General features: G+C 60.2%; 35 protein-coding genes and 2 tRNA genes. 25 read left to right on the top strand and 12 right to left on the bottom strand.

Translation table 11 applies throughout. From position 1 onward, the window contains the following. Positions 1 to 170: 170 nt before the first annotated feature. Complete coding sequence (locus tag HMPREF2896_RS06900) at positions 171 to 494, bottom strand: hypothetical protein (protein WP_070447677.1); 324 nt, start codon at positions 492 to 494, stop codon at positions 171 to 173. Between the two features lie 48 nt (positions 495 to 542). Between HMPREF2896_RS06900 and HMPREF2896_RS06895 the strand changes: the two genes are divergently transcribed. The 6 genes from HMPREF2896_RS06895 (at position 543) to HMPREF2896_RS06870 (ending at position 8,879) form a co-directional block, all read left to right on the top strand. Next, a complete protein-coding gene (locus HMPREF2896_RS06895) occupies positions 543 to 1,919 on the top strand; it encodes an MFS transporter (protein ID WP_070718643.1) in 1,377 nt (458 codons plus the stop codon). 22 nt (positions 1,920 to 1,941) lie between these two features. After that, on the top strand, positions 1,942 to 2,973 hold the full coding sequence (locus HMPREF2896_RS06890) for an ATP-dependent 6-phosphofructokinase (protein WP_070447671.1): 1,032 nt from the start codon (positions 1,942 to 1,944) through the stop codon (positions 2,971 to 2,973). 37 nt (positions 2,974 to 3,010) lie between these two features. Beyond that, positions 3,011 to 4,609, top strand: coding sequence for an aspartate:alanine exchanger family transporter (locus HMPREF2896_RS06885; protein WP_070447667.1), 1,599 nt, complete (start codon positions 3,011 to 3,013; stop codon positions 4,607 to 4,609). Positions 4,610 to 4,652: 43 nt separating this feature from the next. Beyond that, the gene (gatB, locus tag HMPREF2896_RS06880) at positions 4,653 to 6,158 is read left to right on the top strand and encodes an Asp-tRNA(Asn)/Glu-tRNA(Gln) amidotransferase subunit GatB (RefSeq protein ID WP_070447664.1); all 1,506 of its coding nucleotides are present in this window, start codon (positions 4,653 to 4,655) and stop codon (positions 6,156 to 6,158) included. 55 nt (positions 6,159 to 6,213) lie between these two features. Further along, positions 6,214 to 7,269, top strand: coding sequence for an NAD(P)-dependent alcohol dehydrogenase (locus tag HMPREF2896_RS06875; RefSeq protein WP_070643305.1), 1,056 nt, complete (start codon positions 6,214 to 6,216; stop codon positions 7,267 to 7,269). Between the two features lie 185 nt (positions 7,270 to 7,454). Next, the gene (locus tag HMPREF2896_RS06870; RefSeq protein WP_070447657.1) at positions 7,455 to 8,879 is read left to right on the top strand and encodes a YkvI family membrane protein; all 1,425 of its coding nucleotides are present in this window, start codon (positions 7,455 to 7,457) and stop codon (positions 8,877 to 8,879) included. On the opposite strand, the gene HMPREF2896_RS06865 is transcribed toward HMPREF2896_RS06870, so the two are convergent. Continuing rightward, positions 8,876 to 9,565, bottom strand: a complete 690-nt coding sequence (locus HMPREF2896_RS06865) for a LysE/ArgO family amino acid transporter (protein WP_070718641.1) — start codon at positions 9,563 to 9,565, stop codon at positions 8,876 to 8,878. The two genes, HMPREF2896_RS06870 and HMPREF2896_RS06865, sit on opposite strands and share 4 nt — an antisense overlap. Positions 9,566 to 9,635: 70 nt before the next feature. Here HMPREF2896_RS06865 and HMPREF2896_RS06860 point away from each other — a divergent pair, with 70 nt between their 5' ends. The 6 genes from HMPREF2896_RS06860 (at position 9,636) to HMPREF2896_RS06835 (ending at position 15,938) form a co-directional block, all read left to right on the top strand. Continuing rightward, complete coding sequence (locus tag HMPREF2896_RS06860) at positions 9,636 to 10,520, top strand: LysR family transcriptional regulator ArgP (RefSeq protein WP_070710566.1); 885 nt, start codon at positions 9,636 to 9,638, stop codon at positions 10,518 to 10,520. Positions 10,521 to 10,548: 28 nt separating this feature from the next. Continuing rightward, positions 10,549 to 11,550 (top strand): DoxX family protein, encoded by a 1,002-nt coding sequence (locus HMPREF2896_RS06855; protein ID WP_070447648.1) that lies wholly within the window; start codon positions 10,549 to 10,551, stop codon positions 11,548 to 11,550. A gap of 133 nt (positions 11,551 to 11,683) precedes the next feature. Continuing rightward, positions 11,684 to 12,121, top strand: a complete 438-nt coding sequence (locus tag HMPREF2896_RS06850; RefSeq protein ID WP_070447645.1) for a hypothetical protein — start codon at positions 11,684 to 11,686, stop codon at positions 12,119 to 12,121. Next, complete coding sequence (locus HMPREF2896_RS06845) at positions 12,118 to 12,432, top strand: transcriptional regulator (RefSeq protein WP_070718639.1); 315 nt, start codon at positions 12,118 to 12,120, stop codon at positions 12,430 to 12,432. The genes HMPREF2896_RS06850 and HMPREF2896_RS06845 overlap by 4 nt, the downstream gene beginning before the upstream one ends. A gap of 88 nt (positions 12,433 to 12,520) precedes the next feature. Beyond that, the gene (locus HMPREF2896_RS06840; RefSeq protein WP_070718636.1) at positions 12,521 to 14,728 is read left to right on the top strand and encodes an acyltransferase family protein; all 2,208 of its coding nucleotides are present in this window, start codon (positions 12,521 to 12,523) and stop codon (positions 14,726 to 14,728) included. Continuing rightward, positions 14,691 to 15,938, top strand: coding sequence for a glycosyltransferase family 87 protein (locus HMPREF2896_RS06835; protein WP_070710569.1), 1,248 nt, complete (start codon positions 14,691 to 14,693; stop codon positions 15,936 to 15,938). The genes HMPREF2896_RS06840 and HMPREF2896_RS06835 overlap by 38 nt, the downstream gene beginning before the upstream one ends. Here HMPREF2896_RS06835 and ilvD read toward each other — a convergent pair. Both ilvD and HMPREF2896_RS06825 read right to left on the bottom strand, forming a co-directional pair. Then, a complete protein-coding gene (ilvD, locus tag HMPREF2896_RS06830; protein ID WP_070718633.1) occupies positions 15,872 to 17,725 on the bottom strand; it encodes a dihydroxy-acid dehydratase in 1,854 nt (617 codons plus the stop codon). The two genes, HMPREF2896_RS06835 and ilvD, sit on opposite strands and share 67 nt — an antisense overlap. Positions 17,726 to 17,727: 2 nt before the next feature. After that, complete coding sequence (locus HMPREF2896_RS06825) at positions 17,728 to 18,261, bottom strand: PH domain-containing protein (protein ID WP_070718631.1); 534 nt, start codon at positions 18,259 to 18,261, stop codon at positions 17,728 to 17,730. A gap of 315 nt (positions 18,262 to 18,576) precedes the next feature. Between HMPREF2896_RS06825 and HMPREF2896_RS06820 the strand changes: the two genes are divergently transcribed. The 10 genes from HMPREF2896_RS06820 to HMPREF2896_RS06775 all read left to right on the top strand — a co-directional run bounded on the left by HMPREF2896_RS06820 (position 18,577) and on the right by HMPREF2896_RS06775 (position 31,087). After that, positions 18,577 to 20,397, top strand: a complete 1,821-nt coding sequence (locus HMPREF2896_RS06820; protein WP_070710570.1) for an acetolactate synthase large subunit — start codon at positions 18,577 to 18,579, stop codon at positions 20,395 to 20,397. Between the two features lie 5 nt (positions 20,398 to 20,402). Beyond that, a complete protein-coding gene (gene ilvN / locus HMPREF2896_RS06815; RefSeq protein WP_010186907.1) occupies positions 20,403 to 20,918 on the top strand; it encodes an acetolactate synthase small subunit in 516 nt (171 codons plus the stop codon). 111 nt (positions 20,919 to 21,029) lie between these two features. Next, positions 21,030 to 22,043 (top strand): ketol-acid reductoisomerase, encoded by a 1,014-nt coding sequence (gene ilvC / locus HMPREF2896_RS06810; protein WP_010186905.1) that lies wholly within the window; start codon positions 21,030 to 21,032, stop codon positions 22,041 to 22,043. Between the two features lie 118 nt (positions 22,044 to 22,161). Further along, positions 22,162 to 23,955: a GmrSD restriction endonuclease domain-containing protein gene (locus tag HMPREF2896_RS06805; protein ID WP_070710571.1), complete on the top strand. Its 1,794-nt coding sequence runs from the start codon at positions 22,162 to 22,164 to the stop codon at positions 23,953 to 23,955. Between the two features lie 52 nt (positions 23,956 to 24,007). Beyond that, complete coding sequence (locus HMPREF2896_RS06800) at positions 24,008 to 24,868, top strand: hypothetical protein (protein WP_070447689.1); 861 nt, start codon at positions 24,008 to 24,010, stop codon at positions 24,866 to 24,868. Positions 24,869 to 24,912: 44 nt separating this feature from the next. Then, positions 24,913 to 26,499: a phosphoglycerate dehydrogenase gene (gene serA, locus HMPREF2896_RS06795; RefSeq protein ID WP_070447626.1), complete on the top strand. Its 1,587-nt coding sequence runs from the start codon at positions 24,913 to 24,915 to the stop codon at positions 26,497 to 26,499. A gap of 136 nt (positions 26,500 to 26,635) precedes the next feature. Continuing rightward, positions 26,636 to 27,655, top strand: coding sequence for a 3-isopropylmalate dehydrogenase (locus HMPREF2896_RS06790; protein ID WP_070718629.1), 1,020 nt, complete (start codon positions 26,636 to 26,638; stop codon positions 27,653 to 27,655). Between the two features lie 17 nt (positions 27,656 to 27,672). Beyond that, entirely contained in the window at positions 27,673 to 29,541 is a 1,869-nt protein-coding gene (locus tag HMPREF2896_RS06785; protein ID WP_070718626.1) for a DUF294 nucleotidyltransferase-like domain-containing protein, read from the top strand. Beyond that, on the top strand, positions 29,542 to 30,159 hold the full coding sequence (locus tag HMPREF2896_RS06780) for an exonuclease domain-containing protein (protein WP_070643341.1): 618 nt from the start codon (positions 29,542 to 29,544) through the stop codon (positions 30,157 to 30,159). A gap of 118 nt (positions 30,160 to 30,277) precedes the next feature. Beyond that, the gene (locus HMPREF2896_RS06775) at positions 30,278 to 31,087 is read left to right on the top strand and encodes a fumarylacetoacetate hydrolase family protein (RefSeq protein WP_210384600.1); all 810 of its coding nucleotides are present in this window, start codon (positions 30,278 to 30,280) and stop codon (positions 31,085 to 31,087) included. Positions 31,088 to 31,095: 8 nt separating this feature from the next. Here the strand turns inward: HMPREF2896_RS06775 and HMPREF2896_RS06770 are convergent, their stop codons facing one another. From HMPREF2896_RS06770 to HMPREF2896_RS06735, 8 genes are all read right to left on the bottom strand, one after another. After that, positions 31,096 to 32,199, bottom strand: coding sequence for an isochorismate synthase (locus HMPREF2896_RS06770; RefSeq protein WP_070447609.1), 1,104 nt, complete (start codon positions 32,197 to 32,199; stop codon positions 31,096 to 31,098). A gap of 80 nt (positions 32,200 to 32,279) precedes the next feature. After that, on the bottom strand, positions 32,280 to 33,623 hold the full coding sequence (locus tag HMPREF2896_RS06765) for a choice-of-anchor M domain-containing protein (protein ID WP_070718623.1): 1,344 nt from the start codon (positions 33,621 to 33,623) through the stop codon (positions 32,280 to 32,282). Continuing rightward, positions 33,620 to 34,516, bottom strand: coding sequence for an anchored repeat-type ABC transporter permease subunit (locus HMPREF2896_RS06760; RefSeq protein ID WP_070447604.1), 897 nt, complete (start codon positions 34,514 to 34,516; stop codon positions 33,620 to 33,622). Before HMPREF2896_RS06760 ends, HMPREF2896_RS06765 begins: the two co-directional genes overlap by 4 nt. Continuing rightward, positions 34,513 to 35,241: an anchored repeat-type ABC transporter ATP-binding subunit gene (locus tag HMPREF2896_RS06755; protein ID WP_070718620.1), complete on the bottom strand. Its 729-nt coding sequence runs from the start codon at positions 35,239 to 35,241 to the stop codon at positions 34,513 to 34,515. Before HMPREF2896_RS06755 ends, HMPREF2896_RS06760 begins: the two co-directional genes overlap by 4 nt. Next, the gene (locus HMPREF2896_RS06750) at positions 35,234 to 36,133 is read right to left on the bottom strand and encodes a choice-of-anchor M domain-containing protein (RefSeq protein WP_083311462.1); all 900 of its coding nucleotides are present in this window, start codon (positions 36,131 to 36,133) and stop codon (positions 35,234 to 35,236) included. Before HMPREF2896_RS06750 ends, HMPREF2896_RS06755 begins: the two co-directional genes overlap by 8 nt. Next, positions 36,126 to 37,625: an anchored repeat ABC transporter, substrate-binding protein gene (locus HMPREF2896_RS06745; RefSeq protein ID WP_070718617.1), complete on the bottom strand. Its 1,500-nt coding sequence runs from the start codon at positions 37,623 to 37,625 to the stop codon at positions 36,126 to 36,128. Before HMPREF2896_RS06745 ends, HMPREF2896_RS06750 begins: the two co-directional genes overlap by 8 nt. After that, on the bottom strand, positions 37,625 to 38,743 hold the full coding sequence (locus HMPREF2896_RS06740) for a choice-of-anchor M domain-containing protein (protein ID WP_070718614.1): 1,119 nt from the start codon (positions 38,741 to 38,743) through the stop codon (positions 37,625 to 37,627). The genes HMPREF2896_RS06745 and HMPREF2896_RS06740 overlap by 1 nt, the downstream gene beginning before the upstream one ends. 15 nt (positions 38,744 to 38,758) lie before the next feature. Further along, positions 38,759 to 41,128 carry a choice-of-anchor M domain-containing protein gene (locus tag HMPREF2896_RS06735; RefSeq protein ID WP_070718611.1) on the bottom strand — a complete coding sequence of 790 codons (2,370 nt, stop codon included), beginning with the start codon at positions 41,126 to 41,128 and terminating at the stop codon, positions 38,759 to 38,761. A gap of 162 nt (positions 41,129 to 41,290) precedes the next feature. Between HMPREF2896_RS06735 and gltX the strand changes: the two genes are divergently transcribed. The 3 genes from gltX to HMPREF2896_RS06720 all read left to right on the top strand — a co-directional run bounded on the left by gltX (position 41,291) and on the right by HMPREF2896_RS06720 (position 43,168). Further along, the gene (gene gltX, locus HMPREF2896_RS06730; RefSeq protein WP_083276500.1) at positions 41,291 to 42,790 is read left to right on the top strand and encodes a glutamate--tRNA ligase; all 1,500 of its coding nucleotides are present in this window, start codon (positions 41,291 to 41,293) and stop codon (positions 42,788 to 42,790) included. A 174-nt stretch (positions 42,791 to 42,964) separates the two neighbouring features. Further along, positions 42,965 to 43,036, top strand: a tRNA-Gln gene (locus HMPREF2896_RS06725). A gap of 56 nt (positions 43,037 to 43,092) precedes the next feature. Continuing rightward, positions 43,093 to 43,168: transfer RNA gene (locus HMPREF2896_RS06720), tRNA-Glu, on the top strand. Positions 43,169 to 43,308 lie beyond the last annotated feature (140 nt).

The raw sequence follows: 43,308 nt of genomic DNA, 5'->3' as shown, positions 1-43,308 counted from the left end.
GCCATAGTTAGCGCTAAATTCATGTCAAGTCGTTACTATAAACGGGGGTAGCGGCTGAGCATTTCGCCTAGATATTCGATACTTAACGGATGTGGGTGGCGGCGCTTTTGTGAAACGTGAAACGCCCCTCCGGCCGTCAAGGGCAGCGCGAAGGGGTGTGGGTGGGGGATCTACTGGGCGTCGGAAAGCGCGTAGGCAGCGCCGGCACTTGCGGCGGTGACGGTCAGCACGGCCGGCCAGGAGCCCATCTTCTTAGCCAGCGGGTGGGAGAGGCCGAAAGCGCCGGTGTATAGAGCTGCCAAGCCAGCGGTAGTGGCTGGGTTCGTTTTCGCCCACCAGCTGCGGCCCGCCCAGACGCCAGCGGCGGCAAGCACCACGCCGCCAAGCGGGCGAATGCCTGTCTCCCGGGCGGTGAGCCACCCGCCGATAAGGCCTAGCGTGACGGTCGCTGCCGTTGATACATCCTGTGGTTTCTTGATATCAATCATTCCCATGCGCTTCAGTTTAGGCCGCGTGAGTGTGCGGTGGCTAGACTTCGCTGCATGAAACTCGCAGGAACGCCGCCGTCGGAGAAGCAGGCTTGGCTCGCCATGGCCGCGCTATCACTGGGCTTTTTCATGTCCTTGCTTGACCAATCGATGATTGCCGTCGCGCTTCCCGACGTCCGCCGTGAGTTCCGCGCCGATGTCAACCAGGTGCTGTGGGTCTCCGCCATCTATCTGCTCGCCGTGGTCGTGCCGCTGTTGTTTACCGGCCGCCTCGGCGATATTTACGGTCAGAAGAACATGTTCCAGTTGGGCGTCGGGCTCTTTGGTATCGGCGCGCTGCTGTGCGCGCTAGCGCCCTCGGTGGAGTTTCTTATCGCAGCAAGAGCCCTGCAAGGTTTCGGCGCGTCGATTCAAATGCCGCAGACTATGGCCGTCATCAACCGTATCTTTGCCCGCGAGCGGCGCGGCCGTGCGCTCGGCGTTTGGGGAGTGGTTGGGTCTTTGGCCACGCTTGCCGGACCGCTCTTGGGTGGCTTCGTTGTCGCCGCCTTCGGGTGGCAGGCGGTGTTTTGGATCCATATACCTTTCGTCGTCGCTGCAATCGTCTTATCCGGTCTGTGGGTTCCTTCCTTGCCGACGGCGACGGGGAAGATTGACTTTGTGTCGGTGGGGGCGTCGTTTATCGCGTTAACGTGCTTTGTGTTCGCAGTGCAGCAGGGCCCAGAGACGGGCTGGCCGTGGTGGATTTGGGCCCTGCTCCTTGCTGGTGTGGTGGGCATCTACATCTTCGTGCGCTTGCAATCATCGCGGGGGAAGGCGGCGCTCGTCCCGCTCGTGCTGTTTAATGACCGCAACTACTCCGCAGGTTCAGTGGCCATCGTGTCCATGGGCTTTATGGCGGCGTCGATGATGATTCCAATCATGATGTGGCTGCAGGTCGAGCAGGACATGTCGGCGCGGGATGCTGGGCTCATCGTTACACCTATGGCGCTGGTCTCTCTGTGCGTGTCGCCCTTGGCGGGCATTCTGGCGGATAAGCTGCACCCACGGCGTCTGGCGGTCGCGGGATTCGGCATCCTGATTGCAACCTTCCTCGCGCTGTGGTTCCTCATGCACGCCGAAGTGTCGGCCTGGTGGTTGTGCCTGCCCTGCGCGGCGCTGGGGGCGGGGCAGTCCTTCATCTGGGGTTCCAACGCCGCGACGACGATGCGCGATATTGACGCAGATCTCATGGGCGCGGCATCCGGCGTCTATAACACTTCTCGGCAGGTTGGTTCGGTCATCGGCGTGGCCGCTGTTTCCGCGGTTATGCAGGTAGCGGGGGCCGCGGATTCCCTCGTGGTCATCGTTGCGATGCTATCGGCGGGGTGTGTGGCTTCGCTCTTCTTCCGCGACACCCTGCATGCGGTAGCGGAAACTGCGAGCCTATAGGGAAGCGAGTAGATTGGATGTCATGCGTCTTGCTGTACTGACATCCGGTGGTGATTGCCCCGGTCTGAATGCTGTTATCCGCGCGGTCGTTCGCACCGCATCCAACGAGTTCGGCGATACGGTCGTCGGCTACGAGGACGGCTGGGTTGGTCTCATGGAAGACCGTCGCCGAGACCTTTATGACGACGCTGAGATCGACCGCATCCTTCTGCGCGGCGGAACCATCCTTGGTACCGGCCGCCTCCACCCAGATAAATTCAAGGCTGGGTTGGATACCATCAAAGCCAACATGGCTGATGCTGAGGTCGATGCGCTCATCGCCATTGGCGGTGAGGGAACGCTGAAGGGCGCCAAGTGGCTGTCTGATAATGGCATTCCAGTCGTCGGCGTGCCGAAGACAATTGACAATGACGTCAATGCAACGGACTACACCTTCGGTTTCGACACCGCAGTCTCCGTCGCAACCGATGCGATCGATCGCCTCCACACCACCGCTGAATCCCACGACCGCATCCTCATCGTGGAGGTCATGGGCCGCCACGTCGGTTGGATCGCACTGCATGCTGGCATGGCTGGTGGTGCGCACTACACGGTGATCCCTGAGGTTCCATTCGATATCGCAGATATCACCAAGGCAATGGAGCGCCGCTTCCAGATGGGTGAGAAGTACGGCATCGTCTGCGTTGCCGAGGGCGCTCTGCCCAAGGAAGGCACCATGGACTTCGAAGAAGGCGGCGTGGACCAGTTCGGTCACCAGACCTTCAACGGAATTGGCCAGGTCATCGGTGATGAGATCAAGAAGCGCACCGGCTACGACGTGCGCACTACCGTCCTCGGCCACATCCAGCGTGGTGGTACGCCAACTGCCTATGACCGCGTGCTGGCAACCCGTTATGGCACCCATGCTGCCCGCGCCGCGCACAATGGACAGTCCGGAATGTGCGTGGCCTTGCACGGCGAAAACATCGACCTCGTGCCGCTCGAGGAGGCCGTGGGCAAGCTGAAGGTGGTTCCTGCCAAGCGTTATGCCAACGCTCAAGCCCTCTTTGGTTAAACACCACTAGGGCTCACCCTTAGTTAATAAAGGAATTATGACAAGCGTATTAGCTTTCCTGGCTGATCAGCCGGTTCTCTTGGTGTTCCTGCTGATTGGCCTCGGCATGGCCCTCGGCGGTATTAAGACACGGGGCATCAGCTTGGGCGCGGCAGCCGTGCTCTTCTTGGGCATCGCTTTCTCGGCCGCTGCCTCCGCCGTCGGCGTCGAAGCTTCCGTTCCTCCCATTTTGGGTATGTTTGGCTTGGTGCTCTTTGCCTTTGGCATTGGCAACAACTCCGGCGTGTCCTTCTTCAAGTCGCTGAAAACTGCGACTGGCCCCGTGCTTTCCATGATCGCGGTCTTTATCGTCGCCGCCCTCGCTGCTTGGGGGCTGGGGACCTATGTCTTTGGGTTGTCGAGTGCCACTATCGCCGGTACCTTCGCTGGCGCGGTGACAAATACCCCTGCTTTGGCGGCGGCCTCGGAGGCTACGGGCGATCCGGGCTCAGCAACGGTGGGTTATGCGGTGTCTTATCTGTTTGGCGTCATCGGTATGCTCGCGGCGACTGTGCTGGTGCTTCGCGACGCCGGTAATGACGACGACACCCTGTCACCCGTCACGCGCCAGCACATGCAGATTCTGCGCGAGACCTCCGTTGCAGAGCTCGCGGACATTGGCAATGGGGAAGTGCAGGTCACCCGTTTACGCCGAGTAGGCAGCAATGTGATCGTCCTGCCGAAGTTTTTTGATGTGCTACACCCGGGGGATGTCGTCACGCTTGTCGGCGCCCCCGAGGACCTCGACAACATTATTGAGGACGCTGGGCGTGAGTCGCCACAGATTCTCAACGATGACCGCCACGAGCTAGATTTTCGCCGCATCACTGTGTCGGAGCACAACTTGGCCGGTCTGACCATCGCGGAGCTGAATAACCAATTGGCGGATCGTTGGGGCGCACGAATCTCGCGTGTTCGCCGGGCCGATAACGACCAGGTCGCAATCCCCGAACACATCGTAGAGCTGGGGGACCGCGTGCGCGTCGTCGGTTCAAAGAAGTCTCTGCGGGAGATTTCTGCTTTTCTCGGTGATTCCTCCCAAGGCCTGACGGATATCAACCCGGTCTCCCTCGGCCTAGGCATGGCTCTCGGGGTTTTCGTGGGCCACCTCGAGATCCCTCTACCGGGAGGTTCTTCCTTTAGCCTCGGCGCTGCCGCGGGCGTCCTCATCGTGGCGCTGATCATGGCGCGCATCGGGCGCATCGGCAACACGGTCACCGCACTGCCGCACTCGGCCAACACGATTCTTTCCGAGTTAGGCCTGCTGCTCTTCCTGGCGCAGGCCGGAACGAATGCGGGTGGGGAGATTGCCGGCGCCTTTACGGGTGGTTCGTGGTGGAAAATTCTCCTGCTCGGCGCAATCATCACCACGCTGGTGGCCACCGGGTTCGCCTTTGTGATGCGGCGTTTCCTGCACGTTGGTGCTACAAAGACCGCGGGGGCCATGGCTGGCGCACAAACTCAGCCGGCGGTGTTGGCTTTCGTTAACAACCGCACCAATACTGACCAGCGAGTTTCTTTGGGATATGCCATGGTCTATCCGGCGGCGATGATTGCCAAAATTCTCATTACCCACGGCATCACCTTGTTGGGTTAGGCGGTTGCGCACGGTGTCGCGCTGACATACTAAGATGGCACGCATGACTGCTGCGATGTATGACCTGATGGACTATGACGAGGTCCTTGAAAAGTTCGATCCCGTTATGGGCATGGAAGTTCACGTGGAGCTCAATACGGAGACCAAGATGTTCTCCACCTCACCCACGAACTTCAACGCAGCCCCCAACTCCAACGTGGACCCGGTGTCTCTCGGTCTGCCAGGCGCCTTGCCCGTGGTGAACTCCAAGGGCGTGGAAGGCGCCATCAAGATTGGCCTGGCGCTGAACTGCAAGATTGCGGAGTCTTCGCGCTTTGCCCGCAAGAATTACTTCTACCCGGACCAGCCGAAGAACTACCAGATTTCCCAGTACGATGAGCCGATTGCTTATGATGGCTATCTCGACGTCGTCCTCGACGACGGCACCGAGTGGCGCGTAGAGATTGAACGTGCCCACATGGAGGAGGACACCGGCAAGCTCACCCACTTGGGTGGCGCCGATGGCCGTATCCACGGCGCAACCTCCTCGCTGGTGGATTGTAACCGCGCGGGCATTCCCCTCATTGAGATTGTGACCAAGCCAATTATGGGTGCCGGCGAGCGTGCTCCCGAGGTAGCGCGCGCCTACGTGACGGCGCTGCGTGAGCTCGTCGCCGCTCTCGGCGTTTCTGATGCCCGCATGGATCAGGGCTCGATGCGCGTTGACTCCAACGTCTCGCTGCGCCCGGTGGGCCAGGAGGAGTTCGGCACCCGTACCGAAACCAAGAACATCAACTCCTTGCGCTCGGTTGAGCAGGCGGTGCGCTTTGAGATGCAGCGCCAGGCGCAGGTGCTTGTCGACGGTGGCGAGATCATCCAGGAAACCCGCCACTACCAGGAAACGGATGGCTCCACCTCGAAGGGCCGCCCGAAGGAGACCGCGGAGGACTACCGCTACTTCAATGACCCGGATCTGCCTCCGGTGATTGTTTCCCGCGAGTGGGTCGAAGAAATCCGCCAGACCCTGCCGGAGATGCCGTGGATTCGCCGCGCCCGTATCCAAGAGGAGTGGGGCCTCAAGGACGAGGAGATGCGTGACCTGGTCAACGCTGGCGCGCTTGATCTCATCATCGAAACCGTGGAAGCCGGAACCACCCCGGATGAGGCGCGCTCCTGGTGGGTTTCTTACCTGACTGGTAAGGCCAATGAGGCCGGCGTTGAGCTGAGTGCTCTCGACATCACCCCGGCGCAGGTTGCTCGCGTTGTCGAGTTGGTTAAGGAAGGCAAGCTGACCACCAAGCTGGCCCGTCAGGCGGTCGACGGTGTGCTGGCCGGTGAGGGTGATGTCGACGAGGTCGTCGCCAAGCGCGGGCTCGAGGTCGTGCGCGATGATGGTGCGATTGAGAAGGCCGTCGACGATGCCCTGGCCGCTAACCCGGACATCGTGGAGAAATACAAGGCCGGCAATAAGAAGGTCACCGGCGCTATCGTGGGCGCGGTCATGAAGGCCACCCAAGGTAAGGCTGACCCGGGACAGGTCAACAAGCTGATTGCGAAGAAGCTCTCCTAGCCGGTAGAGATTTCCATTAGGCGAGGTCAGGCGGCTGCGGGGTACCGTGGTCGCCATGACTATTTCTACCAAAGCCCTGCAGAAGACCGGCCCGAACGAGCCCTTCGAGGTCGTGACCATCCAGCGCCGCGAGCCGCGCGCCGATGACGTCGTCATCGACATTAAGGCCGCAGGAATCTGCCACTCGGATATCCACACCATCCGCAACGAGTGGGGCGAAGCGCATTTTCCGCTGACCGTCGGCCATGAGATCGCTGGTGTGGTCTCCGCCGTGGGGGAGGAGGTCACCAAATTTAAGGTGGGGGACCGCGTCGGCGTGGGCTGTCTGGTGAACTCCTGCGGCGAATGTGAACAGTGCCAAGCCGGAATGGAGCAAAACTGCCTCAATGGTGGCGTGGGGACCTATAATTCCACCGACGTTGATGACACCATCACCCAAGGCGGCTACGCCGAAAAAATCGTGGTGAACCAAGACTTCGTTTTGCGCATCCCCGATGCACTCGACTTCGACGTAGCAGCACCCCTGCTCTGCGCCGGTATCACCACGTACTCTCCGTTGGCACGCTGGGATGTGAAGGAAGGTCAAAAGGTGGCCGTCGTAGGCCTGGGCGGCCTGGGGCACATGGGCGTGCAGATCGCTGCCGCGAAGGGCGCGGATGTCACGGTCATCTCGCGCACTTCTCGCAAGGCTGAAGAAGCTGCAGAGCTTGGAGCGAGCCGTACCTTGGCCACCACCGAAAAAGAGGACTTCTTCAGGAAGCATCGCGGGGAGTTCGATTTTATTCTCTCGACCATTTCCGCAGAGTACAGCCTCGAGGACTACCTGCGGATGCTCAAACCCCGCGGCATCATGTCGGTGGTGGGTCTGCCGCCAGAGGCCTTACCACTGCGCCTCAACCGCTTAGTCGGCGGCGGCAAGGTGCTCACGGGTAACAATATCGGCGGCATCGCGGAAACCCAGGAGATGCTGGACTTTTGTGCTGAGCACGGCTTGGGCGCGGTGATCGAGAAGGTGGGCGTCGACGAGGTTGATGCCGCCTACGAGCGAGTCGTGGCGGGTGATGTGAAGTTCCGTTTCGTCATTGACACAGCGACGTTCGCTGAGCACTAAGAGGTGAGCCGTCTCATGCTTTAGCGGTTGTTGGAGCAAGCTCTCTACAGCCGCACACATGTTTTCCTATCAGCGTGGCGTAAGGTAGAGACTATGTACCGTCATACTTATGTCAAAGTATGGCGCGTTTTTATGCACTAGTCATTAAGCATAAGAAGAAGAAAATAGAAAGCAGATAGGAAAACGTGTCTTATAAAAACGTTATGGGCCTCGCTTTGTCCTTTATTGGCTTGCTCGTTGGTGCGGGCTTTGCCACGGGGCAGGAAGTCGTCCAGTACTTTACGTCCTTCGGTATTCCTGGCATGTGGGGAATTTTGGTCGCCGGCCTAGTCATGACCCTCGCCGGCACGGTCTTCCTCCAGCTGGGAAGCTATTTCCACGCCAGCGAGCACAACCAAGTGTTTCGGAACATCACCCACCCGATCATTTCGCGCATTCTGGATGTCGCAGTGATCCTTACGCTCTTTGCGGTGGGCTTTGTCATGCTGGCCGGTGCCGGTTCCAACATGCAGCAACAGTTCGGCTGGCCTGCCTGGGTTGGTTCCTTGCTCATGCTCGTCCTGGTTCTGATCACGGGCATGTTCGATGTTGATAAGGTTTCCCAGGTCATTGGCCTTCTTACGCCGACCATCATCATCGCGGTGCTCTTCGCCGGCGCTTATACACTGCTGCATATGCCGGACAGTGTCGACGCTGCAATTACTGCATCCGAAGCGATTGAATCCCCAATCCCGCACTGGCTTATCTCCGCGCTGAACTACAACGGCCTAGCCCTCATCCTGGCTGTATCGATGTCCCTGGTGATCGGCGGCGATAATATCAGCCCGCGCGAGGCGGGCGTCGGCGGCATCGTGGGCGGCGCGGTTTACGCGGTACTCATGGCCATCGCCGGTTTCTCGCTGCTCATGAACGCAGAGAGCGTGGGCGATTCCGATATTCCGATGCTGACCCTGGTAGACAATATCCACCCAACACTCGGCGTCATTATGGCCATCATCATTTACCTGATGATTTTCAACACGGCCATCGGTATGTTTTACGCGCTGGGTAAGCGTTTGTCCTCTGGCAAGGAATCGAAGTACCGCATCATCTTCATCGTAGGCTGCCTCGCTGGCTTCGCCGTGTCCTTTGCCGGTTTCAAGGCACTGATGCAGTATGTCTACCCAGTACTGGGTTACATGGGCATCGTCCTCGTGGCCATCCTGGTTATTGGCTGGCTGCGCTCCCTGGGCAAGATCAAGGACGAGGGGCTGCGCCGTGAGCGCATCCGCGCCCTGTTGCACCTCAAGCTGCACCCCGATTCGGAGTACGACGCAGCTCGTTACGACGACGAGATCGGCCAGCAGATCGCTGATTCCAACATGGATGATGAAGCCCTCTTCGAGGATCTTGTCTCCGATGTCGTCGATGAATTGGATTCGGATGAAGACCTAGACTTCGACAGGGAAGGCTGGGAGGAAAACCGCAACGATCACTCCTACTACACTGAGCGCGAGGGCGTGGAGCAGGACCGCAGCGACGAAGAAATTAAGGCCTGGGTCGAGGAGACCGGCGCGGTGGGAGACCCTGCCGAAGACGAAGAGCTCCCAGAAGAATCAAAGAAAGATTAGAAGAGCAGGAGCTTTGCCGTCAGCGCAAGCATGACACAGCCGATGACGATGTTGACTACGCGCCACGTCGTCGGCTTGGCCAGCACGTGGGAAAGTTTCCAGGCACCAAAGCCCAGGGAGGGGAACCAGACGGAGCTGGCCAAAATCGCACCGCCTGCGAAGACCCAGCGCTGGTCGCCATATTGGTTCGCAATGGAGCCCAGCATGACCAGCGCGTCGACGTAGGCCAAGGGGTTGAGCCAGGTCAGCGCCAACGCACCGAGGACCGGCTTGACCCAGGAATTCGAGCGCACACGGGGGCGAATTTTGGTGAGTACGGAGGTTCCTGAAGCTCCCGAATTGCCCGAGTTCTCTTCAACGACCTGCGCCACTGGTGCGGTTTCCTCAATGACCAGTGAGTCCTGTTCCTTCTTAAACGCGTCGCGGAAGCACGTGAACCCAAAGTAGATGAGGTAGGCCGCGCCTAAATACTTGACCACGACGAGCGCGGTGGGGAAGCGCTCGACGAGGACGCCGACGCCGGCGGTGCCGCCGGTGATCAGGATGACGTCGGAAAGCAAGCATGCCAACAGGATGGGCCCGACATGATCGCGTTTAATGCCCATCTTGATGATGTAGGCATTCTGCGGTCCGATGGCGATGATGAGGGATAGACCTAGCGCAAATCCTGCAAGCAATACTGACATGGCTTCTAGTCTGCGCATAGCGCCATATGAAGTCTAGTTAAATGTTCTACAGCTGGTTTAATATAGCTTCATGAATCCGCTCCATACCGAAACGTTGCTGGCCATCATCGATGAAGGATCCTTCGAGGGGGCCGCGGCTGTGTTGGGAATCACTCCTTCGGCCGTCAGTCAGCGCATCAAAGCGCTGGAAGTTTCGACCGGCCGCATCCTTCTGCGCCGCGGCACTCCGGTCACCGTGACTGAAGCAGGGGAGATCGTCGCCCAAGCAGCACGGCGCATGGCGCTGGTCCAAGCTGAGGCGGATGCGCGGCTGACCGAGCGCCTGTCCCGCGTTCCACTCACCGTTGCTATCAACTCGGATTCCCTGGCCACGTGGTTCCGCCCTGTAATCCAGAGCACCGCCGAGCGCGGTGAGGCGGCGCTGCGCATCCGCATCGAAGATGAAGCCCGTACACTCGCCATGTTGCGCCGGGGTGATGTGCTGGGCGCGGTTACGCGCGAGCAAACCCCGGTCTCAGGTTGTGAATCCACGTACCTCGGTACCATGCGCTACTTTGCCGTCGCCGCGCCCGCTCTGGCGGAGACTTTCGAGGACTGGGAGACCCTGCCCATCGTGGGCTTCGGTCCGAACGACGCCACCTTGGATGACGCCATGCGCGAGCGCTTCATTGATTCCCATGTTCTGCGTGCGCGGGTGTCCCAGATTCCTTCTTCGGAGAGTTATGTCGAAGCAGTGCGCTATGGCCTGGGATGGGGCTTAGTGCCGCGCCTGCAGGCACAGCCCTTGCTGGAGACCGGGGAGCTGGTGCTTCTCGACGACTTCCCGCTTGACATTGACCTCTACTGGCAGCGCTGGCGGTTGGAGTCGGAGTTGCTTGCGGACCTCACGGCGGATGTCTTAGATGCAGGCCGTGCAGTTTTAGCTTCGCGCCGCGCCGATAAAGATGCACCATAAGGGGGCTGTGCTGCCTTAAGTTGGAGGTATGAGCGATAAAACTCCTGATAAAGCCACCGACTTTGATGACGATATTCCGACCTACACGGGGAAAGACTCCGTGAAGGACAGCACGTCTAAAGAAGAAGCTACCGATAAGCCGCAGAAGAGCAGCCTCTTCCAGCGTCCCGGACGTGCCGAGCCGCAAGTGATTAGGCCCAAGAAGGCCGAGGAGCCTGCCGTTGAAGCAGAGCCTGAAGCCAAGACCGAAACCTTTGAGAGCGCCTCCCGTGGCTCCCTGTCTTTCGACAGTGCTGCAGCAGAAACCGAGACCACCGCCTTCCCGCGCGCTGAGGCGACGACAGAGTCCGAAGCGGAGACAACTGCTATGCCGGTATCGGCAACCGCTGCCGCTGATACCACAACTGAACCTGTGGCAACTGAGAGCTATGAAGAGGTACCAAGCACGGTTGCTGTTGCCGACCCCGCCGTGGACTCCGAGGCAGCAGCGGTGGAGGAGAAGCCGGAGCCGGCACGTCGCGGCACCATCGACTTCGGTCTGCTCTTCGTGCGCCTAGCGCTCAGCGTTTACCTGCTCGTGGCGGGTGCTTCGACCTTCTTTAAGCTCGGCGGTAACGAGGGGCTGTCCGGCTTGGAGAAGGAGTTCGGCGAGTACACCATGGCTGCAGCCTTGGCCATCGGTGTGCCGACTGTTCAGCTCATTGCCGGAGCCTTCCTGCTTCTCGGCCTGGTGACACCGCTGGCCGCTATGTTCGGCCTTATCGTCACGGGCTTCTCCGCTATCCACGGCCTCAACGCCTCCGGTGCCGGGTTGGATGTCTTCGCGTGGAATGAGAGTGTCTGGCTGGGTCTCGTCCTCTTCGTTATCGCGGTGGCCCTGCAGTTCACCGGCCCGGGATTCATCTCCTTGGACTTCAATCGCTCCTGGACTCGCCGCCCGCTGGCAACGTCCTGGATTTTCGTCGTCATTGGCGTGGCCGCGCTGGTCGCTATCTGGTGGTTTGGCGCTGGCGTTAACCCGATAAACTAGGCGTTGTTAGCGCGTTTCTACGCTCCCAGCCTGCAGCTATATACAAGCTCTTGTTGTTTTCCATTGCGTAAAGTAAGTTGTTTTCTGTAATGGAAAACAATGACTTTGGTGCCGCAGGAGGGGAGCTTTAGTTTTGTCTGATCAGGATGTTCGGGACGCACTCGCATTTGAGGAGCAACAACGGCTGGCCGCAGCCAAGCGGCCGCCCATCTGGTTGAGCCTGCTCGCAGCGGTGGTGTACGGTGCGTGGTTTGCCTACATGTGGATCAAGGATGACGTCCATCCTCTCGTTCTTGTTGGTGGACTGCTTCTTGTACTCGCGCTCTTGGTGAGTCTCGCCTTCTTTTATCGCACGGGGGTGAGGGATTCGATGCGACAGAAGGTGGATCCGCATGCGTCACGGAGTGTCACCTGGCGGTATTTTGCGGGTTTGGGTTTCATGATTCTGCCGGCACTGTTCAATCCTTTTGTTGAAGGGCACGTTATTGCCTCGTGCATCGCAGGTGTGCTGTGCAGCTTGGCGGTCTTTTGGACGTTGCACACGGGTGCGCTGGATAGGATGCCGCGATGAATGGGCTCGATCCGGTAATTCACCCGCTCAATCGCTTTAAGATTTGCGCCACACTCAATGCTTTCGGTGCCACGCAGGGTGGGGAAGTAAACCGTGAGATGAAGTTCGCTATGTTGCGTGACCGCACGGAGCTTTCCGACGCCTCCCTGTCCAAGCAGCTTGGTGCATTAGAGAAAGCTGGCTACGTCACGCGCTTCCGCGAATATGGCACAAGCCGCGCCAAGGACTCGGTGTGGGTCGCATTGACTGAGCCAGGAAAGATCGCCTTCGACGGTCACTTGGCGGCGCTTAGGGCTTTGGCTGGGGATTGATCGTGGGCACAGTTCGCAAGGCATTAACGTTCCGACGCATCATGCCGATGACGGTTTTAGAGCCCGAATGTCCTAGGATTTAGGGGCTATGGCGAAATCATCGACGTATCGTACAGACATTGACGGCCTGCGCGGCTTGGCCATCGCGCTGGTCGTGTTCTTCCACGTCTTCGTGGGCAAGGTCTCAGCGGGCGTGGATGTCTTCCTGCTCATCGGCGGTGTTTTCTTTTTCGGGCCCCAAATTCGTAATGCATTCAACCCACAGGGACTTACCCCGGTTCAGGTCATTATTCGCATGTTCCGCCGGCTCTTCCCAGCGCTTGTGCTTACCGTGACTGTTACATTGGCGCTGGCTCTGATTGTCTTCCCCCCAACACGGTGGGGCAGGGAAGGTAGGGAGGCGCTGAGCTCTTTAGCTTATTTCCAGAACTTTGCGCTCTCGGCCGCCGGGCAAGATTATGCCGCGATCGGCAAGGATGTGAGTACTTATCAGCACCTCTGGTCCATGTCGGCTCAGCTGCAAATCTACATTGGCTCTCTGCTGCTCATTTTCTTGTGTGCCGGCGCGTGCCGGTTTTTCGGGCGCGCTAACGATGGGGTGCAGGCTACAGGTCAGCGCGCAGCACACTGGGGACTGGTATGTGCAACTTTAGCTAGCTTTGCCTATGCGGTGTATCTCCATGGTGTGGACCAGGGCACAAACTACTATTCGCCGCTCAGCCGTTTCTGGGAAATCGGCCTCGGTGGGCTGCTAGGACTGTGGTTATTTCAGCCAGGTACTCAGCGTATGACCGGAGATCCGGACAACAGCCGTCGGTCGACCGACTGGAGTCTGCTCGGCGTGGTACTCATTTTGGCCACCGGCGTGGTTATGGACGGCGCGCAGCAGTTCCCCGGTCCGGCCACCCTCATGCCGTTGGCTGGTGCGGCCCTCGTAATCGCCTCCGGTCCCTCTTCGCGCCTTGGCCGTGTCCTCACAACTGCGCCTTTCCAGTTTTTAGGAAGAATTTCCTACAGCCTCTACCTATGGCACTGGCCACTGTTGGTTCTCGTTACCTACCTACTCAGCGGGGGAGAGTCCAACCGTGATGGTATGGGCATTCTCTCTGCCGTTGGCATCACCCCCGGGATTCTTGCGGGCACGGGCGTTATTGCGCTCTCTGTAGTACTGGCATGGCTCACTCTGCGTTTCGTGGAGGTGCCCACCCGACAGAAAGCCAAGCCGGCAAAGCGCTCTTGGATACCGGGACGGTTAAAAGGTACAGAGAAGTCGGCGTCGGCAGGTGTTGCTGCGCTGACGGTGGGCGCTGTGGCATTAGCATCGTGGGCGCAGCCACCGGAGATGACGGATTCCACCACTACCGTGAGTGAATCTGACGTCATCAGCTACCCGGGACCCGACGCGCTGCTTCATGGAGTCGAGGTCCCGCAGAAAGAACCGTTGCCCAACGCGCTTAACCCTATTGAGTCCTTCTATCCCGCCTCGCACGCTGACGGCTGCACAGCACTGTTCGAGCACGAGGAACCAATTCTGACGCACCAGCGCAACACCGAGGAAACACCTTGCGCCTATGGAGACCCGGACTCACCGCGCACGATGTATTTATTCGGAAACTCACATGCCGACCATATGCTGCCAGCACTGGACGTTGTAGGTCGTGACCAACGGATCCGAATTATCCCACTGCTGAAGATGGGCTGTTACCCCGGCGGCGAACCGAAGCGCTCTGATGGGCAGGATTATCCAGAATGCGTCACCTGGACCGAGGCGACGCTGAAATACATGGAGGATAATCCAGCCACCGAAGGTGCTTTCCTCATTTCGACCCAACCTGCGCCCGGTACTCAGGGGCCAGAACAAACTCCGGAAGGTCTACGCACGGTGGTCGAACGCCTTAATCGCGCCGGTATGCCGGTGTGGGGATTGCGCGACGTCCCTTGGCCACATACCCCGGCTGGCCCGTTGGATGTGCGTGACTGTGTCGCAGCCGGAGGATACGTTCCAGGGGACCCATTGCTGGATTGCGGCGTGGAGCGCGAAGCCTCGCTTCAGTCTGAGAATCCTGCCCTGAATGTGCTAGCCGGCCTGGACGTGACCCATATGGATCTCACGCAGGCGATGTGCGGCCCTAAGCGTTGCCCAGGCGTTATTGGCAACGTCATGGTCTACCGCGATTCTTCTCACCTGACCAACATGTATGCCGCCATGCTTAGTGAGGAGCTAGAGCGACAGATGTACGGTGGTACGCTACCTAGCGATGAATTTGCTGAAGAACCTGCTGCCCCCAGCCTCTGATCCGGACTGGCGGACTCCGGCTATCCGCTTGCTTTACCTTGTCGCCGGCGTTATGGCGTTTGGTGCTGTCGTGTGGTCCCCAGCTGGGACCACAGGCTCGGACTTTGATCCCATTTGGAACGCCGTCGACAAATACGTACACGGTCGGCCGGTCTATGATGAGGACTATTCCACCCTCGATCCCCATTACCTGTATTCACCAGGGGCGACATTCCTGCTCGGGCCCATTGGCTGGTTGCCCGGCCGTGACATCGCCCGCACCATCATGATGTGGCTGGGCGCGGCCTCTATCTTCTCCGCTCTGTGGCTGCTTGCGGCCTCCGTTGCCGCGCGTTATAGGGGGCAGGTGTTCGCCGTGCTGGTTATCGTTGCGTGCACCTTCAATGAGCCGGTGCGCAGCACGCTGAGTCTAACCAATATCAATGGCTTTCTTTTCTTGCTGCAGGTTCTTTTTGCGCTGTTGACCATCAAGATGCTGCGTCGCGGTTGGCGTGCTTCATTGAAGTCCTGGGTGGCGGTTGCGGCTGGAATCATCCTGGGGGTGGCCATGACCATCAAGCCCCAGTTCCTCGCGCTGGCTGTGGTTTCATTGTTGTCTGGACACATAACGGTGTTGGTCGTGGCCGGCGTGTTCATGGCGGTAGTTTTTCTCGCTGGGTGGCTCACCATGGCTCGTCCACAGGACTACGTTGATCGCCTCCTGCCATATTTGGGACAGGCACGCGACTACAACAATGGCTCCATTGAGGGGGTAGGCAGGCAGCTTGGCTGGTCTGAGGCTGCCATCACCGGATCGACCGTGGCGTTCCTCGTTGTGGTCGCTCTATCCTTAGTAGCGCTGTGGCGTTATAAGAGCGAGCAGCCAGTGGTGTGGGTGTACTGCTCACTCGGTGTTCTTTTTGCCGGAGTGCTAATGACTACTGGTCTCATGCAAGGCTACTACTGCATCTGGCTGCTACCAGTGATTGCGACGGTGGTGATCCCCGGCAGTCCCGCGCGAACCTTACTCATCGTAGTGGTCTGGTGGTGCCTAGTTTCCAGCGCTGCGCCGCCCGAGGGCCTGTGGGCACCAGCGGAAGCTATTATCCGCTGGCGCTCGTCCTTGGCCTGGGTGGCACTGCCGCTCATTATGGCCGGGATGGCCTACTGGACGTGGCCATCCACCACGCGCACCGCACCACGGTCAGCGGACGTGGCCATGTTGGCGTAGGCGCGCAGGGCCTTGGTGACCGGGCGGTTGCGGTGCTTCGGGGTCCAGGGCTTCTCGCGCTGCTCCTCGGTGGCGCGTCGGCGTTCCAAGACCTCTTCGTCCACGTCGAGGGAGAGCTGGCGCTCGCGGATGTTGATGGTGATGGGGTCACCGTTTTCCACCAGGCCGATGAGGCCGCCGTGGGCTGCCTCGGGAGAGATGTGGCCGATGGAAAGGCCGGAAGTGCCGCCGGAGAAACGGCCATCTGTAATCAAAGCGCAGGCCTTGCCCAAACCGGAACCCTTGAGGAAGGAAGTCGGGTGCAGCATCTCCTGCATGCCGGGACCACCTGCGGGCCCCTCGTAGCGAATGACGATGACATCGCCCGGCTGGACCTCTTTCTTGAGGATGATGGACACGGCCTCCTCCTGGGACTCCACCACGCGGGCCGGGCCAGTGAAGGTCCACAGCTCTTCCTCCACGCCGGCGGCCTTGACGATGGCCCCGTTGGGGGCGAGGTTGCCGCGCAGGACGACCAGGCCACCGTCCGAGGAAAAAGCGTGCTCGGCGTCGTGGATACAGCCATTGGCAGCGTCAGTATCCAGCTCATCCCAACGGTTGGACTGGCTAAATGGCTCGGTGGTGCGTACACCGCCGGGTGCGGCGTGGAAAAGCTCGAGAGCGGCTTCCGTGGCCTTGCCGCCGCGGATATCCCAATCGTCGAGCCACTCCTCGGCGTTGTCGTAAAGCGCGGTGTGGACCTTGAGGTTCAAGTGGCCCGCGCGGCGTAGCTCGCCCAAGATAGCGGGGATGCCCCCGGCGCGGTGCACGTCCTCGATGTGGTAAGTGCCGTTGGGGGCCACCTTGGACAGGCACGGTACGCGGTAGGAGATCTCGTTGATGTCCTCGAGGGTGAAGTCCACCTCGCCCTCCTGCGCGGCGGCCAGCGTGTGGAGGATGGTGTTGGTGGAACCACCCATAGCCATATCCAGAGCCATGGCATTGCTGAAGGCTTCCTTGGTGGCGATGGAGCGCGGGAGAACGGCGTCGTCTTCTTCGCCGTAGTAGCGTCGGCACATCTCCACGATGGTGCGGCCGGCCTGCTCGAAGAGATCACGGCGGGCGCTGTGGGTAGCCAGCGTGGTGCCATTGCCCGGCAAGGCCAAGCCGAGCGCCTCGGTGAGGCAGTTCATGGAGTTGGCGGTGAACATGCCGGAGCAGGAACCACAGGTAGGGCAGGCGGATTCCTCCACGCGGGTCAAGCCCTCGTCGGAGACGGCATCGCTGGCCGAGGCCGTGATCGCCGTAATCAGATCCGTCGGTGCATGCGCCACGCCGTCAACGACGACGGCCTTGCCGGCTTCCATCGGGCCGCCGGAGACGAAGATGGTGGGAATGTTGAGGCGCAGCGCAGCATTCAACATACCCGGGGTGATCTTGTCGCAGTTCGAAATGCACACCAGGGCGTCGGCAGTGTGCGCGTTGACCATGTACTCGATGGAATCGGAGATGATCTCCCGCGAAGGCAGGGAGTAGAGCATGCCGCTGTGACCCATGGCGATGCCGTCGTCAACAGCAATGGTGTTGAACTCCTTCGGCACGCCGCCGGCTTCGCGCACGGCATCGGCCACGATGTCACCGACGTTTTTGAGGTGGACGTGACCGGGTACGAACTGGGTAAAGGAATTGGCGATGGCGACGATCGGCTTGCCAAAGTCACTCTCCTTGGAGCCGGTAGCGCGCCACAGTGCGCGGGCACCGGATGCCTGGCGGCCAACGGTGGTGACTTTAGAGCGGAGAGGGTACATGGTTAATCCTTCAGTTCGGGGTGTTTCTCGAGGTACTCGGCGTATTCCTCCTTGGTGAGGAGGATCTGTTGGCCATCGCGGTGGACGATGACCACCTTGTCATCGGCGGCGTCACGGCCAGCGCTCAGGGCGTCGGGGATGCGCCCATTGGAAGCGGCAGCGAGACGGGGGAGGGAGTTGAAAGTCACTCCCGGCAGGTTGAAGTTATCGCCCTTCGTGGTGCGGGCATAGGCTTTCGAGCGCTGGAAACCGATTCCTTGGAAGTCTTTCCACTCGATGTGCTTGGGGCCGCGGAAGCCATAGGTGATGTGGATGCCCGTGCTGTCCACGGTGGTGTGGGCCCGCAGGACCCACCAGATGGCCAGCACGGGGAAGATGAGAATCCAGAAGAGGTACTTCGGGGCCCAGCCAATGCTGAGGAAAGCGATGGCGGCGAGGATGCCGATGCCGAGGAGGTGTTCGCGAGTGGGCTTGAACGTTTCGGCCGTGGGGTGTTCGGCGCGAGAAGATGCGTTCTGCGGGTGTGAGGACGTCATAGTGGGTCATCGTAATTGACAATATGGCGCGGTGGCGAACCGCCCCACCTGTGGAATCTCGCTAAATGAGAAATAGATCCCAAAAATGGGGGTAAAGGCCTGCGGTGGCGTTTCTATCAGTGTACAGTTTATCCCATGATCATTATTCGACTTCACCTCGTAGTAGTACCCGGGCGGCGCGAGCCGTAGCGAGTCCGCTAGTGACGTCGACCAGCATGCGCCCCCGTTGCCTTCACACCCAGGAAGGAAAGACGGGGGCGTTATTCGTTGGATGATCTCTCCGATATCCACCCCCACTAAAGGAGCACACCAACCGTGACAGCTTCCACACCGCCACAGCGGGCGCCCGAGCGCATCACGGGCGCACACGCCATTGTCCGTACCCTCGAAGATTTGGGCACCGAGCTGGTCTTCGGCATTCCGGGCGGCGCCGTGCTTCCGCTGTACGACGCCCTGTTTGAATCCACGAAGCTGCGCCACGTGCTCACCCGCCACGAGCAGGGAGCTGGCCATGCAGCAGAAGGCTATGCGCAGGCATCCGGAAAGGTCGGCGTCATGATTGCTACCTCCGGTCCAGGTGCCACCAACCTGGTGACCCCGCTGGCGGATGCAAACCTGGACTCCGTGCCCGTCGTGGCTATTACCGGACAGGTCGGCAGTTCGTTGTTGGGCACCGACGCCTTCCAAGAGGCTGATATCCGCGGTGTGACCATGCCGATTACGAAGCATAACTTCATCGTCACCAAGGCAGAGGACATCCCGGGGGCTATTGCTGCCGCCTTCCACCTGGCTTCCACCGGACGGCCGGGCCCAGTTCTCGTGGATATCCCGAAGGATGTCCAGAACGCCCTGATGGAGTACTCCGGCCCTGTGATGCCGGACCTGCCGGGTTATAAACCCACCACGACCCCGCACCCGCGCCAGATTACGCAGGCTGTTCAGCGCATTGCTCGCGCAGAGCGTCCGGTGCTCTATGTCGGTGGCGGCGTCATCAAGGCAGGTGCCTCCCGCGAGCTGCGCGAGTTTGCTGAGCTGACCGGCATCCCGGTGGTGACCACCCTCATGGCGCTCGGTGCTTTTCCGGATAACCACCCGCAACACATGGGCATGCCCGGCATGCACGGAACGGTACCGGCCGTCGCCGCGCTCCAGCGCGCTGACCTCATTATCGCCGTGGGCGCGCGCTTCGATGACCGGGTGACCGGTGATACCGACACCTTCGCTCCCCATGCCGAGGTTATTCACGCAGATATCGACCCGGCCGAGATTGGCAAGATCCGTGAGGTAGCTGTCCCCATCGTGGGCGATGCCCGCGAGGTGCTTCTGCGCCTGACAAAGGCTTATGCCAATGATGCGGAGCTGGATGCCCCGCGAATTGGCCCGTGGATGGAGTACCTGGGAGACCTGCAGAGCCGCTTCCCGCGCGGTTTCGAGCCGACAGCAGACGGCCTGCTCAATCCGCAAGAGGTTATTCAGCAACTCAGCGCAATCGTGGGCCCGGAGGCGATCTACTGCGCGGGTGTGGGCCAGCACCAGATGTGGTCGGCCCAGTTCCTTGATTTCGAGCACCCACGAAGCTGGATCAACTCCGGTGGCGCCGGCACGATGGGCTACGCAGTGCCCGCAGCGCTCGGCGCCAAGGCTGCCTGCCCGGAGCGTGAAGTCTGGGCAATTGACGGTGATGGCTGCTTCCAGATGACTAACCAGGAGCTCACCACCGCTGCGGTGGAAGGGTTCCCCATCAAGGTGGCTGTCATCAACAACGGCAACTTGGGCATGGTGCGCCAGTGGCAGACGCTCTTCTATGAGAACAAGTACTCCCATACCAAGTTGCGTGAGCACGATGAGTACGTCCCGGACTTCGTCAAACTCAGCGAGGCCTTGGGCTGCGAATCTATTCGCGTCACCACCGTGGAAGAGATTGGCCCGGCGATTGAACGAGCGCGCTCAATCAATGACCGCCCAGTGGTCATCGACTTCATTGTGGGCCAAGACGCCCAGGTGTGGCCGATGATTGGCGGCGGCGCCTCCAATGAGGAAATCCAATACGCCCTTGGTCTGCGCCCGCTGTTTGATGAAAATGAGTCCGCGGCCGAGGAACCGGCCGACATCCACGAATCCCTCGAGGAGGCCTAAGAGTAATGGCTAAAGACGATATCACTCGCCACATCCTGTCCGTGCGCGTCCAGGATATTGAGGGCATCATTTCCCGTGTGACCGGTATGTTCACCCGCCGTGGTTATAACCTCATCTCGCTGGTCTCCGCGCGGACTGAAACCGAGGGAATCAACCGCCTGACCATCGTTGTGGACGCCTCCGAGGTTGTCATCGAGCAGGTGACGAAGCAGCTCAACAAGATTGTTCCGGTGCTCAAGGTGGTGGAGCTGGAAGAGGAAAACACCATTGCCCGCGCCATCATGCTGGTCAAGGTGGCTGCGGATAACTCGAACCGCCCCCAGGTGGTCGACGCGGTGAACATCTTCCGTGCTCGCATCGTGGATGTATCGCCGGAGTCCGTGGTGGTGGAGGCCACCGGCACGCCCGGCAAGCTGCAGGCGCTTCTCGACGTCCTCGAGCCCTTCGGCATCCGCGAACTGGTGCAGTCCGGAAACGTCGCGCTGGGGCGTGGCCCGAAGGCGATGGCACCGAGCAAATAAAAAATCTCACAATGTGGGCGGACCGTCCCAACGTGTGATACAAATTCAATAGGCAGAGTTACTACTGGATGCGTAGTGCTCACGAACCCAAAGAGAAAAGGAACATTAAACATGGCTATTGAGACTCTGTACGATTCTGATGCAGACCTGACCATCATCCAGGGCCGCAAGGTTGCCATCATTGGCTACGGCTCCCAGGGCCACGCCCACGCAATGAACCTGCGTGACTCCGGCGTTGAGGTCGCCATCGGCCTGCGCGAAGGCTCCAAGTCTCGCGAGAAGGCAGAGGAGGCTGGCTTCAAGGTTCTCACCAATGCTGAGGCTGCCAAGTGGGCTGATGTCATCATGCTGCTGGCTCCGGATACCTCTCAGGCTGCTATCTTCACCGAGGACATTGAGCCGAATCTGGAGGACGGCAACGCACTGTTCTTCGGCCACGGCCTCAACATCCACTTCGGTCTGATCAAGCCGGCAGAGAACATCACCATCGGTATGGTCGCTCCGAAGGGACCGGGCCACTTGGTTCGCCGCCAGTTCGTTGACGGAAAGGGCGTTCCTTGCCTGATTGCTACCGAGCAGGATCCGAAGGGCGAGGGACGCGAACTGACTCTGTCCTACGCCGCAGCCATCGGCGGTGCCCGCGCCGGCGTTATCCCGACCACCTTCAAGGATGAGACTGAGACCGACCTCTTTGGTGAGCAGGCTGTCCTGTGTGGCGGCGTGGAGTACCTGATCATGAACGGCTTCGAGGTCCTTACCGAGGCTGGCTACGAGCCGGAGATGGCCTACTTTGAGGTCTGCCACGAGCTGAAGCTCATTGTTGATCTCATCGTTGAGGGTGGCATCAAGAACATGAACTACTCCTGTTCTGACACCGCGGAGTTCGGCGGCTACCTTTCTGGACCGCGCGTCATCGACGCTTCCGTGAAGGAGCGTATGAAGGATGTCCTGACCGATATTCAGGACGGCACCTTTGTCAAGCGCCTCGTTGCCAACGTTGAGGGTGGCAACAAGGAGCTCGAGGATCTGCGCGCCAAGGTGAATTCCCACCCGATCGAGCAGACTGGCTCCCAGCTGCGCGATCTCATGAGCTGGGTAAAGAATCCGCTGGACGCAACTGCCTAAACCGCGTTTATCTGAAGATTCCCGTTGGCCTGTGTGCAGTGGTCAACGGGAATCTTTTGTTTTGTGATGTTCGCGCACAAACGGGCACATTCCCACATCCGAGAGTAGGGTTGAGGCCATGGGTTTCTCTACGCCAAGCTATGACCTTAATGACCTCTTCGCCCGCATCGATCGCGGTGATATTCAGCTTCCCGATTTCCAGCGCTCCTATTCTTGGGACGAGGACCGCATCCGATCGTTGATCGTCACTGTCCTGCGCGGCTACCCGCTCGGCGCATTTATGGCCTTGGATACCCGCAACGAGGCTATGCGCTTTCGGCCGCGGCCGCTCGCAGGTGCGCCCAATACCGGGGTAAACCCCGGTCTGCTTCTGCTCGATGGTCAGCAGAGGTTGACCACTCTGTACCACTGCTTCCGTGGCGAGGGTTTTGTCGATACCACTGATTTTCGTTCCAAGAAGGTTTCCCGCAAGTACTTTGTAGACTTGCATAAGGCGACCTCCGAGGACATCATGCCGGATGAGGCCGTCTTCGCTATCAACCAACACGGCGAGCTGCGCTCCCACTTCGCGCCAGAGCTCGAGTCTTCTTTGAACAGCCGTGAGGCCGCCGTGGAAGCATGCTGCATTCCCGTCTCCGCGCTCCTGAGCGAGGAGGGCACTAGCATGCTCTTCGAGCTCGCGGCAGCTAATGACGGCGCCAATCGCGATGTTGTTGCTGCCTTCAACAACCGGATTCTGCGCCCCCTGTCCGGCTACACTGTGCCGATGATCCGTCTTTCTCGTGAGACTGCGAGCGCTGGCATTGGCTCCATCTTCGCGCAGGTGAACTCGGCTGGTTTGCAGATGGATGTCTTCGATCTCCTCACCGCAGTCTTTGCCTCCGAGGACCCGGACTTTCACCTGGCGGAGGATTGGGCGGCCGTCGAGAAGCAGCTGCGTGCCTTCCGAGCGCTCGACGGAATTGGCCGTAATGAGTTCTTGTCGGCAGTGTCTTTGCTGGTGTCGGGGGAGAAGGGCAACGCTGGCGGCCAGCGCGAGGATATCCTGCAGCTCTCGTTGTCGGAGTACCGCAAGGCTTCGCAAACCCTAGTGATTACTTTCCGTGAGGTGGCTGAATTCTTAGCTGAGCGCTGCATCCTATCTTTGGAGCAGGTGCCCTATTCCGAGCAGATCATTCCGCTGGCGGTGATCTTGGCACGTCTGGCGGAGAAGAAGGGCGTGCTGTCGAGCCAGGAATCCTGGGACCGCCTCAACCAGTGGTTCTGGAGCGGCGTCTTTGGTGAGCTCTACGGCTCGTCGGCCGTGAAGCTACGTGCCGCACGCGATGTCGACGAGGTCACCGCATGGGTTGCAGGCGACACCGAGGATATTCCGAAGACCGTCCGTGATGCCTCCTTCCGCGAGTCCCGCCTGTTGTCGGTAGGAGAGCACGACGGAGTGTGGCACGGCCTGTACGCCCTGCTCATGGCTCGTGGCGCAAAGGACTGGCGTACGGGCCGTCCGTTTAGTCGCCATAGCTTTGAGGAACTGCAGCCGGGCTTCTTTCCCGTCTTCCCACTTCGCTGGTGCGAGCGCCACGGCGTCAGCGGCGTGCTGGCAAACTCCGTGCTGAACCGCACTCCGATGGGCAAACGCACCGAGGTTGTCATCGATGGGCATTCGCCCGAGCGCTACCTGCCGCGCGTGCAGTCGAAATCGATCATGGAGGATGCTGAGTTCGATAGCGTGCTGGCCTCCCACGAACTGGAACCAGAGCTGCTGACCGCAAAGACTGTGCACCAGTTCTTTGCTGACCGCCGCGAGCGCTTCGTTGGCATCGTTGAATACGCGCTGAACAAAAAGGTAGTGCGTGACGTGGACGAGGCGAATCTCTCTGGTGGCGAGGAGGGGCCGCAGGCCTTTGCTCGTTAAGGTTCCATTTCTACGTGGGCTAAAGGCCGTCTCCGCGGCGCTACTGCTGGGCATGACCGCTCTGGGAGCCGTAGGGTGCTCATCGCTGGGACGCGGTGAGCCCCTCTTGACTCAAGACATCACCGCTCTCCCTGAGTCTGAGATTGATCTGGCTCGCGCGAGCGAGGAAAACCGCCTGCGGCTCATTGATCCTCAATTCGCCGATGAAGTCACCGTTGTTGGGGACCGTTGGGGAATCGATTCGGCACGTTTATTTTTCAAGGAGAGCAATTCGCTGATCCTCGCCGAGGAGACGGATGCTGCGGCCTTGCGCGCAGCGACGTTGAGCGTGTCGCAGCGCGTTCCCATGGTGACCTACGACGATTCGATTCGCCCGCAGATTTCACAACTGCTCAATGACCTTGATGTTGACCGAATCCTGGTTATCGGCAACGTCCCGTGGGCTAGCCAGAGCGGGCAACTCGAGGTCATCCACGACCCAGGAAACACCAAGGCGTTGGGGGAGTACACCGCTTTTCGTTTTGATTCCAAAGTAGTGATGAACCGTGAGCGCATGGTTGATAACATCGCGCGCTTGGATTCCTCTACGAAAACGGAGCTCAAGGCCGCGTGGGAGCCGCTGCCGCAGCATCTTACCAAGGAGAAGATGCCGGCGATTCCCGCGCAAGCGCGCCGTGATGCGCAGATGGCACCGGTAATAGTGGCGACGAAAGATAGCCCCTTAGCCAATGTGGTGAATGCCACCGCATATGGCGGTACGGTGTTTGTGATGGAGGACCCGGATCCGACGGCGACGAAGGCCGGCGCGGCGATTACAGCTGGACTATCAGACGGGCCGATCGTGGCCCTTGGTCCGGAATTCGGTTCAGTGACAGAATTCACGCATAAAATCACTCAGGGCTGGAAAGAATAAACTACACTTCTCGGCATCTCCAATTCTGACTAGTAAAGGAAGTTATGTCGAAGCCGGTCGTTCTTATCGCCGATAAGCTTGCAGAATCCACCGTCGATGCTCTCGGGGACACCGTCGAGGTCCGCTGGGTAGATGGTCCAAATCGTGCGGAGCTGCTCGCCGCGGTGCCGGAGGCTGACGCCCTCCTCGTCCGCTCCGCCACGACTGTGGATGCGGAGGTGCTGGCCGCTGCGGAGAACCTCAAGATTGTGGGCCGCGCTGGTGTCGGTTTGGACAATGTTGATATCCCCGCTGCCACCGAGCGCGGCGTCATGGTTGTCAACGCGCCGACCTCCAACATTCACTCCGCGTGTGAGCAGGCCATCGCACTGCTTCTAGCCACCGCCCGCCAGGTGCCGGCAGCAGATCAGTCTCTGCGTCAGGGGGAGTGGAAGCGTTCCTCCTTCAAGGGCGTCGAGATCTATGGCAAGACCATCGGCATCGTCGGCTTCGGCCACATCGGCCAGCTCTTCGCACAGCGTTTGCTGGCTTTTGAAACCACCGTCATTGCCTATGACCCTTATGCCAACCCGGCTCGCGCAGCAGCGCTGGGTGTAGAGCTGGTGAGCCTTGAGGATCTCATGTCCCGCTCTGATTTCGTGACCATTCACCTGCCTAAGACGCCGGAGACCGCCGGCATGTTTGATGCTGAGCTCTTGGCTAAGGCCAAGAAGGGTCAGATTATTATCAACGCCGCCCGCGGTGGCTTGGTTGATGAGGCAGCGCTGGCAGAGTCCATCAAGTCGGGCCACCACCGCGGCGCGGGCTTCGACGTGTATGCTTCCGAGCCCTGCACCGACTCCCCACTCTTCGAGCTGCCGCAGGTAACCGTGTCTCCGCACCTTGGTGCTTCCACGGTAGAGGCGCAGGACCGTGCGGGTACCGACGTCGCCGCATCCGTGTTGAAGGCGCTGGCCGGTGAGTTCGTGGCCGACGCTGTCAATGTTGAAGGCGGCAAGGTCGGCGAGGAGGTATCCGGTTGGCTGGATCTGACGCGGAAGCTTGGTCTCGTTGCCGGAAACCTCCTGGGTGCAGCGCCCGTCGCCATCGAGGTGGAGGCGTGTGGTGAGCTGGCCAATGAAGAAGTCTCAGCGCTTGGTTTGTCTGCCGTTCGCGGCGTGTTCTCCGGCGTGGTTTCGGAAACCGTTACTTTTGTCAACGCCATGAAGATCGCCGAAAGCCGCGGCGTGACCGTGGATGTTAAGACCAACGTGGAGTCGAAGGGCCACCGCTCTTCGGTGCGCGTGAAGGTCATCGGCCCGAACGGTCTGGTTTCCCAGCTCACCGGTGCCTTGACTGGTATCGATGGTGTGGAGAAGATTGTCCGCATCAACGGCCGCGGCGTCGACATGCGCGCTACCGGCCGCAACCTCTTCTTCTCCTACAAGGATGCCCCGGGTGCCCTGGGAACCGTGGGCACCAAGCTGGGCGCTGCTGGAATCAACATCGTGGCTGCCGCCCTGACCCAGGGTAAGGAAGCCTCCGATGCTGTGCTCATCCTGCGCGTCGAACGTGAGGTGCCGGAGGAGCTGGTCGAGGACATCAACGCGGCGCTGGGTGCTACCTGCCGCCAGCTCGACTTGGACGCATAGCCCACAGCGCTAAGCTGTTTCGCAACAGCCCCCGTGAAGGATCCACCGTGGTTCTTCACGGGGGTTTCTCCGTCGCCGAAGTGTGGAGAGTGGTACGCTCACATGTATCCAATATGTGAGAAAGGAATCCCACAAAATGAAACTAGCAGTGATTGGTGGCGACGGCATTGGTCCTGAGGTAACCGCGGAGGCATTGAAGGTCCTGCGCGCGGTTCGCCAGGATATCGAGGTCACTGACTATGACCTCGGTGCTAGGCGCTACCTGCGCAACGGGGAGCTGCTTACCGACGCCGACCTGGCATCCCTGCGCGAGCACGACGCCATCCTCCTCGGTGCGATTGGCGCACCCGGTGAGGTTCCGCCTGGTGTCTTGGAGCGCGGCCTGCTGCTGAAGATGCGTTTCGCCCTCGACCATCACGTTAACCTGCGCCCCTCCAAGCTGTACCCAACGTCCACCTCGCCGCTGGCGAACCCGGGTGATATTGATTTCGTCGTCGTGCGCGAAGGCACCGAAGGTCTGTACTGCGGTAACGGCGGCACGCTGCGCGAGGGAACCGAACACGAGGTGGCCTCAGAGGTTTCGCAGAACACGCGCTTCGGCGTTGAACGCGTGGTGCGTGATGCCTTCCAGCGCGCAATGGGCCGCCGCAAGCACGTGACTTTGGTGCACAAGACCAATGTCCTTGTTAATGCCGGCGGACTCTGGCAGCGTACGGTGGACGAGGTGGCGCAGGAATTCCCTGAGGTTAGCGTGGACTACAACCACATCGATGCCGCAACCATCTACATGGTCACCGACCCTGCGCGCTATGACGTCATCGTTACTGACAACCTCTTTGGTGACATCCTGACTGACTTGGCGGGCGCGGTCACCGGAGGTATCGGCTTGGCCGCCTCCGGAAATATTGATGCCTCCGGGGCTAATCCCTCCATGTTTGAGCCGGTCCACGGTTCTGCACCGGACATTGCGGGCAAGGGGATTGCGGATCCCACCGCGGCGATCTTGTCCGCGGCGATGCTGCTGCGCCACCTCGGAGACGAGGACAACGCCGTGCGCATCGAAGAGGCCGTGGCGGCCGATGTTTCCGCCCGCGGAGGAGCACAGGCGCATACCCCTGAAATTGGTGATCGAATCGCCGCCGCGCTCAGTGCCTAGCGCTGTATGGTTGGCGCATGAGCGTCGAAATAGACGAGGTCACTAGCTTCCTCGCCCAGCATGAGCCTTTCTCCCGTCTGCCGGAGGAAGAGCTCACCGCCCTGTCCTCACAGCTGAGCATGATCTACCTGCGCCGCGGGGATATTCCCATAAAGATGGGGGAAGAGAATGCTCATCTCCACATCATCCGCACCGGTGCGATTGATGTGGTGGGAGAGGAAGGCGTGTTACTGGACCGCCGCGAATCTGGCCTTACCTTTGGCTACTCCACACTGCAGGGAGAGCCGGTCTCTGCCTATGAGATGGTCGCGGTGGAAGACAGCCTTGTCTTCACCCTCCCGCAGGAGGCCTTTAGCCAACTCGCGGAGCGCAACCCTGACATCGCGCGTTTCTTTTCAGCGCAGTCCCGCCAGATCCGAGCAGCAGCGCGGGAGCTCACCGAATCCGCACCAACAGACGTGCTCCGCACGCCGCTGAGGGAGCTCATTCGGACTGACGTGTTGACGGCGCCAGCCGCAACTACCATCCGCGAAGCTGCTCTGCTGATGACAGAGCATGGCGTTTCTTCGTTACTCGTCGTGAAAGCGGGCCCGGAGTCAGACAAGCGTCTCACCGGAATCCTTACCGACCGCGATTTGCGAACCCGGGTGCTCGCCGCCCAGCGCGACCCTGCCGAGCCGGTAGGGGAGATCATGACGCCGCAGCCCCTCACAGTATCGGCAGATGCCCCGGCCATGGAAGCCCTGCTGCACATGGCCGAGCGCCGAATCCACCATTTGCCGGTGGTCAAAGAAGGCACCCTGCAGGGGATAGTGACACAGTCGGACGTTACCCGGCTGCTGCACAATGATCCGGTCTACCTCGCTGCGGATCTTTCACGGCGCTCCAGTGTTGCAGAGCTGAATGGTGCCTTCAATGAGGCCACGCGCCTAGCCGGGCGCTTCGTGGAACGCGGCTCCACACCGGCGGAAGCCTCGAGCCTGGTCACGCTTGCCGCCGATGCTATGGCACGACGCTTGTGCACGCTGGCGGAGGAGGAGCTCGGTCCTCCGCCTGTGGAGTATGCCTTCGTGGCCGTGGGCTCGCAGGGAAGGCGAGAGATGGCGCTGGCCTCGGACCAGGATAATGCGCTTGTCCTCGCGGATGATTTCGATGCCGCTGCGCATGGGGAGTACTTTGCGCGGCTTAGTTCCTTTGTGTGCCAGGGCTTAGTCGACGCCGGGCAGATCCTGTGCCCTGGGGACATGATGGCCATGACCAATCAGTGGCGGATGACGCGCTCCCAATGGATCGATACCTTCCGTCGGTGGATTCGAGACCCTCAACCGGAGGCGCTGCTCAACGCGCAAATCTTCTTCGACTTCCGGGTTCTCTATGGAAGCGAGGCGCTGGGCCGGGAAGTTCACACTGCGGCCGTGGAAATGGGACAAGGGGCAACGCGCTTGCACGCCCACCTAGCTAGCTTGGCCGCGCGCCGTGAGCCACCGCTGACCTTCTTCCGGGGGCTTGTGGTGGAGCGCGATGGCGACTACGCAAACACCCTCGATATCAAAAAGGGCGGAACAGCGGGCATCGTGCAGATGGCCCGTCTCTTCGCCCTGGCCTCCGGTTCCACCGTGGTGGACACGCGCCAACGGCTCAGGGAAGCAGCGGGTAGTACGGTGAGCCGACAGGGTGCACAGGAGCTTCTCGACGCCTTCGACTACCTGCGTTCCCTGTCCTTCCAGCATCAAGCCCGCCAGCTGCGGGAGGGCCAGCAGCCGGATTATCACATCGACCCCAAGGGCCTCGGCCGCATGGAGCGAGAGCACCTGCGCGATGCTTTCCGTGCCATCAAGTCGATGCAGAATGCGTTGGCCACGAAGTATCCGGTGAGGAATATCTAGATGTGGAGCCCCTGGAGACGGCGTGCGGATTGGGGCGCGCCAGGACGAGGCACCCCGCTCGATGAGCTGGATTTGCTTGCCGTAGACATGGAGACCACGAGCCTAGACCCGCGAAAAGGAAAGATTGTCTCCATTGGCTGGGTGCCGGTTAACGGGGGAGTCATCGACTTATCTGGTGCCGGCTATACCGTGGTGCGCGGCGCGCAGGTGGCCGAGGATGCACATGTCCACCTGCTGACGCAGGAGGTCATTGATGCCGGCGAGGAGCTAAGTATCGCGGTGACGCAATTGCGCCAAGCTCTGCAGGGACGCGCACTACTCGCGCATTTCGCGGCCTTGGAGGTGGGGTTTATTGAAGCTGCCTCCCGTGCGGTCTTTGGGGAGCGCCCGCGACTGAGCGTGGTTGATACTTTTGCGCTCGAGCGGCGCCACATGGAGCGCATGGGAACCTACCCGCGCGGAGAAGATTTGCGCCTGCCCCGCGTGCGCGCGCGTTATGGTCTACCGCGTTATGGAAGCCACAATGCGCTCAGTGATGCCTTGGCCTGTGCTGAGTTATACCTTGCGCAGCGGGGACACACACGGGCGGTGACCTTAGGGGACGTCGCCCAGCGCTAGGCCTGTGCGAAGGTGCTCGCCGCGGAACTTGATGCCAGTAGAAGCATTGCAATCTTTGCAACCTTTACTCAAGACCCCTGATCGCGAGTTAAAAATCCTTGCGAGTAGTATGGCCGTTATGCGTTTAGGACGAATTGCTCACACCGAAGGTATCTGTTTCGCCATCATTGATGGCCCCGCCGACGCCCCGCTTGACCAGCTGGTGGCGAAGGAAATTTCCGGCACACCGTTTACCCCACCGGAGCCGACTGGCCGTGAGTGGCCGCTGAGTGAAGTACGCCTGCTGGCGCCGACCCTGCCCACCAAGGTCGTAGCTCTGGGCCGCAACTACGCCGACCACGTGGCGGAAGTCTTCAAGGAATCCGCGGAGCACCTGCCGCCGACGATCTTTATCAAGCCCTCCACCTCGGTCATCGGCCCCGGTGCACCCATCAAGATTCCGGAGTTCGCTACCAACGTTGAGTTCGAGGGCGAGCTCGCCGTGGTGATTTCCAAGGTGTCAAAGAATATTGATCCAGAGAAGTGGCGCGATCACGTCGTCGGCTACACGATCTGTAACGATGTTTCTTCGCGTGACCTGCAGTTCCAGGATGGCCAGTGGGCACGTGCGAAGGGCATCGATACCTTCTGCCCGCTGGGCCCGTGGATTGAGACGGACTTGGACTGCATCAATCTCGATAATCAGAAGATTAACGCCTACCTCACTCACGAGGGCAAGCGAGAGCAGAAGCAGGATTCCAATACGGATCAGATGATTGTGAAGATGGGTGACATCATCGCTGAGATCTCGCAGTCCTACACGCTGCTGCCGGGTGATGTCATCACGACGGGTTCCCCGGCTGGCACGGCGCCGATGGTGCCGGGCGATACCATCGAAGTTGAGATCCCCGGCGTGGGTAGCCTGAAGAACCCGATCGAGCGAGCCTAAAAGCTGCTTTAGAGGTTGAGCGCGCGCAAAATGGTGCGCAGCTTAGCCGTGGTTTCCTGAAGCTCGGCCGTCGGGTCGGAATCCACGACGATTCCTCCGCCAGCCCACGCGCGGGCGGAGAGGCCATCGCCGGCCACCTCGGCGCAGCGGATGGCTACCATGTATTCGCCGTCGCCGGAATCATCGCACCAGCCGACCGCGCCGGCGTAGAAGCCGCGGTCGGTTTCAGCGGTTTCGATCAGCGCTTGTGCGGCCTCAGTGGGGGTGCCACAAATAGCAGGGGTGGGGTAGACCAGCTCGGCCAACTCGAGGGCAGTAATGCTCGAATCCTTAAGGGTTCCCGCGATCGGCGTTCCCAGATGCCACATCTCATTGGTGGAGGTCAGCTGCGGAGACGTGGGGGCATCGAGAGTCTCGCACAGAGGCTGCAGAATCCGGCGGATATGGTCCACCACGAAGGCGTGTTCGCGCAGGTCCTTTGCCGAGTTGTGGAGGTCTTGGCCCGCTTTGATATCGCGTGCCTTATCAGCCTGGCGGGGTGCGGAGCCGGCTAGGGGGAAAGCTGTAACCGTTGATCCCTGCTTCTTGACCAGCACTTCTGGGGAGGATCCGACGAACATTGCGCCAGGGCGTCCAGCCGGAGTGAGGTCGGCGATAAAGCCATCGCGGTGGGAAGATAAATCAATGAGCCGCGCGGCAACGAGGAGCGGATCCACAGGGGCATTGAACTCGATGTCGACGGCGCGTGCAAGCACCACCTTATCCAGTTTGGAGGCCTCGATCGTGGCAATGGCCGCCTCGATGCGGCGCAGGTGCTCCTCCGGCTCTGGGTCGAACCCAGTCACCCGCGCGTTGAGCGTACCGCTGCGGTAATAGGCGTGTGGTTCGAGTGGCCCGTCCTCGCGGATGATGCTGCGCGGCACGGTCAGTGCCGCTGGGTCACCCTTGTGGAAGGGCAGCGCGCCGACAACCATGGGTGCCGTGCCGGCACGCAGAGCAGCTACGGCAGCGTCAACATCGCTGAAGGTGGCCACTGATCCTTGGGTACGCACAGACCCCGTCGCGCGGGACAGGAGGAAGTCAGGGGCGGTAGAGGGTCTGTTTTCACACATAAGGAATAACTCTAGTTGTTTGCTGCGCTAGTGCCGAAACCAGATCCCCCTCCTTACAGGCTGTGCGCATGGCGGTAGTGCTAGTCGCGCTTGCGCGGGCGGAAGAATTGCACGGCGATGAAAAGCCCAATTCCTAGCAGCAGGGCCAGCGAACCCATGCCCGCCAGAAAGCCCGCCCAGAAGCCCACCATCGGGGCTCCATAGCTCGTAGCCTGGATGTTTCCGCCGTCAGCATACTGTTCTGGCGCGTCAGATGCCGGGCGTTGTGCCGCTGCTTCTTTCCTGGCATTCCTTTCGCGGTTGGACGCGGCGCTGCGCGTCGAGTCCTTGGCGTCGGCGGAAGACGTGCTGCGCGAGGACCCACGCTGTGCCGAATCTCTCGGTTCTTGTGCAGTGTGGGCTGTAGCGTTGGGGGCCGGGTTGCGGCCTTGCGCGGTCGCCGAGCTGGGAGCGCTTGGCTCTTTCGACCCTGTTTCTTTCTGTGGTTTCGTGTCCTTCCGCGCGCTGGCCCGTGTGGAGCGCTCTGAGTTCTTTTCTTCCTTTGCATTCTTCGCGTCGGAGGGTTTCCCGCCGTTGAAGAAGGTATCGGCCTCTTTGAAGGTCTTGTCCATCGTCTTATCTAACTGTGCAATGGACTTGGAAGTGTCATTAATATCCTTGGCCAGCTGCTGGGGGCGGTTTTTCGGGCTTCCCGATCCACCGCTGCCACCTTCGCCTGAGCCCCACTCCAGCTGGCAAAGCTCAGAGGCGTCCGCGCCACCTACCAAGAAAGGCACATCAATAGAGTGCTCGGAGCCATCGTTGAGGGTGAAGGTAAAAGTGGCAGCATAGGCGCCCGGCTCGCTAAAGATGATCCCGGTGTGACTGTGGAAATGATCAGGATAGTCCCACGTGATATCCGGGTTCTCGGAGTCAAAGAGCACGGTCGGGTCAGCACCCACGGAGTTCTGGAAGCCCACCATACGTCCGCCTTCCGGGCCGCTGTGTAGCGTCAAGGATAAAGTGGCATCGGCCGCAGTGGCCTCGTCGAGGTAGCTGGTGTTGAACCCCACCCAGGGGATATTCGGATCTTGGGTTTGGGGGATTTGCCAACCACTCGATGGAATATCGCTGCCCGCTGATTCATCGAAAGCGGCGTTGCTGCCCACTTCTACGTAGAACTCCCCAGAGGCATAGTCCTCACCAGATTCATCATCGCGGGCTATAAAGGACAGGTCCCCGGAGTCACCGACCAAAGCGAGGTCTTGGTGTCCGCGGCTGAAGGCGTGGAGGGAGTCAGCATCACAGGAAGTGTCGCTCGCTTGCTCGGCCGCGAGGGCGGGCGGTGCAGCGTGAATTAGCATCGGGGAGCTCAGCGCTAGAGCAGCGGTTGCGGTCAAGGCGAGGGGACGGTAGATCATGCGTGTCATTGGGAGAATGTTCATGCGGACAAGGTCTCCTTTGGGGTGTGTGATGTCGAGGTGGATGCGGAAGCGCGGCGGGAGTGCATGAGAGGGGAGAGCACCCAGGCCACGAGGAAACAGGCGGTAAGGAGTAGAACGATGGTGGCACCCGCGGGAAGGTCAATGGCCCATGCCAGGTAGATTCCGAAGAAGCTACCCAAGGAGCCGATCGCCGCGGCTGCGAACATCATCGAGCCCAGCGAGTCACAGAGCAGGCGGGCGGTCGCGGCCGGGGTGATAAGCAGCGCGAGGACGAGGACGTTGCCGATGGTGCCTACGGAGATAACCACTGCGCCCGTAACACAGAGGTAGAGCACGATGTCCAGAGCAAAGACAGGAAGACCCATTGCGCGGGCGGTTTCCTTGTCCAAGCAGGTGGCGGTGAGCTGGGGGCCAAGGAGAAGAACCGTGGCCACGATGAGCACCGTGACGGTGAACGCGGTGTAGAGGTCCGCGCGGGAGACACCCGTGAGCGAGCCAAAGAGAAAGCTGGTGAGCGAGGCTGTATAGCCGTCTACTCGGGAGATGATCACCATGCCGAGGGCGAAGGCGGCGGCAAAGAAGATTCCGATGACGGAATCCTCGCGCACGGTGCGCCGCTGGGAGAAGCATGCGATGAGCACCGCGACGGTGCAGCCCGCCACGGCGCCGCCCAGCAAGACTGAGCCTTGGAGCACGAAGGCAATGGCCAGCCCCGGGAAGACCGCGTGGGAAACAGCATCACCGATGAAAGACATGCCGCGCAGCACGACATAGCATCCCACCACGCCGCACACGATGGCAGCGAGGATAGAAATTCCCACCGCACGCGCCAGGAAGTCCAAGTGTGGGTTGGTGAGATCCTGGAAGAACTCGATGAGTGAAATGTCGATCATGCTGCCACCCCAATCGCAGAAAGCAATGGAGAAGAAGCTGAGACCCCGAACGTGTCGCTCCAGGGCTGCGAGGTCATGCGCAGTGTTTCCGCTGGACCATCCGCGATGATTCCCCGGTTAAACAGCACGAGCCGCGAGCAGGAATGCGCGGCCTCCGAGAGGTTGTGCGTGGACATGACAACGCTGGTGCCATCGGCGGTGAGTTTGTCAAAGAGAAGTAGGAGCTCTTCAGTGTTGGGGGCGTCGAGGCCGGTAAATGGTTCGTCGAGAAGCAGCACCTCAGGCTCGCAGGCTAAGGCCCGGGCGATGAGTACACGCTGACGTTGGCCACCGGACAGCTGCGCGATGGGGCGTCGTGCGAATTCCTCCAAGTTGGTGAGCTCGATGGCCCGGCGGGCGGCCTGTTTATCAGCACGTCCCGGACGACGGAACCAACCCACAAGTCCGGTGCGTCCGCTCAGCACAGCGTTGGACACGCTGATGGGGAAGTCCCATTCTACGTCGTGGCGCTGCGGGACATACCCCAGCGAGGTGCCCACGTCGATGGTCCCAGTGAAGGGGACGAGACCCAAGATGGCGCGCATCAGCGTGGTTTTGCCCGCGCCGTTGGGGCCGAGGAGCCCGATGAACTCGCCGGGGTGAACGGACAGGTTAGCGGCGTCGATGACCCTGCGGCCGGAGAGCGAAACGGACAGCTCCTTGACTGCAATGAGGGGGCTAGTCACGCTGGCCGCCCTTCGCACGCACGACGGCGATAATGGCACCGATAAGAACGAGGACGCCCACGCCGGCCAGTGCCCAGATCCATACCGGCACGGATGCCGAGGCAGAGCTTGGATCGGTAGAGGATTCAGCGTTCGGATCCCATTCTGTTGCCTGAGCTTGTGCGAAATCCGTTTCATCACCTACAGCAAAGGTCAACGTAGCCTCGGCGGCTACCTCGCTGCCGGCGCTTTCACCCGCGCCTTCGCCGCTCATGCGGACCCGCACCTGGTGGATGCCGGGCTCAGTGAACACCCAATTGGCGTGGGTATGCGTGCCCAAGTCGACCCAGAAGCCTTCTGAGTTCCCGGTGGCGGTGGACCATAGCAACTGTGGTTCCTCGAAGCCGCCGTTCTGCAAGAAGAGGGAGAATTCACCTGGTCCTTGGTACCCGAGGAACTCCATAGTGACTCCTCTCTCAACGTTCGCTTCTAGAGAGGGGGCCTGGGTATTCCAACCTAGCCACGGCACATCAGCCTGCTCCGTTTGTGGAACGACCCAAACCTGCGAACCGGGCTCGGCACCGACGAAGGAGAAAGCCTTGTCCTCAGGCAGAGTTAGCAGGGCGTTGTCGCCCACCTGGAAGACCACATCGTCGGGTTGACGCCACACGGGCATTTCGGCCGAATCATCACGGGCGAGGAACTGGGCTTGTCCGTCGGCAAGCAGCAGTCCCAGGTCGACGTGGCCGTGATCGATGGCGGCAGCAGTTCCTGGTGCGGCTACATCTTCGTCGGAGCTGACAACCTGAGCCAAATCCCCGGCCCAGGCGGTGACCGGAGCGAAGGCCAATGCAACAGAGGTGAGCGCTGCTGCGAGGGGCATAGTGAAAGTTCGGATGGTGCGATTAGACATGAGATTCCTTTGTTGTGCTGCCAAGGCAGCGGTTGAGTGAGTGTGCATTGAAACGCATTAGATCGAGATACGTCGGTACGGCGTCATCGAGGGTGTCACCGTAAATGGGGCACACCGCCACCCCGAGGGAATCGGCGGCCTCCCTAATGACGTCTGCACTGGCTTGTTGGGTCGGTTCCACGAACACCGCGGGAAGCTGGAGGTTTTCCAAGGTGCGGCGCAGCGCGATGACATCGCGCGGCGAGGGCTCGATGGCCGGGTTGGGGCTAACGAAACCCGCGATATCAATGCCGTAGCCTTGCTCCAGGTAGGCGTATCCGTGGTGGGGTGTGACGAGGTGGCGGTTGTGCTCAGGAATGGCAGAGATGAGCTGACGAACCTCTGCATCGACGTCTCGTAGTTGTGCGATGTAGTCCTGTGCGCGGGCACGGTAGTCCGCGCCGTGTGAGGGATCCGTTTGCGCAAGTTGCTCAGCGATAACCTCGGTAAAGCTGATGACATTGGCGGCGTTATGCCACAGATGTGGGTCTACTTCGCCGTGAATGTGCTTGCCCAAGACAGCTTGGGGCAGGAGATAGGTCTCATCCCCGGGCCGGCCCAAGAAACGGTAGGAGGGATCCGGCGGTATCTGTTGGAGAGCGGAATTCGGGATGCTGAGCACCGTGGTGTTCGGATCAAAACGCTCGCCTTGATCCTCCAAGTCGAGTTTTCCTGTAGCCATGTCCGCGGTGATATCCACGTGACCTGCATCGAGCGCGCGCATTCCCGCAGGTGCGCTAACGCCCACCGCCACCGTGAACTCCTGCGGGGTGCTGTTGGTAGCACCAAAGCTCAGCCGGTAAATTCCGGGCTTGTTGAAAGCCCACGAGACGTGCGTGTGAGCATTAGCCGGCAGCGTCGTGGAATCGTTGTGCTGGTCAATCCCGTCGGCGCTGTTAAAGAGCGGCTCAGGTGTACCGAACGTAGAGACCACGTAGGCCGCGACATCACCGGGGCCTTCCACATCGAGCAGACGCATGTCGACGCTCGTGGTACCTGGGGCTGCGTTGCGCACACGCAGTCCCAGCCACACCGCATCGAGGGCAACGTTTTCTACCAAGGGGACGAGCTTCGCGCCGCGGGTGGATGCTTGGTCCGCCACTTCAGTGACGGGCACATCCGATGACTCCCGCAAGGACTTCAGCAGGTTTTGCGGCTCGAGGAGAAAACCATTGGACAGCAATACGTCGGCGTTAGCGATATCGCGCACCGAGCGCAGGCTCGGCTCAAAGGTATGTGGATCCTTTCCCGCAGGAATCAGCGTGGTCACTGTGGCATCCTCACCTGCTACGTGCTTGGCGACGTCCCCCAGTATCGGCGTCGTCGCCACCACCTTCACCTTCCCATCGTCTCCGCTGGCGGAGCTCGCGCAGCCACTCACCATGGACGCGCCGAGAAAGATGGCGGAAAGAAGCGCGGTGTACTGCGTCCGAGTGCGAACCTTCCGTGGCATTAGTCGCGGCCCTTCATGAGCGCGAGGCGCGCCAGCGCCAACCCCAGCACAAGTATGCCCAGGCCGAGGATTCCGATGCCCCACGGCAGCAGGTTTTGCCCGCTGTCGTAGTAGCCGGCCGCAGCTACGGTGTCCACATTCTCCCCGTCCGCGGCTTCGGCGGATCGGTGAGAAGGCTTGCGCTCCTTCCTATCTCCGCGCTCTTTACGCTCCTTGCTGCTTGCCTGTTGCTTCGCGTTCCTGGTTCCGCCTGCGGATGCCGCACGGCGGGTACCGCCTCCAGCGTTTCCACCTCCCGGGCGTGTTCCGGAGGAAGAGGATGCCGGTTGCTCAGGGGAGGCGTCGCTCAGCTCTGCCTCGTGGTTGTCTTCGGTACCGTCATCCCCATGATCGGTGCTGGTTTCCCCGTCCCCGGACTCCTGGGGTGCTGAGTCACCATCACCGACATCCCAGGTATAGGTGACCTGATTACTCGTATCGCCGTTGGATTCCGCTTGGACAGTCATGGTGTAGATACCAGGTTCACTAAAAGCCCAGTTAACGTGGCGATGCGCCGGGTACGCCTGGTTGATGACGTCACCAGAAACGAGATCGAGCTCACCGGCATCGGTGACCGGTTGGATATCGCCGAAGCCAGCCGTTTCGAAGATAAAGACGTCACCAGGCCCAGTGACCTCGACGAATTCGAAGTTAACGTCTTTGTAGCCAGCAGATTGTGCCGCTTGGGTATCCCAACCCGGCCAGAGCAGCGAGCTGTCTTGGGTTTGGGGGAGGTAATACGTGGGTATACCAATGCCGTCGATGCGCTCGGTCGCCTCGCTCCATGCTTCTTCTGCGACTTTGAGGATGACATCGTTGCCGGGCCGGAGAACACCACTGCCGGTGACATCCTCCTTCATCGACAAGGTCAGTTGACCGCCCGGCGCGGAGACATAAAAGGCATCGACATGTCCGGAATCGATGAGCTCGCTGTCGGCGCGGGCTGGCGCAGGATAGCCAAGGACGGCCACAAGCATCGCCACGGCAACGGTGAACGTGAATACGGCGGCGCTGGTTTTCTGCAGTGCACTGCTCTGGCGCAAGTTCAAGCGCTGAGCAGCGGGTGGTGTGGAGTGCAATCCAGTGTGTCCTTTCTAGCGGGGAAGAAGGCCATTGAACCGCGCCGCAATCTGGTCACGGTGATCGTTGTAGAAGTTGAGGAAGCCTTGGAAGATGATGGCCAAGACAACTGGGAGTACCAGGCCCCACAGACCCTCGAGCTTGGGCAGAGAAGATGTTTTGTCTTTCTGGCCACCAGGCTGGTTAGCGTCTGGTTTCTTATCGCCTGGTTTATCTCCGGGCTTCTCGTCACCTGGATTCGGGGTGTCTTCGCCTTCGTTTCCGTCCTTCGAGTTCGCACAGTCTTTGATTGCGGCATCGCCCGCTGCGACGGTGAGCGTTTGGGGAGCAGAGGAGATGTCCTTGCCCTCTGTGGTGGTGGCCGAATAGGTGACCTCAAGCTTGTACGTGCCTGGCTTGGTAAACGCCCAATTGGTGTGGGTGTGCGAAGCAAAAGTGGTCTCGATGGAGTAGTCACCCTCGGCGGAATTGATCAGCGGGGTGAAAACCTTGCCCAAGCCTTCGGCAGTGAAAAGGCCTACCTGCGCACCCTCTGGCATCTCCACGGGCTTGATGTTGAGCGTGACTTTGCCGTCTTTATAGTCCTTGTAGTTGAGAGCCTGGGTGTTATAGCCCGGCCAGATGATGCTCTGCTCCTGGGTCTGTGGGAGGAGGAAGAACTTTTCCTTGCCTAGGTAATCGAAGTCCTTGCCCTTCAGCGCGGCGGGGCGGGAGCGCAGGGCGTTGTCGTGCACCGCGAGGACCACGTCATCGAGCGGACGCTCGACGGCCTTCTTGTCCACGAGGGCCGTTTCATCCTTCAAGCGGGTGAGGAACTCATCACCCTCCCGGGTGACCGCAATGTCGACGTGGCCGCGGTCAAGTACCACCTTGTCAGCACAGGTACCAGTGTGTTCTCCTGCGTCCGGTTTCGGGCTGTTATCCGGGGCTGGCGCAGGAGCCTGAGCCCCAGCGCCGAGTTTGCCCGCTCCCTCGTACTTTTGCCCGAAGGCGAAATTGTCGGTCAGCGTGATGCTGCCGGACTCTTGCGTGATGCTCGGGTGCGGAAGAATATCGAGGCGCACGGTATTGCCGTTGAAGTTTGCATCGGCGGCGACGACAAATTCCGCGCGGCCGCGGGTGATCGTGCCGTCGAAATCGATGTCGGGAAGCGAACTTCCCTTGCTAAAGAAGCCGCCGTGCACGTAGCCTTCCAGGTTCTTATCGGCTGCCTCCAGGATGATGCGGGTGGCGTCTTCGCCCTCCGGAACAGCGCGTGCGGACAGCCCCGTGTCAGATAGCGAAACCTCTTCTCCGGAGAAGAGCTGGCGGGGGTTAGTGGTTTCGGTCCAGGAGTCCGCAGACGTCTTCGAGGTGGTGGAAAGCTCTGCGTTTGCAGAGTAGGCGAGCTCCTCGCTCACCCAGCGCGGGCTGCCGTCCTCCGGGGTGTACACAGCTTGGATTGTTGAAGCCTCGGGTCCTAAGAATTCATCGAAGTGTGCCTTGCCATCTTTCACGGCTAGATCGGTGAGGAAGTAGCCGTCGATCAGCAGTGTCAGAGTGCCGTCGCTGCCGCCAGCGAAATCGATGGAGGAAAGGCGCTCATCCCCATCCTTGTCCCCGGATTTCTTGGGCGTGATGCTCAGGCGGTAGTCCTTCTGGCTGGCATCGCCGGAGGAGGCCTGGTCAAAGCGCTCTTTGAGGGAAGGCGTTTTTTCATCAACGGGCCGCTGTCCGCCGACTTGGATCGACGTGGTCGTGGGCTGGGAGGTAATCAATGAGCCATCCTTGCCCCGCGCGCTCGTTTGATAGGTGAGCTCATAGCGTCCAGGTTTAGAAAATACGGTGTAGTTGTGGGTATGCGTGCCGCTGGTCAGCCATGCGGAATGCGGAGCGCCCTCGGTGGTTCCAAAGAAACGCAGCAGTCCGCCGGGGCCGGGGTAGTAGCCAAACATCTCGACATCGCCGGGTCCGTCAACACTTAAGAGGTCCAGGGAAGCAATGTTGTCGCGGAAGTCGTCAACAGGCAGCTCTGTGTCGGCGCCAAAGCCCATCCACACCGGGTCCAGGCTGCCTTGGACACTGGCGGGCGCCATGTAATACGTTTCACCCGGCTTTCCCACAAAAGCGAGCGCAGGGTCCTGAGGCACGGTGAACTGGTATTGGTTGGTGCCGTTCTGGTTCCAGCCTTTGCCTACCCAGGTGACGGTATCGGCTAGGTCGTGGTTGGAGTGTGCAGAATGGCTCTTTAGGCTGAGAGCATTGCCCTCCCAGAAAGCCTTGGGAGAATCAATATGTGTCTGAGTGGCTACGTGTTTGCCGTCGTCGGGACCAGCGACGGCGGTAGCGGGGGAGAAGAGAAGCGTGGCGCAGGTTAAAAGCGCCACATAGCGAGTTCGAGCCACAGTCTGGGACCTTTCTTCAGTTCTTTGGCGAGAATTTCACTATAGGTAATGGAATTCAGTCCCGTTAAGCTTGCGCAGAAAGCCCAGTTCACGCTTAGTGGAAACGGGGTTCAATTACCCCCAAGTGGGGCGGCCAGTGCAGTGGGGAGGCGCTGAACTACGATGGGGGACATGACTAAACCGACATCCGACGTCCGCGTCCGTTTCTGCCCTTCGCCTACCGGCACGCCCCACGTGGGCATGGTCCGCACGGCTCTGTTCAACTGGGCCTATGCCCGTCACACTGGCGGTACGCTCATCTTCCGCATCGAGGACACCGATGCTGCCCGTGACTCTGAGGAGTCCTACCAGGCCATCATCGACTCCCTGAACTGGCTCGGGTTGGGCTGGGATGAAGGTGTTAACGTCGGTGGCCCGGATGAGCCTTACCGTCAGTCGCAGCGCATGGACATCTACGCAGATGTCCTGCAGAAGCTCAAGGATGGCGGCTATGTCTATCCGGCCTACTCCACCAACGAAGAGGTTCAGGAGCGCCATAAGGCGGCCGGCCGCGACCCGCAGCTGGGCTACGACAATTTCGACCGCGACCTCACTCAAGAGCAGATCGACGCCTTCGAGGCAGAAGGCCGCAAGCCGGTTTGGCGCCTGCGCATGCCGGACAAGGATTGGTCCTGGAATGACCTGGTGCGCGGCGAGATGACTTTCAAGTCGGAGACCCAGCCGGACTATGTCGTGGCGCGCTCGAACGGTGCGCCGCTCTACACGCTGGTTAACCCGGTCGACGATGCCCTCATGGGAGTTACTCACGTCCTGCGCGGAGAGGACCTCCTGTCTTCCACGCCGCGCCAGCTCGCTCTCTATGAGGCGCTCGTGGAGCTTGGTATTGCCAAGCAGACTCCCGAGTTTGGGCACCTGCCCTTCGTGATGGGTGAAGGCAATAAGAAACTGTCCAAGCGTGACCCACAGTCCAACCTGTTCAACCACCGCGACAACGGCATTATCCCGGAGGGCATGCTCAACTACCTGTCGCTTTTGGGTTGGTCCCTGTCTGCCGACCAGGACATCTTCTCCGTTGACGAGCTCATCGCCAACTTCGACGTTCACGACGTGTTGGGTAACCCAGCTCGCTTCGACCAGAAGAAGCTCGAGGCCATTAATGCCGACCACATCCGTCTGCTGGAGCCAGCAGACTTTGCGCAGCGCCTGCGCGACTACCTGACTGAGTACACCGACTTCCCGGCCGACTATCCGGAAGAGAAGTTCGCTTTCGCTGCGGATCTGGTGCAGACCCGCATCAAGACGCTGTCTGACGCCTATGGGCTCATGTCCTTCCTCACCACGCCGGATGCCGATCTGGAACTGGATGAGAAGGCAGCACGCAAGAACCTCAAGGAAGAAGCAGTGCAGCCGCTGGAGGTTTCCATCGCCAAGCTGGAGGAGCTCGGGGAGTGGAAGACGGAGGAGATTGAGAAGGTTCTCTCCGCCGCGCTTATCGACGACCTCGGCCTCAAGCCACGCAAGGCCTACGGCGCCCTGCGTGTAGCAATCTCTGGCCAGCAGGTCTCCCCGCCGCTGTTTGAGTCCATGGAGTTGCTGGGCAAGGAGTCTACTCTGGCTCGCCTTAAGGCTGCGCGTGCTCTCACGCCGTGGAGCGCTGAGTAGATCCATTTAGTAGTCTCACATGGCTGTCATTTCGGGGCGTTAGGCTTCATTCCTAACGCCCCGAAAATATATCCTGACCTGGCGATTTGTGTGTATCGGTAGCGCTGGATATAGTAATAAACCGTTGCAGCGAGCGGCGAGGAGTTAAAGCCCTGAGCTAGTTCACAGCAATAATGGCCTATGGTGTAATTGGCAACACAACGGTTTCTGGTACCGTCATTCTAGGTTCGAGTCCTGGTAGGCCAGCAGTGGTAACTGCGCAAAGCATTCCGGTGCGTTGCGGTCAGTGGTCACAGTTCTAAGCCCCGTTCGTCTAGCGGCCTAGGACGCCGGCCTCTCACGCCGGTAACACGGGTTCAAATCCCGTACGGGGTACCATTGTGTTCTTGCACATACGAGTTAGTGATTTAACAGAGGTAGCCAGGTCTTCGGACCTGGCTTCTTTTTTCTTGGGTTAAATCCAGGCTTAAGGGCTTAAGGGACATTTCGTGTGGATTTGCGGCGTGTCGCACTAAGGG

Source organism: Corynebacterium sp. HMSC069E04 (genome assembly GCF_001813175.1).
Taxonomy (GTDB): Bacteria; Actinomycetota; Actinomycetes; order Mycobacteriales; family Mycobacteriaceae; genus Corynebacterium; species Corynebacterium aurimucosum.
Note: the sequence above shows the minus strand (reverse complement) of the source record. Positions and strands in the feature narration are given on the sequence as shown.

Bases quoted from the DNA above. Each gene is read 5' to 3' on its own strand.
- HMPREF2896_RS06900 (WP_070447677.1), bottom strand. From the start codon at position 494: ATGGGAATGATTGATATCAAGAAACCACAGGATGTATCAACGGCAGCG.
- HMPREF2896_RS06895 (WP_070718643.1), top strand. From the start codon at position 543: ATGAAACTCGCAGGAACGCCGCCGTCGGAGAAGCAGGCTTGGCTCGCC.
- HMPREF2896_RS06890 (WP_070447671.1), top strand. From the start codon at position 1,942: ATGCGTCTTGCTGTACTGACATCCGGTGGTGATTGCCCCGGTCTGAAT.
- HMPREF2896_RS06885 (WP_070447667.1), top strand. From the start codon at position 3,011: ATGACAAGCGTATTAGCTTTCCTGGCTGATCAGCCGGTTCTCTTGGTG.
- gatB (WP_070447664.1), top strand. From the start codon at position 4,653: ATGACTGCTGCGATGTATGACCTGATGGACTATGACGAGGTCCTTGAA.
- HMPREF2896_RS06875 (WP_070643305.1), top strand. From the start codon at position 6,214: ATGACTATTTCTACCAAAGCCCTGCAGAAGACCGGCCCGAACGAGCCC.
- HMPREF2896_RS06865 (WP_070718641.1), bottom strand. From the start codon at position 9,565: ATGTCAGTATTGCTTGCAGGATTTGCGCTAGGTCTATCCCTCATCATC.
- HMPREF2896_RS06860 (WP_070710566.1), top strand. From the start codon at position 9,636: ATGAATCCGCTCCATACCGAAACGTTGCTGGCCATCATCGATGAAGGA.
- HMPREF2896_RS06855 (WP_070447648.1), top strand. From the start codon at position 10,549: ATGAGCGATAAAACTCCTGATAAAGCCACCGACTTTGATGACGATATT.
- HMPREF2896_RS06845 (WP_070718639.1), top strand. From the start codon at position 12,118: ATGAATGGGCTCGATCCGGTAATTCACCCGCTCAATCGCTTTAAGATT.
- HMPREF2896_RS06840 (WP_070718636.1), top strand. From the start codon at position 12,521: ATGGCGAAATCATCGACGTATCGTACAGACATTGACGGCCTGCGCGGC.
- HMPREF2896_RS06835 (WP_070710569.1), top strand. From the start codon at position 14,691: ATGAATTTGCTGAAGAACCTGCTGCCCCCAGCCTCTGATCCGGACTGG.
- ilvD (WP_070718633.1), bottom strand. From the start codon at position 17,725: ATGTACCCTCTCCGCTCTAAAGTCACCACCGTTGGCCGCCAGGCATCC.
- HMPREF2896_RS06825 (WP_070718631.1), bottom strand. From the start codon at position 18,261: ATGACGTCCTCACACCCGCAGAACGCATCTTCTCGCGCCGAACACCCC.
- ilvN (WP_010186907.1), top strand. From the start codon at position 20,403: ATGGCTAAAGACGATATCACTCGCCACATCCTGTCCGTGCGCGTCCAG.
- ilvC (WP_010186905.1), top strand. From the start codon at position 21,030: ATGGCTATTGAGACTCTGTACGATTCTGATGCAGACCTGACCATCATC.
- HMPREF2896_RS06805 (WP_070710571.1), top strand. From the start codon at position 22,162: ATGGGTTTCTCTACGCCAAGCTATGACCTTAATGACCTCTTCGCCCGC.
- HMPREF2896_RS06800 (WP_070447689.1), top strand. From the start codon at position 24,008: ATGACCGCTCTGGGAGCCGTAGGGTGCTCATCGCTGGGACGCGGTGAG.
- serA (WP_070447626.1), top strand. From the start codon at position 24,913: ATGTCGAAGCCGGTCGTTCTTATCGCCGATAAGCTTGCAGAATCCACC.
- HMPREF2896_RS06790 (WP_070718629.1), top strand. From the start codon at position 26,636: ATGAAACTAGCAGTGATTGGTGGCGACGGCATTGGTCCTGAGGTAACC.
- HMPREF2896_RS06785 (WP_070718626.1), top strand. From the start codon at position 27,673: ATGAGCGTCGAAATAGACGAGGTCACTAGCTTCCTCGCCCAGCATGAG.
- HMPREF2896_RS06780 (WP_070643341.1), top strand. From the start codon at position 29,542: ATGTGGAGCCCCTGGAGACGGCGTGCGGATTGGGGCGCGCCAGGACGA.
- HMPREF2896_RS06775 (WP_210384600.1), top strand. From the start codon at position 30,278: ATGCGTTTAGGACGAATTGCTCACACCGAAGGTATCTGTTTCGCCATC.
- HMPREF2896_RS06770 (WP_070447609.1), bottom strand. From the start codon at position 32,199: ATGTGTGAAAACAGACCCTCTACCGCCCCTGACTTCCTCCTGTCCCGC.
- HMPREF2896_RS06765 (WP_070718623.1), bottom strand. From the start codon at position 33,623: ATGAACATTCTCCCAATGACACGCATGATCTACCGTCCCCTCGCCTTG.
- HMPREF2896_RS06760 (WP_070447604.1), bottom strand. From the start codon at position 34,516: ATGATCGACATTTCACTCATCGAGTTCTTCCAGGATCTCACCAACCCA.
- HMPREF2896_RS06750 (WP_083311462.1), bottom strand. From the start codon at position 36,133: ATGTCTAATCGCACCATCCGAACTTTCACTATGCCCCTCGCAGCAGCG.
- HMPREF2896_RS06745 (WP_070718617.1), bottom strand. From the start codon at position 37,625: ATGCCACGGAAGGTTCGCACTCGGACGCAGTACACCGCGCTTCTTTCC.
- gltX (WP_083276500.1), top strand. From the start codon at position 41,291: ATGGGGGACATGACTAAACCGACATCCGACGTCCGCGTCCGTTTCTGC.